Source organism: Amycolatopsis sp. CB00013, from assembly GCF_001905755.1.
Lineage (GTDB): Bacteria > Actinomycetota > Actinomycetes > Mycobacteriales > Pseudonocardiaceae > Amycolatopsis > Amycolatopsis japonica.
On the sequence record NZ_LIWC01000001.1, the window covers coordinates 1,140,563 to 1,198,233 of the forward strand.

The 57,671-nt window shown below is 68.8% G+C and carries 43 protein-coding genes (2 of these 43 running past the window's edge); 23 read left to right on the forward strand and 20 right to left on the reverse strand.

Annotation, left to right across the window (positions count from 1 at the left end):
- From AMK34_RS05090 to AMK34_RS05105, 4 genes are all read left to right on the forward strand, one after another.
- Positions 1-1,300 carry the 3' portion of a BTAD domain-containing putative transcriptional regulator gene (locus AMK34_RS05090; protein ID WP_073844578.1) on the forward strand. 1,889 nt of this gene lie to the left of the window's left edge, so the window shows 1,300 of its 3,189 coding nt (coding positions 1,890-3,189); its start codon lies beyond the left edge, outside the window; its stop codon occupies positions 1,298-1,300.
- A gap of 147 nt (positions 1,301-1,447) precedes the next feature.
- Positions 1,448-4,024, forward strand: a complete 2,577-nt coding sequence (locus tag AMK34_RS05095; protein ID WP_083649740.1) for an FtsX-like permease family protein — start codon at positions 1,448-1,450, stop codon at positions 4,022-4,024.
- Positions 4,017-4,709, forward strand: coding sequence for an ABC transporter ATP-binding protein (locus AMK34_RS05100; RefSeq protein ID WP_037338214.1), 693 nt, complete (start codon positions 4,017-4,019; stop codon positions 4,707-4,709). Before AMK34_RS05095 ends, AMK34_RS05100 begins: the two co-directional genes overlap by 8 nt.
- Positions 4,709-5,371 carry an ABC transporter ATP-binding protein gene (locus AMK34_RS05105; protein WP_073843284.1) on the forward strand — a complete coding sequence of 221 codons (663 nt, stop codon included), beginning with the start codon at positions 4,709-4,711 and terminating at the stop codon, positions 5,369-5,371. The genes AMK34_RS05100 and AMK34_RS05105 overlap by 1 nt, the downstream gene beginning before the upstream one ends.
- 73 nt (positions 5,372-5,444) lie before the next feature.
- Here AMK34_RS05105 and AMK34_RS05110 read toward each other — a convergent pair whose 3' ends face one another.
- A complete protein-coding gene (locus tag AMK34_RS05110; protein ID WP_073844580.1) occupies positions 5,445-7,088 on the reverse strand; it encodes a tannase/feruloyl esterase family alpha/beta hydrolase in 1,644 nt (547 codons plus the stop codon).
- Between the two features lie 226 nt (positions 7,089-7,314).
- Here AMK34_RS05110 and AMK34_RS05115 point away from each other — a divergent pair, with 226 nt between their 5' ends.
- The gene (locus AMK34_RS05115) at positions 7,315-11,607 is read left to right on the forward strand and encodes a GH92 family glycosyl hydrolase (protein ID WP_073843287.1); all 4,293 of its coding nucleotides are present in this window, start codon (positions 7,315-7,317) and stop codon (positions 11,605-11,607) included.
- Between the two features lie 58 nt (positions 11,608-11,665).
- Here AMK34_RS05115 and AMK34_RS05120 read toward each other — a convergent pair whose 3' ends face one another.
- Complete coding sequence (locus AMK34_RS05120; RefSeq protein WP_073843289.1) at positions 11,666-13,057, reverse strand: MFS transporter; 1,392 nt, start codon at positions 13,055-13,057, stop codon at positions 11,666-11,668.
- Positions 13,058-13,631: 574 nt separating this feature from the next.
- The gene (locus AMK34_RS05125) at positions 13,632-16,415 is read right to left on the reverse strand and encodes a M36 family metallopeptidase (RefSeq protein WP_083649741.1); all 2,784 of its coding nucleotides are present in this window, start codon (positions 16,413-16,415) and stop codon (positions 13,632-13,634) included.
- 154 nt (positions 16,416-16,569) lie between these two features.
- On the opposite strand from AMK34_RS05125, the gene AMK34_RS05130 reads away from it, so the two are divergent.
- The 4 genes from AMK34_RS05130 to AMK34_RS05145 are packed head-to-tail and all read left to right on the forward strand — an operon-like array spanning position 16,570 to position 23,475.
- Positions 16,570-17,466 (forward strand): RNA polymerase sigma-70 factor, encoded by an 897-nt coding sequence (locus AMK34_RS05130; RefSeq protein ID WP_073843291.1) that lies wholly within the window; start codon positions 16,570-16,572, stop codon positions 17,464-17,466.
- A 30-nt stretch (positions 17,467-17,496) separates the two neighbouring features.
- On the forward strand, positions 17,497-18,255 hold the full coding sequence (locus AMK34_RS05135) for an SDR family oxidoreductase (protein WP_073843293.1): 759 nt from the start codon (positions 17,497-17,499) through the stop codon (positions 18,253-18,255).
- A gap of 55 nt (positions 18,256-18,310) precedes the next feature.
- On the forward strand, positions 18,311-21,391 hold the full coding sequence (locus tag AMK34_RS05140; protein WP_073843295.1) for a GH92 family glycosyl hydrolase: 3,081 nt from the start codon (positions 18,311-18,313) through the stop codon (positions 21,389-21,391).
- Complete coding sequence (locus tag AMK34_RS05145; RefSeq protein WP_143202336.1) at positions 21,388-23,475, forward strand: FUSC family protein; 2,088 nt, start codon at positions 21,388-21,390, stop codon at positions 23,473-23,475. Before AMK34_RS05140 ends, AMK34_RS05145 begins: the two co-directional genes overlap by 4 nt.
- 128 nt (positions 23,476-23,603) lie before the next feature.
- Here AMK34_RS05145 and AMK34_RS05150 read toward each other — a convergent pair whose 3' ends face one another.
- The 4 genes from AMK34_RS05150 to AMK34_RS05165 all read right to left on the reverse strand — a co-directional run bounded on the left by AMK34_RS05150 (position 23,604) and on the right by AMK34_RS05165 (position 26,643).
- Complete coding sequence (locus AMK34_RS05150; RefSeq protein ID WP_038513238.1) at positions 23,604-24,248, reverse strand: DUF4360 domain-containing protein; 645 nt, start codon at positions 24,246-24,248, stop codon at positions 23,604-23,606.
- A gap of 223 nt (positions 24,249-24,471) precedes the next feature.
- Positions 24,472-25,113 carry a DUF4360 domain-containing protein gene (locus AMK34_RS05155; RefSeq protein WP_038513236.1) on the reverse strand — a complete coding sequence of 214 codons (642 nt, stop codon included), beginning with the start codon at positions 25,111-25,113 and terminating at the stop codon, positions 24,472-24,474.
- Between the two features lie 256 nt (positions 25,114-25,369).
- Positions 25,370-26,224 (reverse strand): LLM class F420-dependent oxidoreductase, encoded by an 855-nt coding sequence (locus AMK34_RS05160; RefSeq protein ID WP_073844586.1) that lies wholly within the window; start codon positions 26,222-26,224, stop codon positions 25,370-25,372.
- 8 nt (positions 26,225-26,232) lie between these two features.
- Positions 26,233-26,643, reverse strand: coding sequence for a nuclear transport factor 2 family protein (locus tag AMK34_RS05165; protein WP_038513234.1), 411 nt, complete (start codon positions 26,641-26,643; stop codon positions 26,233-26,235).
- Between the two features lie 91 nt (positions 26,644-26,734).
- Here AMK34_RS05165 and AMK34_RS05170 point away from each other — a divergent pair, with 91 nt between their 5' ends.
- Positions 26,735-27,223: a MarR family winged helix-turn-helix transcriptional regulator gene (locus tag AMK34_RS05170; RefSeq protein WP_073844588.1), complete on the forward strand. Its 489-nt coding sequence runs from the start codon at positions 26,735-26,737 to the stop codon at positions 27,221-27,223.
- A 43-nt stretch (positions 27,224-27,266) separates the two neighbouring features.
- Entirely contained in the window at positions 27,267-28,256 is a 990-nt protein-coding gene (locus AMK34_RS05175) for a malate dehydrogenase (protein WP_016334432.1), read from the forward strand.
- A gap of 12 nt (positions 28,257-28,268) precedes the next feature.
- Here AMK34_RS05175 and AMK34_RS05180 read toward each other — a convergent pair whose 3' ends face one another.
- Positions 28,269-28,652: a MerR family transcriptional regulator gene (locus tag AMK34_RS05180; RefSeq protein WP_073843297.1), complete on the reverse strand. Its 384-nt coding sequence runs from the start codon at positions 28,650-28,652 to the stop codon at positions 28,269-28,271.
- Positions 28,653-28,704: 52 nt separating this feature from the next.
- On the opposite strand from AMK34_RS05180, the gene AMK34_RS05185 reads away from it, so the two are divergent.
- Positions 28,705-29,544, forward strand: coding sequence for an NAD(P)-dependent oxidoreductase (locus AMK34_RS05185; protein WP_083649743.1), 840 nt, complete (start codon positions 28,705-28,707; stop codon positions 29,542-29,544).
- Positions 29,545-29,624: 80 nt separating this feature from the next.
- Positions 29,625-32,072, forward strand: coding sequence for a DUF6493 family protein (locus AMK34_RS05190; protein ID WP_073843301.1), 2,448 nt, complete (start codon positions 29,625-29,627; stop codon positions 32,070-32,072).
- On the opposite strand, the gene AMK34_RS05195 is transcribed toward AMK34_RS05190, so the two are convergent.
- Positions 32,055-33,188, reverse strand: coding sequence for an SWIM zinc finger family protein (locus tag AMK34_RS05195; protein ID WP_073843303.1), 1,134 nt, complete (start codon positions 33,186-33,188; stop codon positions 32,055-32,057). The two genes, AMK34_RS05190 and AMK34_RS05195, sit on opposite strands and share 18 nt — an antisense overlap.
- 91 nt (positions 33,189-33,279) lie before the next feature.
- Positions 33,280-34,149 carry a TetR/AcrR family transcriptional regulator C-terminal domain-containing protein gene (locus tag AMK34_RS05200; RefSeq protein ID WP_073843305.1) on the reverse strand — a complete coding sequence of 290 codons (870 nt, stop codon included), beginning with the start codon at positions 34,147-34,149 and terminating at the stop codon, positions 33,280-33,282.
- A gap of 88 nt (positions 34,150-34,237) precedes the next feature.
- Between AMK34_RS05200 and AMK34_RS05205 the strand changes: the two genes are divergently transcribed.
- Both AMK34_RS05205 and AMK34_RS05210 read left to right on the forward strand, forming a co-directional pair.
- Positions 34,238-36,037, forward strand: coding sequence for a right-handed parallel beta-helix repeat-containing protein (locus tag AMK34_RS05205; protein WP_073843307.1), 1,800 nt, complete (start codon positions 34,238-34,240; stop codon positions 36,035-36,037).
- A gap of 70 nt (positions 36,038-36,107) precedes the next feature.
- Positions 36,108-36,737 carry a hypothetical protein gene (locus tag AMK34_RS05210; RefSeq protein WP_073843309.1) on the forward strand — a complete coding sequence of 210 codons (630 nt, stop codon included), beginning with the start codon at positions 36,108-36,110 and terminating at the stop codon, positions 36,735-36,737.
- A 26-nt stretch (positions 36,738-36,763) separates the two neighbouring features.
- Here AMK34_RS05210 and AMK34_RS05215 read toward each other — a convergent pair whose 3' ends face one another.
- Positions 36,764-38,137, reverse strand: a complete 1,374-nt coding sequence (locus AMK34_RS05215) for an aminotransferase-like domain-containing protein (RefSeq protein ID WP_073843311.1) — start codon at positions 38,135-38,137, stop codon at positions 36,764-36,766.
- Here AMK34_RS05215 and AMK34_RS05220 point away from each other — a divergent pair.
- On the forward strand, positions 38,136-39,359 hold the full coding sequence (locus tag AMK34_RS05220) for an aminotransferase class V-fold PLP-dependent enzyme (RefSeq protein WP_073843312.1): 1,224 nt from the start codon (positions 38,136-38,138) through the stop codon (positions 39,357-39,359). The two genes, AMK34_RS05215 and AMK34_RS05220, sit on opposite strands and share 2 nt — an antisense overlap.
- Positions 39,360-39,416: 57 nt before the next feature.
- Here the strand turns inward: AMK34_RS05220 and AMK34_RS05225 are convergent, their stop codons facing one another.
- The 4 genes from AMK34_RS05225 to AMK34_RS05240 form a co-directional block, all read right to left on the reverse strand.
- Entirely contained in the window at positions 39,417-41,459 is a 2,043-nt protein-coding gene (locus tag AMK34_RS05225; RefSeq protein WP_038513215.1) for a M3 family metallopeptidase, read from the reverse strand.
- A 102-nt stretch (positions 41,460-41,561) separates the two neighbouring features.
- Positions 41,562-42,272: a histidine phosphatase family protein gene (locus tag AMK34_RS05230; RefSeq protein WP_038523332.1), complete on the reverse strand. Its 711-nt coding sequence runs from the start codon at positions 42,270-42,272 to the stop codon at positions 41,562-41,564.
- A 108-nt stretch (positions 42,273-42,380) separates the two neighbouring features.
- Positions 42,381-43,220 carry an undecaprenyl-diphosphate phosphatase gene (locus AMK34_RS05235; protein ID WP_073843313.1) on the reverse strand — a complete coding sequence of 280 codons (840 nt, stop codon included), beginning with the start codon at positions 43,218-43,220 and terminating at the stop codon, positions 42,381-42,383.
- Positions 43,220-44,266, reverse strand: a complete 1,047-nt coding sequence (locus tag AMK34_RS05240) for an LLM class F420-dependent oxidoreductase (RefSeq protein WP_073843315.1) — start codon at positions 44,264-44,266, stop codon at positions 43,220-43,222. Before AMK34_RS05240 ends, AMK34_RS05235 begins: the two co-directional genes overlap by 1 nt.
- Before the next feature lie 136 nt (positions 44,267-44,402).
- Between AMK34_RS05240 and AMK34_RS05245 the strand changes: the two genes are divergently transcribed.
- From AMK34_RS05245 to AMK34_RS05255, 3 genes are all read left to right on the forward strand, one after another.
- Positions 44,403-45,368, forward strand: a complete 966-nt coding sequence (locus tag AMK34_RS05245) for an aldo/keto reductase (protein WP_038513211.1) — start codon at positions 44,403-44,405, stop codon at positions 45,366-45,368.
- Between the two features lie 113 nt (positions 45,369-45,481).
- Positions 45,482-46,495: a YncE family protein gene (locus tag AMK34_RS05250; RefSeq protein ID WP_073843317.1), complete on the forward strand. Its 1,014-nt coding sequence runs from the start codon at positions 45,482-45,484 to the stop codon at positions 46,493-46,495.
- Positions 46,492-46,713, forward strand: a complete 222-nt coding sequence (locus tag AMK34_RS05255) for a DUF5703 family protein (RefSeq protein WP_016334446.1) — start codon at positions 46,492-46,494, stop codon at positions 46,711-46,713. Before AMK34_RS05250 ends, AMK34_RS05255 begins: the two co-directional genes overlap by 4 nt.
- A gap of 169 nt (positions 46,714-46,882) precedes the next feature.
- Here the strand turns inward: AMK34_RS05255 and AMK34_RS05260 are convergent, their stop codons facing one another.
- The 4 genes from AMK34_RS05260 to AMK34_RS05275 are packed head-to-tail and all read right to left on the reverse strand — an operon-like array spanning position 46,883 to position 50,467.
- Complete coding sequence (locus AMK34_RS05260) at positions 46,883-47,629, reverse strand: SRPBCC family protein (protein WP_038513206.1); 747 nt, start codon at positions 47,627-47,629, stop codon at positions 46,883-46,885.
- Positions 47,630-48,226 carry a winged helix-turn-helix domain-containing protein gene (locus tag AMK34_RS05265; RefSeq protein WP_007029600.1) on the reverse strand — a complete coding sequence of 199 codons (597 nt, stop codon included), beginning with the start codon at positions 48,224-48,226 and terminating at the stop codon, positions 47,630-47,632. It lies immediately after the preceding gene.
- Between the two features lie 40 nt (positions 48,227-48,266).
- Positions 48,267-49,145: an alpha/beta fold hydrolase gene (locus AMK34_RS05270; RefSeq protein WP_073843319.1), complete on the reverse strand. Its 879-nt coding sequence runs from the start codon at positions 49,143-49,145 to the stop codon at positions 48,267-48,269.
- Positions 49,145-50,467, reverse strand: a complete 1,323-nt coding sequence (locus AMK34_RS05275) for a M20/M25/M40 family metallo-hydrolase (RefSeq protein WP_037338283.1) — start codon at positions 50,465-50,467, stop codon at positions 49,145-49,147. The genes AMK34_RS05270 and AMK34_RS05275 overlap by 1 nt, the downstream gene beginning before the upstream one ends.
- Positions 50,468-50,676: 209 nt before the next feature.
- On the opposite strand from AMK34_RS05275, the gene AMK34_RS05280 reads away from it, so the two are divergent.
- The 3 genes from AMK34_RS05280 to AMK34_RS05290 all read left to right on the forward strand — a co-directional run bounded on the left by AMK34_RS05280 (position 50,677) and on the right by AMK34_RS05290 (position 52,993).
- Positions 50,677-51,786: a serine hydrolase domain-containing protein gene (locus AMK34_RS05280; RefSeq protein WP_073843321.1), complete on the forward strand. Its 1,110-nt coding sequence runs from the start codon at positions 50,677-50,679 to the stop codon at positions 51,784-51,786.
- Entirely contained in the window at positions 51,786-52,139 is a 354-nt protein-coding gene (locus AMK34_RS05285) for a hypothetical protein (RefSeq protein ID WP_073843323.1), read from the forward strand. Before AMK34_RS05280 ends, AMK34_RS05285 begins: the two co-directional genes overlap by 1 nt.
- Positions 52,140-52,258: 119 nt before the next feature.
- Positions 52,259-52,993 (forward strand): hypothetical protein, encoded by a 735-nt coding sequence (locus tag AMK34_RS05290; protein ID WP_241832688.1) that lies wholly within the window; start codon positions 52,259-52,261, stop codon positions 52,991-52,993.
- 604 nt (positions 52,994-53,597) lie between these two features.
- Here AMK34_RS05290 and AMK34_RS05295 read toward each other — a convergent pair.
- Entirely contained in the window at positions 53,598-54,830 is a 1,233-nt protein-coding gene (locus AMK34_RS05295; protein WP_038513198.1) for an acetyl-CoA hydrolase/transferase family protein, read from the reverse strand.
- Between the two features lie 255 nt (positions 54,831-55,085).
- On the opposite strand from AMK34_RS05295, the gene AMK34_RS05300 reads away from it, so the two are divergent.
- Positions 55,086-57,671, forward strand: the 5' portion of a protein-coding gene (locus tag AMK34_RS05300) for a type 2 lanthipeptide synthetase LanM family protein (protein WP_073843327.1). 285 nt of this gene lie beyond the right edge of the window; the window shows 2,586 of its 2,871 coding nt (coding positions 1-2,586); it begins with the start codon at positions 55,086-55,088; its stop codon lies off the right edge, out of view.

A 57,671-nucleotide genomic window follows, 5' to 3' on the forward strand; every position in this document is an offset into this window, starting at 1 on the left:
GGGGTTGCGCGGCCGGGAGCAGCGCCGTTGGCTCGACAGGCTGGACGCCGAGGGAGCCAACACCCGGCGAGCGCTGGAAACGCTGCTGAGGCAAGGAGAACACCGGCTCGCGGCGCGGCTGGTGAACGCGACGACCTGGTTCTGGTTCCTGCGCGGGCGGCTCACCGAGGCCCGGCGCTCGCTCGACCTCGTGCTCGGGATGGAGATCGACGCCGGAGACGAGTACGCCCAGGCTCTCGGCTGGCGCACCGGGATCGCCGTGCTCGACGGCACCGGCACGGACGCCGCCGTGGACGAGACCGTGCGGGGCATCGCCGATCCCGGTGCCCGGGCGCGGATGTCGTGGTTCCTCGGCTACGCGTGGTCGACGGTCGGCGACCTGTGCCGCGCGGAGAAACTCACGCTCGACGCGTTGGAAACCGCCCGCGACATCGGCGACGACTGGAGCACCGCGGCCGCGCTGAGCGACCGGGCGTCCCATCTGATCTCGGGCGGTGACCTCACCGGAGGAGGCCGGGTCGCCGCGCAGAGCGCCGCGATCTTCGACGGACTCGGCGAACGCTGGGGCTGGCTGCAGGCGTCGTTCGTCCTCGGCATGCTGGCCTCGATCGCCGGGGAGTACGAGCACGCCCTCCGCGTCCATCGGGAAAGTCTTCGCCGCGCGGAGGAACTCGGGCTGTGGCCGGAAGTCGCCTACAAACTGTCGTGGCTGGGCCGGACGGCGCTGCTCATGGGCGATTTCGACGAGGCGAGGGAGTACCACGAGCGGGCAAGGACGCTGGCCGTCGAACACGGCTTCAAACCCGCTGAGGTCTACGCCGAAACCGGGCTCGCGCTCGGCGCGCGACGCCAGGGGTTGTTCGACGAGGCCGAGCGGCGCCTGCTGTCCATACTGGACTGGCATCGCCGCGTGGAGTCCGAAGCGGGTAGCACCCTCGTCCTCGCCGAGCTCGGGTTCATCGCCGAACAACGCGGAGACGCGGTGGCGGCGAAACGACTCCAGCTCGACGGTCTCGCGATCGCACGCCACAGCGAAGATCCCCGTGCGATCGCGCTCGGCCTCGAAGGTCTCGCCGGCGCGGAAGCGGCGGCCGGCGCGTATCGCCTGGCCGCGCGACTGTTGGGTGCGGCGGCGGCTTCCCGCCGCTCGGTGGGCGCTCCCCTGCCGAAGGCCGAACGCGGTGACGTCGACCGGATCACCGGCGTCGTCGTCGCGGCGCTCGGAGAAACCGCATTCTCGGCGGAGTGCGAGGCGGGTGAGGCCTTACCGATCGATCAGTTGGTGACGGACAGTCAGTAGGCATGCACCCGTATCACCACAATGGACCATCCCTTACTTCACGTCAGCAACAAACGGTGATTTCTTTCTGTCGCCCGGGCGCCTCGACCGGTAGCGTGCGTATCCATGCGGGTGAGGTGGGGGGCTCCCGGCGGGCCCAGGGTGACAATGCCGTGGCGAGCGGCTCCAAGGGCGGCACTGACCAGTCCCCTGACTTTGATCATCGCCGCGGTGACCGCGTTGCTGGCCTGTTTCCTCGGCACGGCAGCGGTCCTGCAGGCCTCGGCCGCGGGCGGTGCGGCCGTCACGTATCAGTCCGACATCGTGTGCCCGGACTACTACGGGCCCGTGTTCAGCAAGGACAACGTCCCCGCCGCGGTCGCTCCGCAGGTGATCGATTCGGTCCGCCGGAACGCGCCGGCGCACGGTTTCCCCGCGCCGGTCACCTCCCGCTACACGCCGTATCTCTTCGGTACCGAATTCAACGGCGACCCCAACTACAAGGTCGTCCTCGCTCACCGGGATCAGGCGCTTCAAGGCCATCTCGATCTGGCGGGCGGCTCGACGGGCGCCGGATTCCTGCTCGGCACCGTCGTGGCCGGGGCGGAGAACATCAAGCCCGGCGCCACCCCGAGCATCAAGGGCACCCCGATACCCCCGGTGACGGGGCTGTATCGCGACCTGCCCGATCCCGCGCCGCGCTGGTGGTGCTCGCAACAGCGGAACGCGGTCGTCAGCAGGCTCGCCAACGACCCGCTCGACTCGGTCATGTTCGCCAACGACGGCAAGACCTTCGACGACACGGTCCGCGCGCTGAACCTCCCGACGATCAAGACGCTCCACATGTCGTTCTACGACGCCCCGCCCAAGACCGTGGGCGAGGCCGAGGACCTCCAGGAACGCGGGAAAGCGCTCATCGCCGCGGTCAAGGCGGATCTGGGTTCGCGCGGACTCGGTGACGCGATCATCGGGTCGCTGCCGTTCGAGCGCTCCGTCGAGATCAGCAACCAGGCGGAATCGAACGTCCTGGTCTCGATCCTGCCGCTCGCGGCCATCAGCATCCTGGTCGGCTGCGCCGGGATCGGCACGGTGGCCCTGCAGTGGTACCAGCGGCGGCATCCTCAGCTGAGGCTGCTGTCGGCCCGAGGCAGCGGCCCGGGGGCGCTCGGACTGCTCGCGGTGGCCGAGCTCGGGCTCCCGATCGTGGCGGGCGGCGCGGCCGGCGCGGTACTGGCCCGGCTGTTGCTCGGCGTGTACGGACCACCGGGTGAGCTGAACGACGGGGCGACACTGTGGGGGTCGCTCGTCGCGGCCGCGATCCTGCTTGTTTCGCTCGCGCTGCTCGCCGGCGTGATCTCCGTCCGCACCCATCGGGAATTCGAACTCGGCCGGGTCCGCTCCGGGCGGCGCAAGAAGGTGAAGCTCCTGGCCTTCTTCCCGTGGGAGCTGCTCACCGCCGCTGTCGCCTTGCTCGGCTGGAACCGGCTCGTCGACTACAGCAAGGGATCGCGGATCGGCAACCCGCTCCCCCAGGTCGATCCGCTCGCGCTCACGTATCCGGTGTTCGTCGTGCTCACCGTCGGGCTCGTCGCCGCGCGGCTGGCCTGGCTCGCGCTGCACGCGTCGCATCGCGCACGCCTGTGGTCCCGGCCCGCGCTGCAACTGGCCATCCGGCGGCTCGCCAGCGCCCGCGCCCCGGTCACCGGCGTGCTCGTGATCGGCACGCTGGCCATCGGGACGCTGGCCACGGGGATCGGCATCGCCCGAGGCCAGGAGGAGGCGCTGCAGACGAAGTCCGCCATCTTCGTCGGGGCCGAGACCAGGGTCGACACCGAAAGCGTCGTCGGCACCGGGAAGGTCGCGCTGCCCGACTCGATCACCGGCAGCGCCGCGATCGTCGGCGAGCTGACCGGTGCGGGCAACGTCGTGCTGGTCGTGGATCCGCGGACGTTCCGGCAGGCGGCCACGTTCGGCCCACTCGATGGGGCGGAGGTCGACCGGCTGCTGGGCGAACTGTCGAGCCCCGGCGCCGGTGTTCCCGCGATCCGGATCGGGAACGACCCCGCCCAGAAGGCCACGCTGCCCGCCGGTCTCGGGGAAGCCAGGGCGGTCGGCGAACTGCCGATGTTCCCGATCATCGGCACCAAGGCCGGGTACGTGGTCTCCCGGGATTCGCTCAGCGAGGCGCAGCTGCGCTCCATACCCAAGTGGAGCCTGCTGTCCAGCTCCTCGATGACGCAGGTGACCGAGGCGCTGGCCTCCGTGGGGGTGATGACCGCGGTCAACCGGGTCACCCGCGAGTCCGCGCTCGACGCGCTCCCGTTCTACGTGGTGTCGTGGACGTTCTCGTTCATGGCCCTGCTCGGTGCCGTCCTCGGTGTGGTGGCGGTGCTGTCGCTCCTGGTCGCGGTCGAAGTCCGCCGTCGCCAGAACGCGCTGGCCGGGGCCTTGGTGCTGCGGATGGGGATGCGGCCTCGCGCCCTGCTGGCGAGTCACCTGATGGAACTGGGCGCGCTCAGCGGGCTCGCCGTGGTGATCGGCGTCGTCTGCGGTGTGTCGGTCGCGGGACTTTCGGTGCCGCGCTTCGACCCGGCGACGTTCCTCCCACCGCAATCGGCGCTGCCCGACCCGACCCCGCTCGCCCTGACCGTGCTCGCCGTCGGTGTGCTCGTCGTGGCGCTGGCGGGCTGGATCGCGATGCGCTCGGTGCGCACCGCCCGGACCGCGGAGTTGATCCGTGCCTGAGAAACCGATCTTCCGGCTCCGCGGCATCGGCGTCGACTACCAGACCCCGGCGGGCACCGTGACCGGCGTCGACGACGTCACCATCGACATCCCCGCGCGCGGCATCACCGTGCTGGCGGGACCGTCCGGCTCCGGGAAGTCCACCCTGCTGCGGACGCTCGGCCTGTTCGAACAGCCCGTGCGGGGCACGATCTCGTTCCAGGGAACCGAAACCGGAAAGCTCCGGCATCGCGACCGGCGGGCGCTGCGGCGGCACCACCTCGGCCTGGTGTTCCAGAACCCGACCGACAACCTGCTCGGGTATCTGAGCGTCGCCGACAACCTCCGCGCGGCGGCGGAATCGGCCGGAACCGAATGCCTGCCCGACGACATCCTCGATCAGCTGGGGCTCGGCGGGACCGGCAGCTGGCGGATCTCGGCGCTGTCGGGCGGGCAGCAGCAGCGTCTCGCGTTCGGCTGCACGCTCGCTCGCCGCTCGACCGTCGTACTCGCCGACGAGCCGACGTCCCAATTGGACGAAGCCTCGGCCGACCGCGTGCTCGACACCCTGAAATACCTGGCGGGTCAGGATTTCGCCGTCATCGTCGCCTCGCACGACGATCGGCTCATCGAACTCGGCAGCCGGGTGGCGCGGATGCACAAGGGCAGACTGGAAAAGGTCGAAGAACGGGAGGTCGTGCCGTGATGGCGGAACCCGCCCTCGAGGCCGTCGGGTTGCGCCGCCGGTTCCCCCATCCCAGCGGGGACGTCGAAGTCCTGCGCGGGCTAGAACTGCGAGTGGCCGCGGGTGAGCTGGTCACCGTGTCCGGCCGCTCCGGCTCCGGCAAGAGCGCGTTGCTGGCCCTGCTGTGCGGTTTCGACTCGCCCGATTCGGGCAGTGTCCTGCTGGACGGCGTCCCGATAGCGGGCGCGCCGCCGTGGCACACCTGCGCCGTCCTGCCGCAGGCGCTCGGCCTGGCGAACGAACTGACGATCGCGGAGAACGTGGCGTTGCCGCTGCGGCTCCGGTCCGACATCCCCAAGCCCAGCGCGAAGGACATCCACGCGCGGGTTTCGGAACTGCTGGAGGATCTCGGGATCGGCGACCTCGGCGAGCGCTACCCGCTGGAAGTCTCTTTTGGGCAGCAGCAGCGCGTCGCGCTCGCCAGGGCGGTCAGCGGGCGGCCCCGGGTCCTGCTCACCGACGAGCCGACGGCGCATCTGGACGCGGGGAGCACGCCGCGGGTGCTGCGGCTGTTGCGGCGCTGCGCCGAAGAAGGTGCCGCGGTCATCGTGGCGACGCACGACGACGAGGTGCACCGGATCGCGGACCGGCGGGTACGGCTGCTGGACGGCGTCCTTTCGTAGCTTCCGGATGTCATAAAAGGGTCGTTCAGGACGTTTTTCGTCCTGAACGACCCTTTCATGACATTTGGCGCGGCTAGGGAGCGACCGGCCCCGGCTTGCCGTACAGCCCATTCCCCGCCCAGTTCACGAGATCGTGCGAAGGCCGTGAAGGCGGAGCCGGCACGAAGTTCGCGGCGTCGTCGACGCTTCCCGTGCCGTCGTACTTGGCCTGCAGCGGATACGGGAACACGGGCCGCGTGCGGAAGACCTTGCCGTCGGCGTCGCGGCCGGTGGCGATCGTCCGGTCCGGTGCGGTGCCGCGTTCGACCCAGGAAACCAGTTCCTTCAGCGGGTCGTACTCGGTCAGCTTGTCGCCGGTCGCGCAGTGGTACAGCGCGGGAACCATGAACAGCCGGGCCCAGTCCCGCGTCGCGGCGGGGCCGCCGTTGGCGCGGGTGAGCCGCTCGTAGTAGTCGATGCTGCCCGCGGCGGGGATCGCCTGGTCCGCCCAGCCGTGCCAGATCACGAGTTTCCCGCCAGCACGGCGGAATTCGCGCAGATCCGTCGACATCGCGTTGGAGCGGATGCCTTCCGGGGTCAGCCGGTCGAACTCACGGGAGGTGAAGGCGAATTTCTCGACCGACGAATGCGGTGTGCCGATCGGGTAGGCCATGTACTTCAGGTAGTTGTCGGCGAGTGCCTGCGCGAAGGCGATGCCGCCGGTTTCCGCTGACGGGATGATCCAGCCGTACCACGAGAGTTCGGAGCCGACGGTCTGGCCGCCCGGGTACAGTTTGCGGCCGCGTTCGTCGGTCGGCGGCGCGTAGATCTTCTTCGTGGCGGCCACCTGCGCCGGGGTGAGGCAGCCCGCGTTGTCGGTACCCGGCGGGCAGGTGATCGTGGCCGGGTCGAAGCGGCAGGTGCGGGGATCGTCGATGGCGCCGTCGCCGAGTCCGTCGGACTTGTCGCAAGAGGACAGTGCGGCGGCGTGCAACGCCGGGAGTTTCTCGGCGGTCAGGATCGGCTTGCCGTCGGCGCCGGTGTTCGCCTTGGCGAGCCAGGTCTGATACACGCCGAGCAGCGGCCCCCAGTATCCGGCCGGTGCGCCCGCGACGATGCCGTCGAAGTCGTGCGGATAGCGCTGCGCGAGCAGGAGCGCCTCACGGCCGCCGTCGGAGCAGCCGCTGAAATACGACTTCCTCGGCGGAGCGCCGTAGAACGCCGTGATCAGCCGTTTGGACGCCTTCGAGACCACATGCGGCGCACGGAACGCGAAGTCGTCACGGGCGGCCTGGTCGTTTTCGGCCCACTTGCCGTCGTCGACGACGGAGGGGGTCTTGCCGACGTGCCCGTCGTCGGTGGCCGCCACGGCGACGTCGCCGCCGTGCGGGAGACCGCAGTCGGCGAACGGCGGCGTGGTGACCACCCCGCAGAACCCGCCGCAGCCGAACTGCAGATACCGGCCTGCGTAGGTCTTGGTCGGCAGCCGCAGCTGGAACCGCACCGCCGGCTCCACGTAGCCGCGGACGTCACAGTTCTCCGGTTCGGTCGCCGTCGCCGGGACGACGGTCGCGGTCTCGACGTGTGTGGTCGCGCCGGGAACGTCGTAGGTCCGCACCAGGTCGGCGCAGGTGCGCACCGGGCGGAACGTCGTTTCGCCGGCGGTGGCCGCCGGAGCCGTGAGTATCGAGCCTGCCGTGATGAGCGCCGCCACGCCGAGCATGGACAACCGCCGCATGTCCCCACCCCAGTTTCCGGGATCGACTTCAGCCGTCACTTCACCCTGGCCCCGGCTCTGTCCGTTGTCCACCAGGTTTCCGGGCATCCGGGTTGTCCAGTTCGGGCCAGGTTTGTCCGAGTGTCTTGACATCGATGTCACAGCCGGGCTTTTCTCTCTGGGCGCCACCGGTCCCCCTGCCTGGTCGGCGCCCAGCATGCCCCCGCGAGAAAGCATTGGTGCAACGATGCCCCGAAGCGTCAGACCTTGGGTCTGCGGCCTCCTGAGTGCCACGGTGGTGGCGTCCGGGCTGGTGGCCCTCCCCGCCACCGCCTCGGCCGAAAAGCTCCCACCGGACTTCTACTCCTCTTTCGAACAAGGCGAACCGGAGCCGACGTGGAGCGACACCGTCGACGTCGACCCGTCCGGCAAGCCCAAGGCGTTCGGTGTCGACGGCGCGAACGCCACCACCATCCCCGGTGACATCCGCGGCAAGGTCACCGAGGTCTCCGCCAACAGCGAGAACACCCCGAACGAGGGCGTGGCGAACCTGGTCGACGGTTCGACCGACACCAAATGGCTGGCCTGGACCCCGACCGGCTGGGCGCAGGTCACGCTCTCCGAGCCGACGTCGATCACCCGGTACGCGCTGTCCTCGGCGAACGACTTCGACAACCGCAACCCGCAGGACTGGACGCTTCAGGGCTCCACCGACGGCAAGACCTGGACCGATCTGGACAAGCAGACCGGGCAGAAGTTCAGCGAGCCGTTCCAGACGAAGGAGTACCGCCTCGCCGCCGCGAGTGCCGCGTACAAGTTCTTCCGGCTCGACGTCACCAAGAACAACGGCGGCCCGATCATGCAGCTCTCCGAGCTGCTCCTGGCGAACGAGGACCCGGCCCCGCCGGCGCTGCCGAACATGCGCAGCTTCACCGACAGCGGTCCGGGCAGCGGCTACACCAACAAGAACCGGGTCGGCTTCACCGGCCTGCGCGCGTTCCGCTACTCCGGCAGCCACAAGGCGCAGGGGCACGGCTGGTCGTACAACAAGATCTTCGACGTCGATATCCCGGTGGCGGCGACCTCGGAGCTGTCGTACAAGGTGCAGCCGGAGTTCATCCGCGGCGATCTGAAGTACCCGAGCACGAACGTCGCGGTGGACCTGGCGTTCACCGACGGCACCTATCTGAGCCAGCTCGGCGCGGTCGACCAGTACGGCTTCGGGCTTTCCCCGCAGGGCCAGGGCGCCAGCAAGGTGCTCTACACCAACCAGTGGAACCTGGTGCGCTCGCAGATCGGCGTGGTCGCGAAGGGCAAGACGATCGACCGGATCCTGGTCGGCTACGACAACGCCGACGGGCCCGGTTCGCTGCAGGGCTGGCTGGACGACATCAAGGTCTCGGCGACGCCGACGCCGCCGGCGAGCCTGCGCCCGTCCGACAACGTGCTGACGACGCGCGGTTCGCTGTCCAACGGGTCGTTCTCCCGCGGCAACAACATGCCCGCCACGGCGGTCCCGCACGGGTTCAACTTCTGGATCCCGACGACCGACGCGGGCACGTTGAGCTGGATGTACTCCTACCACTCGCGCAACAACGAGCAGAACCTCCCGGCACTGCAGGCGTTCTCCGCGAGCCACGCGCCGAGCCCGTGGATGGCCGACCGGCAGACCTTCCAGTTCCTGCCCTCGGCCGCGAGTGGTGTGCCGAACCCGGACCGCGAAGCGCGGAAACTGCCGTTCAAGCACTCCAACGAGACGGCGCGGGCGCACTACTACGGCGTCGATTTCGAGAACGGGATCAAGACCGAGGTCGCGCCGACCGATCACGCCGCGCTGTACCGGTTCAAGTTCCCCGGTGCGGACTCGAACCTGATCTTCGACAACGTCAACAACAACGGCGGGCTCACTCTCGACCCGGCCGGCCGGTCCATCACCGGGTACAGCGACGTGAAGAGCGGGCTGTCGGCCGGTGCGACCCGGATGTTCGTCTACGCCACCTTCGACAAGCCGGTGACGGCCGGTTCGAAGCTGTCCACCGGTTCGGGTGACCAGAAGCGGGACAACGTCCTCGGCTACCTCAAGTTCGACGCGGGCGCCGACAAGACGGTGAACATGCGGATCGCGACTTCGCTGATCAGCGTGGACCAGGCGAAGAAGAACATGGAGCAGGAGCTCGCGCCGAACGCGACCCTCGAATCCGTCGCCGACGCCGCGCAGAACGCGTGGGATCAGAAGCTCAAGGTCGTCGAGGTCGAAGGGGCCTCGAAGGACCAGCTGATCACGCTGTACTCCAACCTCTACCGCCTGTTCCTGTACCCGAACTCGGGCTTCGAGAACGTCGGCACGGTGGAGAAGCCGGTGAAGAAGTACGCGAGCCCGGTGTCACCCAAGGCCGGTCAGGACACTCCGACCCAGACCGGGGCGAAACTGGTCGACGGCGAGTTCTACGTCAACAACGGGTTCTGGGACACCTACCGCACGGTGTGGTCGGCGTATTCGCTGCTCAGCCCGGAGACCACCGGCAAGCTCGTCGACGGTTTCGTGCAGCAGTACCGCGACGGCGGCTGGATCTCGCGCTGGTCCTCCCCCGGTTACGCGGACCTGATGACCGGCACCAGCTCGGATGCCGCGTTCGCGGACGCCTATCTCAAGGGAGTCAAGGGGTTCGACGTCCAGTCGGCGTACGACTCGGCGATCAAGAACGCCACCGTGACCCCGCCGAACGGCGCGGTCGGGCGGAAGGGCATCGACGAGGGCACGTTCCTCGGGTACGCGCCGAACACCGCGGACCACGGGTTCTCCTGGGCGATCGAGGGCTACGTCAACGACAACGCCATCGCCAACATGTCGAAGAAGCTCTACGACGAGGCTCCGGCGAACGACCCGCGCAAGCAGGAGTACCTGGACAACTACGGGTACTTCACCGAGCGGGCCACGCAGTACGTGAACGTGTTCGACCCGAGTGTCGGCTTCTTCCAGGGCCGTGACGCGGCGGGCAAGTTCACCCGGAGCAAGGAGCAGTTCGACCCGGAGGTCTGGGGTATCGACTACACCGAGACCAACGCGTACGGCATGCGGTTCTCGGTTCCGCAGGACGGACAGGGTCTGGCGAACCTCTACGGCGGCAAGGCGGGGCTGGCGTCCAAATTGGACGAATTCTTCGCCAAACCCGAGCAGGGGCTCAAATTCGGCACCTATCCCGGCGTCATCCACGAGATGACCGAGGCCCGGGACGTGCGGATGGGCATGTACGCGCATTCGAACCAGGCCGCGCACCACACGCTCTACATGTACGACTACGCGGGTCAGCCGTCGAAGACGCAGGCGAAGGTCCGCGAGGCGCTGGCCAGGTTGTACGTCGGCAGCGAGCTCGGCCAGGGCTACGGCGGTGACGAGGACAACGGCGAGCAGTCGGCCTGGTGGCTGTTCGGCATGCTGGGCTTCTACCCACTGCAGGTCGGCAGCTCGGACTACGCGATCGGCTCGCCGCTGTTCACCAAGGCGACCGTGAACCTGCCCGGCGGCAAGAAGATCGTGGTCAACGCGCCGAAGAACAGCGCGAAGAACGTCTACGTGCAGGGCCTGAAGGTGAACGGCAAGGCGCAGACGTCGACGTCGCTGGCACATGCGGCGATCGCGAACGGCGGGACGCTCGACTTCGACATGGGTCCGAACCCGTCGTCGTGGGGCACGGGCCCGGACGACGCGCCGAAGTCGATCACCAAGGGCGACGCGGTGCCGACGCCGGTGCACGACCTGACCAAGCCGGTCTCCGGCGGGGACGCGGCGTTCTTCGACAACACGTCGCGGACCGAGGCGAAGGTCAAGGCGCCGATCCAGTACCAGGTGCCCTCGACGAACGAGGCGGGTTCGTTCTACACGCTGACTTCGGGCAAGGGCGCGGGCGACGCGAAGAGCTGGGTGCTGAAGGGCTCCTACGACGGGAAGAGCTGGGCGGTCGCGGATCAGCGGACCGAGCAGAAGTTCTCGTGGCGGCAGCAGACCAGGGCGTTCAAGATCGCGAACCCGGCGCATTACGCCTACTACCGGCTCGAGGTCACCGCGACCACGGGCGGCGAGGCGTCGCTGTCGGAGTTCGAGGTGCTGGGCAAGCCCGACGCGGCGTGCACCCAGACGATCACGGGTGAGCGCAAGGGTCCGTTGACCGTGCAGAGCGGGGTGACCTGTGTGGACGGTGCGACGGTGTCCGGTCCGGTGTCGGTGGCGGCGGGTGCGAGCCTGATCGTCCGCGGCGGCTCGATCTCCGGGCCGGTGACCGCGAACGGTGCGGCGCAGGTCGTGCTTGACCGGACGAAGGTGGGCGGCCCGGTGGCGATCACCGGGACGACCGGGCCGGTGTCGATCGAGCTGACCGAGATCGGCGGGCCGGTGGCGTTGACGGGCAACAAGGGGCCGGTGCTGACCTCCAGCACGATCGGCGGCCCCCTGGCGTGCGCGGCCAACTCCCCCGCTCCGACGGACTACGACCTGCAGAACACCGTCCGCGGCCCGGCCGCCGGGCAGTGCGCGAAGCTGTAGTCCTCCGGTATGCGCGTGAAGGCCTCCTTCCCTCGGCTGAGCCGAGGGAAGGAGGCCTTCACGCGTTTCGGGAACGCAGGATGCCGAACCCGACCAGGGCCGCGGACAGCACCGTGAGGGCGAGACCCGCGTAAGTGGTCGCCGTCAGGAAGTCGGCCGAGTGCAGGGCCGCGGTCAGCGCTCCGGGGAAGGCCAGCGCCAGGATGGTGCCGCTCGACGCGATGCCGATCCCGGTCGTGACCTCGCCGGCGGTGTCGACGAGCGCGGCTCCGATGGTGGTCCGGTTCGTGGGCAGGCCTCGCATGACGTTGGTACCCGCGACGACGCCGACCACCCGCATCCCCGCCGCGACCAGGGCGAGCGCGACGGCGATCCAGGCATAGCCGAGTCCGCCGAACACGGTGTAGACCGCGAGCCCGCACACGACGGCGGCGGCGCTGAGCCAGGCGGCCTTGGTGAGCCCGACGCGGGTGATCAGCGGGCTGATGACGGCGCCGCCGGCGATGAGGACGACGACCTGGGGCAGCATCCCCAGCGCCGCTTCGGCCGGCGCCCAGCCGAGACCGAACTGGAGGTGCAGCGTCACGAGGTAGCTCAGTCCGGCGGTCGCCAATCCGGCCGCCGCCTTCAGCGCCAGGCCGCTGGCCACGAGTGGCCTGGCGACGAGTGCCAGGTCGAGCAGAGGATGCCGGGCGGTCTTCTCACGGACGACGAAGCAGGCTCCGGCGACAAGGGCGGCTGCGGCGGCGCCCCACGGCAGGGCCGAGGAGGTTCCGGCTTCGACGAAGAACGTGGGAGCGAGCAAGGCGAGGACGATCGTCCCGGTTCCCAGGACGGCGCCCGCGACGTCGATCGGTTCGCGGTGCAGGCCGGCGGGATCGTCGGCGGGGATACCGGTCCGGATGCCGAGGAACGCGAGCGCGGCGACCGGCACGTTCACCAGCAGCAGCGCCTGCCACGGCGCCACGGTGAGCGCGAGCCCGCCGGCGGTGGGGCCGACGGCGAGGCCGATCAGGCCCACCGTCGAGATCAGCGTGGTCGCGCGGACGCGCAGGACGTCTTCGTCGAACAGCCGGAAGGCGAGGGCGAGGGAACCCGGCGTCGTCATCGCGGCCGCGACACCCATGAGCGCGCGGACGGCGATCAGTTGCCACGCGGCGGTGACGACCATCGTGGCCAGGCTCGCCACGCCGAGCAGGACGAGACCGGTGAGCATGATCTTGCGCCTGCCGATCCGGTCGGACAGCGCGCCGAACGCGAGCATGAGACCACCGAACACGACGGAATACGCGCCGGTGATCCATTGCAGGGTCGTCGTCGAGGCGGCGAGTTCGCGGCCGATGGTCGGCAGCGCGACGTTGAGGATCGAGTTGTCGAGCATCTCGAACAGGAACACGGCCGAGAGCCCGGCCAGCGCGGGCCATTTCTCGGCGAGAGCGGGGGTACGCAAAGGGTCTACTCCTTCGGAATGAAGGAGTGACGGTTCGTTCGATCCCGCGTATGCGCGTGCTCAGCGAGGTGAGCACGTTTCTACCCCGATGGCTCCAGCCTACTGCACTCGTGAGTGTCAAGGACGGTTAGGGCCAACGCACCTACTGGTCAAAGTCCGCCATCCGCAGCCTCAGCAACACCAGCGGCCGCGCGTGAGCAACGGCGTGACTCGGGTGATCAGGGACGTGACTCGCGTGTTTGGAGGCCGCACTCGGGTGTTCCGCCTCTGATCACGCGAGTTCCGGCTTCGATCACGTGAGTGCGGTGCCAGGTCCTTGTGAGTGGTGAGGACGGTTAGGGCAAGGAGGCCTTCACGGACTTCTCGATCGCCACCCACGGCTCGACAACACCACCAGCTTCAGCAGTGACGCGTAAGGGCACCTTCCCGAAGTACATGAAGGCCCCCTTCCTTGCGTCTAGCGCAAGGAAGGGGGCCTTCATGTACTTCGGGTGAGCAAGGGCGGCGGCGCGGCGGTCGTGAGTGGCGATTCGGGTTAGAACCGTCCTCGCCACTCACGAGACCGGTGGGCGAGTCAGGCCGCGGCGCCCCGCACCGCCAGTTTCTGCACGTCCATGTACAGGCACCCGGCCGTCGTCGGCTGCGGCGAGCAGGGCCTGTCCGGATAGAACGACAGCTGGTTGGACGAAACGGTCAGCCGCACGAACCGCACCCCGGTCGCGCTGCCCGGAGCGAGCTGGAGCGCGGTGAGCTTGTTCAGGTCGGCGGGTTTGAAGTCGCCGGTGCCCGCCTTCACCCAGGTCGTGCCGTCCGCCGAGGTCTCGACCGTGACGTCCTTGGCCGCGGCGGGCGGGTCGTCGCCGCAGACATTGGTCGGATCGATCTCGATGGCGCTGACGTTGACCGGTTTGCCCAGCTTGATCGTGACGAACCGCGTCTCGATCTTGCCGTCGGGCCCGACGACCTTGTCGGTCGACCAGCCGCCACCGCCGAGCGCCGACGAGGCGACGAGATCACCAGGACCGCAGCCGTACGGGGTGAAGTCCTCACCGTTGAACGCGGTGACGCCGGCGCCCGCGTCGCCGGACGCCCAGTTGAACCGCAGCGCCCAGTCGACCTTGGTGGTTCCCGACCGCACCGAGACCGCGCGGGTTTCGCTGTCCGCGCCGCCTCCGGAGGCGTAGACCTTCGGATAGGTGCCGGGGAGCACGCCGGGGATGGTGTAGCCGCCCGCGGCGTCGGTGACGGCGGCCAGCGAACCGGCGAAACCGGAGTCGTGCCCGCTGAACCGGACCGCGACGCCCGCGATCGGGGTGCCGCTGTCGCGGTTGGTGACCTTGCCGGTCACGGTTCCGGTCGGGGTGCCTGCCGGCGGCGGGGTGGAGAAGTCCTCCGCGGGCGCGGTGTCGGCGCCGGTGATCGACGCGGCGAAGTAACCCATGCCGCGGGCGGCGAACGTCTTCCACAGTTTGGCGTGCGCGCGGCCGCCGTTGATCACCGTGTCGGCCTGCAGGATCGCGTTCCGCATGTCCAGGAACGACGGCGCCGCGGGCGAAAGCTCCATCGCGCGGGTGACCAGCGCCCGCGTCAGCTGCACCCCGAGCGCCGAGCGGACGTCCCACAGCGTGCTCGCCCAGATCTCGCCGTCGGCGTGGACCTCCGGGAAGCCGATGATCCGGCCGAGGTCGCCGTAGGTGTAACCGCCGGGACCGGCACCGGGCGTGCCGGGGCACTGCGGGGCACCGGCGCCGACCGGGCAGTCCAGCGGCTGGGTGCGGGCGAGAGGAACGCCGTTGCTGACGTAGTCCCCGCCGAGAAGCTCACCCGGTGCCGAGGTGTCCTTGATCGCGTTGCGTCCGACGAGGTAGTCGAAGGCGTACCAGTCGCTCCAGGCCTCGCCCATGGAGCCGGACTGCAGGGAGCTCAGGGTGGAGTTGCCCTGTGCGTCGACGACGAGCCGGTTGGACAGGCCGTGGGTGTACTCGTGGTGGATGATCGTGGCGTCGTCCGCGGAGTTCGCCGCGAGGAACGGGTCGGTCGGGTCCCTCGGGTCGCGGAACAGGAACATCCCCATCGTCGGCGCATGGCCGTCCGGCGGGGTGCCCATGAACGCGTTGTTGTAGTAGCCCGGCGTCTGCGCGCCGAGCAGGGTGTGGACCTGGACGGCGTCACCGTCGACCTTCTCGAAGTTGCCCGCCTCGCGGGTGAAGCCGATCGGGAACGACGCGAGGTGGTCGTGGAAGCTCCCGACGTAGGCCAGCGCCTGTACGGCGTTCTGTTCGCGGTTCTTCGCCCACGAACCCGGTGTCTTCGGGTCCCAGGAGCAGGGCCTTGCCGTCGAGCACGGCGGGCCGACGGCGGCGTTGAAGTCGCTGAACTTGTAGCGGAAGGTGCCGTCGGTGTTCCGGCCGATTTCTTCCTGCGGCTGGAACTTCTGGTCGCCGTTGACGTCGGCGGCGACGTGCGCGACGTTGCCGTCCAGTGTCTTGGCGTCGGCGGGCAGCCAGCCCTTCTGGCTCAGGTTGACCTGCTTCTGCGGCCCGGGCTGAGCCTCCCAAGCGAGGCCCTTGGCTCCGTCGGCGTCGTTGGCGTGGTTCACCAGGTTCTTGCGGTAGAGCAGTTTCCCGGTGCCGGCGTCGGTCACTTCCTGGAACATCTGGTCCACGGCGGGTTTGGTCAGCGTGTACCAGGCGGGACGGATGCCGTCGCCGGTCAGGAACGCGACCTGTTTCGAGTCGGGGCCGGGCGCGGCCAGCGTCGCCGCGCCGAGTGACGCGGGAAGGTCGCGCACGGGCGCGCCGTCCAGCTGGATCAGCCTGCCGTCCTTGGTGACGTGTGCCTTCAATCCGTTGCCGAACACCGGAACGGCGCCGACGGACTGGGTGAAGGACAGATGGTGTGTGCCTTCGACGTCGACGTAGTCCTTGCGCAGGTTCAGTTTCGCGGTGTCGGCGGCGCTGAGACCGACGAGGTCTTCCTTGTCCCGCAGGTAGTTCAGCACGATGTCGCGGGGTGACCTGCCGCTCGGTCCGGTGAGGAAACCGTCGGTGCGGGCCAGGATCCGGGGTGTGCCGGTCAGCTCGTCGAAGTCGAGCAGGGCCTGGTTGCCCAGTTCCGCCCGCGCGGTCGCGACGGAGTTCGCCCGCGACGCCGCGAGCCGGTCTCGCGCGGCCAGGACGCGCGGACTGGTTCTCGCCGTGTCACGGACATCGACGTCCTTCCCTGATCTGTCCGGTGTGGTGTGCACGGCGCCCGGTGCCGGTGCCGCACCGGCTTGGGGCGCCGTGACCAGCGCTAATACGGTGATGGCGGTCGCGGCGCACAGCGAGGCACGCGAACGCGACGAACGTGACGTCACTCCAGACCCCTCTCTCGGTGGTGACGCAGACGTTCCATTCGTACCGATACAGTCACAGTGGACGTCAGCGCCGATCAGGTACGGCAATCCCGGTGAGCGGTACCCCTGGCAGGATGGTGTCCACAGTGGATTCAAGAGGGATTCGTAGGGGACGATGGACAGCGCGACGGAATTCGAGCGGCTGAGGCCCGCCATGTTCGGGCTCGCGTATCGCCTGCTCGGTTCGGCCGCCGAGGCGGAAGACGCCGTTCAGGACGCGTATCCGAAATGGGCGGGCGCCGAGCGCGAGTCGATCGGCTCACCACGGGCGTGGCTGGCGAAGGTGGTCACCAATCTTTGCCTGAACCGGCTGACGTCGGCCAGGGCGCAGCGCGAGCGCTACGTCGGGCCGTGGTTGCCCGAGCCGGTTCTGACCTCGACCGACGTGCTCGGTCCGTTGGAGACGGCGGAGCAGCGGGATTCGGTGTCGCTGGCGATGCTGGTACTGCTGGAGCAGCTCAGCCCGGTGGAGCGCGCGGTTTTCGTGCTGAAGGAGGCCTTCGCCTACAGCCATCGGGAGATCGCCGGGATCCTCGACGTCTCCGAGGTCAACTCGCGTCAGCTGCACAGCCGTGCGCGAAAGGCGTTGGACCGCACGGATGAGCGACGGGTTTCGAACCCGCGCCATCACGAGAAGCTGGTCGAGAGCTTCCTGTCCGCGGCGCGGGACGGCGATTTGCCCGCTTTGGAGAGTCTGCTCACCGCCGACGTGACGGCGTGGTCGGACGGTGGCGGCAAGGTCACCGCGGCGCGGCGTCCCGTACACGGCGCGGCCAAGGTCGCACGGCTGTACGCCGGGATGTTCGCCGGCGCCGGCCAGGTGTCGATCGAGATCCTCGAGGTCAACGGCGGCCCGGCGGTGGTCGCGACGGCCGGTGACGCCCTGTTCGGCATCCTCGGGTTCGAGGTGGTGGACGGCCGGATCCGCGGGCTGCGCGCGGTCGGCAATCCGGACAAGCTCGCCTTCCTGTCGGGGCAGCTGTCACGTTCCGGATGGCCCGCTGGTTCTTGAGGGTGAAAGCTCTCGAGAAGGAGGATCAAGGTGGCGAACCCGATTCTGGTGACCGGCGGTACCGGCGATCTCGGCCGCGAGGTGGTGCGGCGGCTGGCGGCCGAAGATCGGCGGGTCCGCGTCATGAGCAGGCGCCCGCGGCCGGCGGACGTGCGGCACGAGTGGGCGCGGTGCGACCTGAAGACCGGTGACGGTCTCGCCGAGGCGGTCGACGGTGTGTCGGCGATCATCCATTGCGCGTCCACGCTGGGCCGCGGGGACGAGCAGGTGACGAGGAACCTGGTCGAGGCGGCGAAGCGGGCGGGACGTCCGCACGTGGTGTACATCTCGATCGTCGGCATCGACGTGATCCGGTTCTTCTACTACAACGAGAAGCTGGCCTCGGAGAAGGTGATCGAGGAGTCCGGTCTGCCGTGGACGGTGCTGCGCGCGACGCAGTTCCACGAACTCGTCGCGCGAGCCTCGTCGGCGCAGCGGCGGCTGCCGGTGACGATCATGCCGTCGGGCTTCCGGTTCCAGCCGGTCAGCACCGGCGATGTCGCGGACCGGCTGGTCGCGCTGGCGTCCGGTGAGCCGTCGGGGCGGGTGGCGGACATGGGCGGCCCGGAGGTGCGGAGCGCGCGTGACCTGGCGGAGGCGTATCAGCGCTCGGTGGGGCGCCGGAAGCCGATCGTCTCGCTGTGGGTGCCGGGTAAGGCGGCCAGGGCGTTCCGGGCGGGCGGCAACCTGACCCCGGAGAACGCGACCGGTGTGGGCACCTTCGAGGAGTTCCTCTCTACCCGCGTTTAGTCCTCTGGATGCGGCGCACCGAGCCGGGCTCACGCGCGGGAGTTACGGTGGCCTGGTGACGATCACCGGGTTCTTCTCCTCCTTCGAAACGGGTGATCCGCAGCCGGTGGATCCGGCCTTGCGTGTCGGCACCGGACCGCGTTCGTCGCCGACGGCGAAGCCCGGCGTCGGGTTCACCGGCGCGCACGCGCTCCGCTACGAGAACACGCTGCGCGCGACGGTGTTCGAAGTGGACGTCGAGGTCACCGGCCACACCGAACTGTCCTATGTGGTCTTCCCGGAGGCCGAGTCCGACGTGCCCGGCTATCGCGGCACCTTCGTGGCGCTGGACGTCGAGTTCGACGACGGGACGTCGGCCGGGTTCAGCGCCACGGAGCAGGGCCTGGGCAAGACGCTGTACGTGGACCAGTGGAATCTCGTGCGCCGACGGCTGGGTGCGTTCGCCGGACGGCGGATCACCCGGATCGTCCTGGTCAGCGAACCGCCGGACGGCGAAAGCGCGGGCTGGGTGGACGACGTCCGGCTCGCCGAGCGCACGATCGAGATCCGTGAGCCGGTCGACCACGTCCGCACCACACGCGGCACGCATTCCAGCGACAAGTTCTCACGGGGCAACAACTTCCCCGCGACGGCGATCCCGCACGGCTTCAACTTCTGGACCCCGGTCACCGACGCGAGCGCCACCAACTGGATCTACGGCTACCACGGGCACAACGACGCCGAGAACCGTCCGGCGCTGCAGGCGTTCGCGCTGTCACATCAGCCGAGCCCGTGGATGGGCGACCGGCACACCTTCCAGGTGATGCCGGGCATCGGCCCGGTGGAGGCCGACCGGTCCCGCCGCGCGCTCGCGTTCTCCCACGACGACGAGATCGACCGGCCGCATTACTACGGTGTCCGGTTCGCCAACGGCGTCACCACCGACATCGCCCCGGCGGATCACGCGGCGCTGTTCCGCTTCACCTTCCCGGGTGATCGCGGCTGGCTGTTGTTCGACAACGCCCGCAACCGGGGCGGTGTGCGCCTCGACGCGGCGAACGGCGTGGTCACCGGGCACACGTGGGTCCGCAGCCGGTTGTCGGCGGGGGCGCGGCAGATGTTCGTGTACGCCGAGTTCGACGTCCCGGCCGAACGCGGCGGGAGGATCCGGCGTCCGGTGTGGCGCACGGTGACCGGGTTCGTGGAGTTCGCCGCGGGTGAGGTGACGATGCGGATCGCGACGTCGCTGATCAGCCTCGCGCAGGCGAAGCGGAACCTCGACCAGGAGATCCCCGCCGGGACGACCTTCGAGCAGGTCCGTGACCAAGCCCGCGCCCGGTGGTCCGAGGTGCTGGACCGGATCGAGATCGAGGGCGCGACCGAGGATCAGCGCACCACGTTCTACTCCAACCTCTACCGGCTCTTCCTGTATCCGAATTCCGCGCACGAGGACACGCCGAAGGGCGTCCGTCACGCGAGTCCGGTGATCCGCCGGTGGTGGCCGAGCACGCGCACCAAGACCGGCGCGAAGGTCGTAGACGGCGAGATGTACGTCAACAACGGCTTCTGGGACACCTACCGCACCACGTGGCCCGCGTACGCCCTGCTCACCCCGGGCCGGTGCGGGCGGATGATCGACGGGTTCGTCCAGCAGTACCGCGAGGGCGGCTGGATCTCGCGCTGGTCCTCCCCCGGCTACGCCAACCTCATGACCGGCACCAGCTCCGACGTGGCGTTCGCCGACGCGTATCTCAAGGGCGTGCGAGGCTTCGACGTCGAGGCCGCCTACGAAGCGGCGCTGAAGAACGCGACCGTGACACCGAGCGGCCAGAGCGTCGGACGGAAGGGGCTGCACGAGTCGATCTTCCTCGGGTTCACGCCGACGTCGGTCCACGAAGGCCTGTCGTGGGCGCTGGAGGGCTGCGTCAACGACTTCGGCCTCGCCAATTTCGCCGAGGCGCTCGGGCGGAGCGACGACGCCGCGTACTTCCGGCAGCGCTCGCAGCAGTACGCGAACCACTTCGACCACCTGATCGGGTTCTTCCAGGGCCGCAACCGTGACGGGAGCCGGCATTTCGGTGCCGCGGGTTACGACCCCGAGGCGTGGGGCGGCGACTTCACCGAGACGAATTCCTGGAACACCGCGTTCTCCGTCCCCCACGACGGCGCCGGGCTCGCCGCGCTGCACGGCGGCACCGAAGCGCTGGAGTCCAAACTGGACACCTTCTTCGCGACCCCGGAGACCGGCCGCAAACCGGGTTCCTACGGCGGGCTGATCCACGAGATGACCGAGGCCCGCGACGTCCGGATGGGACAGTACGGGCATTCCAACCAGCCGTCGCACCACATTCCCTGGATCTATCACCACGCGGGCGCGCCGTCGAAGACGCAGCGGATCGTGCGGGAAGTCCTGCGGCGGCTCTATGTCGGGAGCGACCTCGGCCAGGGTTATCCGGGCGACGAGGACAACGGCGAGATGTCCGCCTGGTACGTCTTCGCCGCGCTCGGGTTCTACCCGCTTGCGATGGGCAGCCCCGGGTACGTGATCGGCTCGCCGCTGTTCACGAAGGCGACCGTCCACCTGGAGAACGGGAAGGACCTGGTCGTCGAGGCGCCCGGCAACACGGAGGACACCGTGTACGTCCAGGGGCTGACGATCGACGGGCGACCCCACGACAGCAGCGCGCTGTCGCATTCCGTGCTGGCCGAGGGCGCGGTGCTGAAGTTCGCGATGGGCGAGCAGCCGTCGGAATGGGGCCGCTCCCCCGCCGAGCCCGCCGCCCCGGGCCCGCTCACGGACATCACGGTGGCCGACGGCCCCCTGTTCGACGACACCACCAAGACCGAGATCACCTTCCCCGTGCGCGAACCCGTCATCGAGTTCCCGGTCGAGGACGCCTCGCGTGAGGTCGTGATGTACACGCTGACCTCGGGAAGCCGGCGGGGTGACCCGCGTTCGTGGGTGCTGGAGGGCTCCGACGACGGCGAGCAGTGGACGCTGCTGGACCAGCGGGAAGGTGAGCGGTTCCGCTGGCGGCGTCAGACGCGGCCGTTCGCCCTCGCCGGGCCGGTGAGGCACGCCCGATACCGTCTTCGCGTCACCTCGTCCACCGCCCGGCGGGTCACCCTCGCCCAAGGAGAGCTGCTCGCCCGATGATCTCCCGCATCACCCAGGCCACGACCGACCGTCTGGTCGCCTCCGATCCCGGCCTGGTCCGGCTCCGGCTCGGTTTCTCGGCCGTGCTCAGCATCGTGGTCGCGGTGCTGGCCATCCTGCCGTTCCACCAGCCGCTCACGGTCATCCTCGTCGCCGCGATCGCTGCGATGACGTCCGCCTTCACCGTCAACGACGAGACCCCGGGGAAGCAGGCGGTGACGCTGATACTCGGGCTGGTCCTCGGTGCGGCGTCGCTCACCGCGGCGAGTGTGGGCTCGGCGGTGCCGCCGCTGGACAGCATCGTGTTCGTGTTGCTGATCTTCGTCGCGGTCTACGCGCAGCGATTCGGTGCACGCGGGATCGCGCTGGGTTCGCTGTCGTTCTTCCTGTTCTTCTTCGCGATGTTCCTGCAGACCCATTTGAAGCAGGTCCCGGTGCTGCTGCTGGCGCTGACGATCGGGATCGCGGCCAACGCGGTGGTCCGGTTCGTCCTGCTGCGCCGGCATACCGACGCGGAGTTCCTGCGGATCCGGCGGGCGTTCCGGGCCCGGCTCGCCGCCGTGGTGCGCGCGGCGGAGGACCACCTCGCGGTCGGCGGCAGCGAGCGCACCCGCAAGCGGCTCCGCACCACGAACGCCCGGATGCACGAGTCCGTGCTGCTCATCGAGGACACGGCGCCGGAGGTCACCGGCGCGGATTCGGTGAACCGGCTGCGCCGCCGGGCCATCGAGGTCGAGCTCGCGGTGCAGTGGCTGACGATCACGGTGCAGCGCACCTGCGCCGAGGATCTCGACGACGTCGTCCGCGACGATCTGATCGCGCGGATGCGGCGGTTCCGGTCGCTGATCGAGCGCGATCCGCGGGAGCTGCCGCTGATCAGCGAGACCGAAGAGTTCAGCAAGATGCTGGTGGAAGGCAGCCGGATCGACGAGCACGCCGCGCCCGGTGACGGCGTCCGGCGCGCGCTCGCCGAACTCGCGCTGGCCGACGTGCGCGCGCAGCGGGTCGCCGAACACGACGTCTCCGATGCCGTCGACGATCCCGAGGACCCCGACGAGGAGAAGTCGTCGGCGTTCGCCTACGACAACCAGACGCGCAGCGCCATCCAGGCCGTCGTGGGTGGCGGGCTCGCCGTGCTCGGCGGGGAACTGGTGTCGAGCCAGCGGTGGTACTGGGCGGTACTGACCGTGTTCGTGGTGTTCATCGGCTCGTCGACCGCGGGGGCGACGTTCGTCAAGGGCGTCCGGCGGATCGGCGGCACGCTGATCGGGATCGTGGGCGGGCTGGTGCTGACGCTGCTCGTGTCGGGCAGTGTGCCGGCGACGTTGGCGCTGATCCTGGTGTGCGTGTTCGGCATGGTCTACATGGCGCGGGTGTCGCAGGTGATCATGGCGTTCTTCATCACCAGCATGCTCGGGCTGCTGTACAGCCTGTTGGGGACGTTCAGCCTCGAGGTGCTGTGGATCCGCGTGGCGGAGACCGCGGTCGGCGCGGCGGCCGGGGTGCTGGCGGCGGTGGTGATCGTGCCGGTGCGCACGCGCGCGGTGATGCTCGACGACGTCTCGGCGTTGCTGGAGGAACTGGACGAGTTCGTCGAGAAGACCGCGGGTCTGTTGTCCGGTGCGGAGAACGTGAGCGTCATCGAGAAGTCGCGTGACCTGGACCGGGCGGTGGACAAGGTCCGCACGACGATCGAGCCGCTGACGCATCCGGTGAACCTCAGCAGCCGCCGGGACTACGGCTGGCACGTGCTCACGACGGTGGAGACGATCGCGTTCCGCGCCCGGCACGTCGCGGCGCGGTCGCAGGCGGGGCTGCTGCTCAACGAGGCGGACCGGCTGCTGCTGTACACCGGGCGGATCCGGGCGAACACCGCCGTACTGCGGGAGGCGATCGGTGATCCCGGCGGTTCGGGGCACGGGACGCTGGTCCGGGACGACGGGACGCCGGTGGCGGACCGGATCGACGATCCGCGGGCGCGTTCGGTGCTGACGAGTCTCGGGCATCTGGACGAGACGGTGATCGCGTTGGGGCGGGTGTTCGGGGTGGAGGCCACCGATCCGGAGCCGTCCGGGAAGCCGTGACGTCCCAGGTCGGTCCGTGAAGACCCCTTCCCCAAGTACATGAAGGCCCCCTTCCTTGCGCTAGACGCAAGGAAGGGGGCCTTCATGTACTTCAAACCATCCGCGAGCACTCACAAGGTTTTCAGGGGTCAGTTCTTCGGTTTCGGGCAGTTCTTCCACGAGAAGTGGTACGTGGTCTTGATGGAACCGTCGGTCGAGTCCATGGTGACGAAGCTGGTGGTCTTCTTCGGATCGGAAGTGCCGACCGCGGCCCGCAGTTCCGTGTTGATGTTGAAGTTCCGGTCCTCACCACAGGGTTTGTAGACGATGGCACCGACTTCGATGTCGTCGGTGAACTGCCAGTTGTCCTCGAACGGGCCTTTGAGACTGTGGTTCACGTACGACGTCGGCGAATTGCCTTGGAAGTAGTAGTTGGCGCGTTCCAGTCCGGTGGCTCCCGCGGCCAAGGAGGCGAAGCCGCGGTAGTCGGTGCCCGCGATGCCGTAGGTGAATCCCTGCGGCACGTGGACGTAGAGATTGAGCTGACAGTTCTTGCGCAGATCGGTCGGTTTCGCGCCGACGCCGACCTGGGCGGTGTATTCGCTGTAGGTGACGGTGAACGCGGTGTTGTCCGGCGATACGGAAACGGCCGCCGTACCGGGTTTGCATCCGGTTCCGTTGACCGTCACGACGTCGATGACTATCTTGTCGGACGGCAACGGGGGCGGCACCCACGCGTTCGGGGTGACGACCGAGGAGAAAAGCGTTACGGCAGCGACCAGCACGTTGAGCATGGGATCCTTCCCAAAGCTTCGACACGGCGGGATCGGCGGATTCAGCGAGACGATTTCTCCCTGCCGCCCGCCGGAAATGGGGTCGTCGAGAAGACTCGTCGCCGCCGGGCAGGGCGGCGACGAGCGGTGAAGTCCTCGTTCAGAGCGGCCAAGGCCCTGACCGGGCATGGGTGGGACGGCCTTCTTCCGGACCGGGAAGCAGGCCGTCACCCTGGAGGAGAGGTCAGGAGGCCGGGCAGGTCTTCCACGAGAAGTGGTAGGTGGTCTTGAACGCGCCGTCGGTGGAATCCATCGTGATGAAACTGGTGGTCTTCTTCGGATCCGACGAACCCGCGCCGACCCTCAGTTCCGTGTTCACGTTGAGATTCCGGTCCTCGCCGCACGGCTTGTAGATGATGACGCCACCTTCGGCTTCGTCACGGAATTGCCAGTTGTCCGACAGTGGCCCGTTGACGGGATGGCTCACCTGTGCGGTCGGCGAATTCCCTTGGAAGTAGTAATTCGCCCGCTGCAATGCCTTGGCGCCGGATTCGAGCGATGCGAAACCGCGGTAATCGGCGCTGGCGATGCCGTAGGTGAATCCCTGCGGCACGTGGATGTTGAGGTTCAGCTGGCAGTTCTTCCGGAAGTCGGTGGGCTTCGCGCCGACGCCGACCTGCGCGGTGTATTCGCTGTAGGTGACCGTGAAGGAACTGTTGTCCCTGGCCACGGCCACGGCGGACGAACCCGGCGGACAACCGGACCCGTTGACGGTGATGACGTCGATGACGACCCGGTCGGGCGGCGGTCCGGGCGGCGGGGACATGCTGTTCGGCGTTATTATCGACGAGAAAAGAGATACGGCGGCAACCACTGCATTGAGCATGGGGTCCTTCCCAAAACTTCCACACGGGGGGCGGGGAACTGGGCGGACTCATGCTAGCGAGTCGATCTTCACGATGCCGCCCGCCGATCGGACGAAACCGTCTCGGCAATCGGTTCATGAAAAGATATTATGGACTGTAACCGTTTTCCGGGGCCAATGGGAACACCATCGGCCCCGGAAAACACCATTCGATTCGCACGATATGAAAAATGCTTTCGCGGCTTCACCGTTGACGATTTCGCGGAGACAAGCCGGTTCAGGCTGCCAGCAGGCTCGCGGCTTCACCGAGCACGGCCACCGCGCCGGGTTCCCAAGCGCCGGCGGTGATCACCACGACGTGGTCCAGCCCCCAGGACGCGAACTCGTCGCACCGGCCGGCGAAGTCCTTTGAGGACTCCCCCGGCGCGAGCCGGGTCGCGATGGTCTTCTCGATCTCCTCGACGGGCCGTCCGACATCGGCACAGTGCCGGGCGAGGACGTCCAGCTGCGCGCGGACGGTCTTGCCTCCGTCGGGAATGTCGAAGAGGTTGCAGGCGTCGGCGTGCTCGGCGACCAGCCGCAGGGTCCGTTTCGGCCCGGTGCCGCCGATGAGCACCTTCGGCCGCCGCACCGGCAAAGGGTTGTTCACCGGCCGCTCCAGCCGGTAGTGCCTGCCGACGAATTCCGACGTGTCGCCGTCCCACATCCGGCCGGCGATGCGGAGGGTCTCCTCCAGTCGCTCGAACCGTTCGACGACCGGCGGAAGCGACAGTCCCATCGCGCGGGCCTCGTCCTCCTGATAACCGGCGCCGATGCCGAGCCAGGCGCGGCCCCGCGAAAGGACGTCGAGGGTCGTGACCGCCTTCACCAGCAGGGCGGGAGCCCGGAAGGTGGCGGCGCTGACCATGGTGCCGAGCCGGATCCGGGACGTCGCCGAGGCGAGGAAACCCAGCGTCGTGTACGCCTCCAGCATCTCCGAGTCCGGCGTGCTGCCCGGCGCGGTCTGCAGGAGGTGGTCCGCGACCCACAAGGTGTCGAGCCCGGTCGCGTCGGCCGTCCGGGCGATGTCGAGAAGGTTGTCGACCAGACCGCCGGGCCAGGAGAAGTCGGTGACGCTGACGCTGATTCGCATGATCTTCCTCATCTTCCGGGGGCTTCGGGGCGAGCGAAGGGTGGCGGCCCGCCGATCGGGCTCAGGTGGATGCCGGCGATGAGCCAGCGGTCGTCGTCGCGGACGAACACGTGGGTGACGCGGAACCGGCCGTCGACGCGGTTCCCCTGATGAGTGCCCTCCTGGGTGTGCACGCCGACGGACACGGCGGCCGTGCCGTGGTCGCGGACGTCGACCTCGGTCCAGTCGAGTTTCTCGGTGACCAGGTCGCCGCCGCGATAGCGCTGCAGCCATTGCGGTTTCCCGAGTACGAATCCCAGCGGCCCGACCAGGGTGAAGTCGGCGGTGGTCATCGCGTCGAGTGCCTCCGTGTCGCCGCGGACCTCGGCGTCGGCCCAGCGGGCCCCAAGGTCGCGGATCTCGTTCTCCGTACTGCGCATGGCGTTTCCTCCGTTTCGTTCGACGCCTTCAACGTTAGATATCGAATGATTCGATGTCAAACCCTTAGAGTGATGCGCTATGCTCCGGGACGTGCAGAAACCCACCGCGGCACCCATCGGGGTCGTCCTCGCCAAGACCGCCAAGTCCGTCGGGCGTGCCTTCGATCAGGCACTGGCCGCCGACGGCGGCTCACAGCCCGTCTGGCAGATCCTGATCACGCTCAAGACCCGGCGCGTCGCCAACCAGCGAGAGCTCGCGGCCGCGGTCGGCATCCAGGGCGCCACGCTCACCCATCACCTGAACGCCATGGAGAGTGCGGGCTTGATCACCCGGCGGCGCGATCCCGACAACCGGCGGGTGCACGTCGTCGAACTCACCGACGAGGGTGAAACGGTCTTCCACCGGCTGGCGAAGGCGGCGATCGCGCACGACAAACGGATCCGGGCCGGGTTCAGCGACGAAGAGATCACCACGCTGGCCGGGCTGCTCTCGCGACTCGCCGCGAACGTGGCCGCCGACGGCATCGATCAAGAAAACAGTGACTGGACGCACCCGAACGGCGACTCGGGACAGGACTAGCATCGCGGTACAAGTCGATGTCGCCTCAAGCTGGAGAACCGCAATGACCCAAGCCCCTGTCAACGTCACCGTCACCGGTGCGGCCGGCCAGATCGGCTACGCGCTGCTCTTCCGCATCGCGTCCGGTCAGCTGCTCGGCCCGGACACCCCGGTGAAGCTGCGGCTCCTGGAGATCCCGCAGGCGGTCAAGGCGGCTGAGGGCACCGCGATGGAACTCGAAGACGGCGCGTTCCCGCTCCTGTCGGGCATCGACATCTTCGACGACCCGAAGCAGGCCTTCGAGGGCGCGAACGTCGCCCTGCTCGTCGGCGCCCGTCCCCGCGCGAAGGGCATGGAGCGCGGCGACCTGCTCGAGGCCAACGGTGGCATCTTCAAGCCGCAGGGTGAGGCCATCAACGCCGGCGCGGCGAGCGACATCAAGGTCCTCGTCGTCGGCAACCCGGCCAACACCAACGCCCTCATCGCCCAAGCGCACGCGCCCGACGTCCCGGCCGACCGCTTCACCGCGATGACCCGCCTCGACCACAACCGCGCCCTCGCGCAGCTGTCGAAGAAGCTGGGCGTACCGGTGACCGAACTGAAGAAGGTCGCGATCTGGGGCAACCACTCCGCGACCCAGTACCCGTCGATCGCGCACGCCGAGGTGTCCGGCAAGGCCGCGACCGAGGTCATCACCGACCAGGCCTGGCTCACCGACGACTTCATCCCGACCGTCGCCAAGCGCGGCGCGGCGATCATCGAGGCCCGCGGCCTGTCCTCCGCGGCGTCGGCCGCCTCCGCGGCGATCGACCACGTCCACACCTGGGTCAACGGCACCCCCGAGGGTGACTGGACCTCGGCGGCGGTCGTGTCCGACGGTTCCTACGGTGTCCCGGAGGGCCTGATCTCCTCGTTCCCGGTCACCGCCGCGAACGGCGAGTACAAGATCGTCCAGGGCCTGGAGATCGACGACTTCTCGCGCGCCCGCATCGACGCTTCGGTCAACGAGCTGGCCGAAGAGCGCGACGCGGTGAAGAAGCTCGGCCTCATCTGAGCCTGAACCACCTCACGAAGGCGGCCGTGTCCCCCGGGACACGGCCGCCTTTTCGCGGCCGATGATCGTGTCGAGGTTCGCGCGCGTGCTCTCCAGCTCGCCGATCGCGCTGTCGATCCGGGCACGCTGCTCCCGCAGGGCTTCGACCAGCTCCGGGCAATCGGGGGTCAACCAGCCGTCCTCGTCGACGATGCAGGGCAGGATCTCCAGGATCTGCGCGGTGTTCAGCCCCGCCCCGAGCAGGATCCTGATCCGCCGCACCGCCGCCACGTCGGCGTCCCCATAGACGCGATAACCACTCGGACGCCGCCCCGGGGTGAGCAGACCCTGCTCCTCGTAGTACCGCAACGCGCGCTCGCTGACGCCGGTCCGCCGCGCGAATTCCCCGATCCGCATCCGCACTCCCGACTTGACTCTCACGTGGATGTCAAGGTTTAGCTTAGCCGCCATGACCACCGTGACCGTCCTCGGACTCGGCCCCATGGGACACGCCCTCGCCGCCGCGTTCATCGCCGCCGACCACCCCACCACCGTCTGGAATCGCACCCCTGGCAAGGAAAACGGCCTCGACGCCGCCGTCGCCGCGACCGCCGCCGAAGCGATCACGGCCGGCCCGCTCGTGATCGTCTGCGTGCGCGACTACGCCGTCGCGCGATCGATCCTCGACACCGACGCACTCAAAGGCCGCACCCTGGTGAACCTCAGCGGCGGCTCACCGGAACAGGCCCGCGCGATGGCGGAATGGGCCGCCGGGCACGGCATCGACTACCTCGACGGCGTCATCATGGCGACCACCGACGCCATCGGCGGCCCGGACGCCGCCCTGTTCTTCAGCGGCCCCGCCGACGTCTACGAAACACACCGGCCCACACTGGCCGCGCTCGGCGAGAACGTGCTGTACGTCGGCGACTCCCCCGGCCGGGCCGCCGCGTTCGACGCGTCGTTGCAGGACATGCTCTGGACGTCCATGAGCGGCGTGATCCACATGTTCACGCTCGCCAAGGCGGAAGGCATCCCCGCCGCCGACATCGCCGAACACGCCAAGGCACTCCTCGGCTTCTTCCCCGCCATGATCGACCTGCTCGCCGAACAGGTCGCCACCGGAAACTACTCCGGCGACGCGGGCACCCTCCACTCCACAGCCGCGACGATGGACCACGTCCTCGACGCGATCCGCGCGCAAGACCTCGACAACGGCGTCCTGTCCGCCGCCCGCGCCGAAGTCCGGCGAGCCATCGACGCCGGACACGGGGAAGACGGATTCGGCAGGCTCGCCGCACTTCCGTGAGAGCCAGGGCGAACTGGCCTGGTCTCGTGTGTGGTGAGGACGGTTAGAACCGGCCTCACCACACACGACACAATGGGCCCGTGCACCTCGACGCGCTCCTCACCGGCCAGCCCTCGGAAGTCCTCACCAGGGCCCTCGAGCTTTCCCAAGCCGAGCGGAAAGCCCTCGTCCCCGAACTACTGGCCACGTTCAAGGACAGCCGCGAGTTCGTCGAGATCAAGCCCGACACCTACGGCGCCCGCAACCCGCTCAGGGCCCAGCAAGCCGCGACCGCCCTCTGGACCGCCCTCCCCGCGAGCGACCCCCTGCTGCGCAAACTCTGGATCGCCTCGCCCACGATCCTCGAACGCGTCCTGCAGGACCGCTCGCTCACCGAACGCAAGACGATCGCGTTACGCATGATCGGCCACCACACCGCCTGGGAAGCCATCCGCCGCATGGTCCTCGACGGCGACCTCGAACCCATCCGGACACCGGAATACCACACCGGCTGGTTCCGCTGGGCCGAACGCTTCCGCGGGAAATCGCTGGCCGAACGGCTCCGGACCGAACGCGAAGCCCTCACCGAGATCTGGGAACTGCTCACGATCGAAGGCAACGCCGACGGCAGCTTCGCCGCCTTCGACAAGTACGTCCGCGACCAGGACAAATGGTCCACCGCGCTGCTCGAACTCACCGGAACCGGCGAACTCGACCGCACCCGGCTCCTCGACCTCACCCTGGACGTACTCGCCCGCGACTTCGCCGCCTTCCGCGCCCAGTGGTACGCCGCACTCCACGAAGCGCTCGCCCCCACCCCGGACGAACGCACGGCGGCTCAGCACCGCTACGCCCGGCTGTGCGGAAGCAGCCTCCCCCGCACCGTCTCCTTCGCCGTCAAAGCACTGTCCCTTGTGGACAAACAAGGCACGCTCGACGACGAAATCGCGCTCCAGCACCTCCCCGCCGCAGCGGCCGGACGCGGCGCCGCCACCGCCAAACTCGCACTCAAACTCGCCGGCCGCATCGCCGACCGGCGACCCGAACTCACCGACCTCGCCAACGAAGTCTTCGAAGCGGCACTCACCCACGAAGCCTCCGACGTCCGCGCCATCGCCACCACCCGGCTCGGTGTCACCCCGGAGGCGCCGCCCGTCATCGAGACCGCCGAGTACCCGGAACCCACCCGAACACCGTGGGACCAGCGCAAAACGCTGACCGTCCCGCTCGAAGTCCCCGACACCCCCGCCGCGGTCGCCGAAGCCCTCTCCTCCTTGCTCGCCGACCCCGACCAGGCCGACCTCCTCTTGGCCGCCCTCGACGGGGCCCACCGTGTCGCCGGCGAGCTCCAGGACGCCCTCAAACCGCTGGTGAAACGCGCCGCGCGAATCGCCGCCCAGCAATACAGCGCGGCGGTGCCGAAGATGATCGCCACGCTCGTCCTCGGCCTCACCGGCCGCGACGTCGCCCCTCTACCGCAGGTCGACGGCTGGCGCCGCCCCCTCCACCACCGGATCACCGCCCTCCTCGACGGCACCGCCGTCCCCGTCTCCGCCGCCACCCACCAAGGCGGCTGGCTCGACCCCGTCGTCTTCGTCGCCCGCATGCTCGAACATCCCGACGCGGCCGAAGACGACGTCGCCGACGCACTGCTCCGTCTCGCCCCCGACACAAGGCCCGCGGCCCTCGCGCTCGCCACGGAACTCACCGGACCGCACGCCGACACCATCCGCTACGCCCTCGGCGGGCCGCCCATCGACGACACAGGCTGGACCGCCCTCGCCGCAGCCCGCGCCCGGCACCCCGAATCCGCCGACCCCGCCGCCGCGCTCCGCGGCGAACCCGGACCACCGACCACCTGGACGTTGAAAGCCGGTCTTACCGACTACGGCTCGAACACACTGGACATCGAACGAACCCCGGAACCCGCCGCGCAGGAGGTTCCCTGGCTGGGCACGCCCTTCGAGAACCGGGCCACCGAGTGGCTCGGCTTCACCGAATGCCACGAAGCGGTCTCCTCCCCCTACGACCGCGACCACCTCGAAGCCACCGTCGCCGGAAACCTGTACTTCAACGACATCGAAGTCGGCTATCCCGTGGAGAAGGCCGCGCTGCCTCCGTTCCTCGACAGCCCCTCGGTCCCGGGCATCCCCGGCACGATGCTCCTCGCCACCACCCTCGCGCTGAAACGCCCCGCCGCCGTCCAGCTCGGCACGGACGCCGTGCTGACCCTGCTGGACCGTCGGATGCTCGGCCCCCGCGCGCTCGGCGAGGCGTTGGGCGCACTCGGCCCGCAGCTCATCATCACGCGACTGGCGCCCCGGCTCTCGGTCATCGCGAACGAACACCCGATCGCCGTACTGTCCACACTGGACACATTGCTGCCGAAGCTGGAGCCCTCACACCGCGGCATCTTCGCGCTGCTGGAACTCGCCGCGGACCTCGTGGACCGCGGCGCGGGCACGATCAGCGCCGAAACGAAGGAGTGGCTCACCGGCTTCAAGGGCAGTTCGAAAGCGGCGAAGGCGGCGTCACGACTCAGCGGCTGACATCCGGGCCGCCAGCACATGCGAACAAGGCCCTCGGTTCTCCTGATGCTTGGCCCACCATGCACACGTGCATCCGGCGGGCGAAAGCCGGACGCGCTGCACCGAGCCGGCGCGGGTGATCTCGTAGCCACCGTCCGGCAACATCCGGACGGCTCCGGCGGCAAGGAGCTCACGGGCTTTCGTCAGCCGACCGTTCGCTGGAGCGGCCCCGCTCGGCAGCTCGCGCGGGAACCACGTGCCGTCGACGACGTCGTGACCGGCGCGACCCGCGACGAGTTCCGGCGCATCGAGACCCGCCGCCAGCGCGTTCAGCCAACCGCCTTCACCCGAGAAACCCCGGGACGGCTCCGGGGACAACGTGACCACGAGCCGCGCTCGCTCCAACCGCAGCACCCAGGTCGCGACCTCGCTGTCCGGTCGCGTGTAGACGGTCAGCCCCTGAGCGAACCGGACGAGCGGCTCGACGACCCGCAACCGATGGAGCCCGGTCGCCGGGATCGAATCCCGCCCCGGCCGTGACGTCAGCCGCAACCCACGGCCCGACGCCACCGCCCACGACTTGCCGACCGACGTGGGCAGCCTCCGCAAGAAGTTCCGTGTCTCCGCCTTGTCCAGCTCCGCCTTCTCGATCGCTCCCGCCGTGACGGCGGCGACCTCGGCGAACCCCGACACCCAGCGATCCGGCAGCGGCACCACGGACTCGTCGTTCTGCCCGTCGAGAGTGCGGAGCCGGATCCCCTCGCCGCGAACGGTCAAGTGCAACGGATCCTGGGCGACGACCCCGGCCAGAACGGTTCGCGTCGCCTCAGACAGGTCCACATTGGTGCAACCCTCGCCGAGGTCACCCGCTTCCAGCAGATCCAGCCTGGCGTACAGGCCACAGCACGGCGAGAAAGCCTCCGCGCGTAACGTCGTCCGGTCCGCGGTGAACACCGGATCGGACTCGGCGATCAGCCGGTTCACCATGGACGGAGGCATCCAGAACCGGGTGCGGGCGACCTTCCCGAGCACAAGCAGCGCCTGGGCCGCCTGTGCTCCGGGCTCCAGAAAACCCTGGAAGAGCACGGACGTCGGGGCGTCCTCTTCCAGCTGCTCCAGCAAGACCTCGGTGATCACCGGACAACCCTAGCCAGGGGTCCCGACAGTCTTTGCGGGTTTTGCAATGAACCTGAAGTTGATCTTGTTCTATGCCCGGCTGAATAGGTCGTTATACACTTTGAGACTGACGACGCCGGTAGGCGCGTTGCTGGCACGCCCGCGAGCAGTAATCCCGAGGCCGGCCCCGCCCTCCCCCGTCCAACGGCTTACCGCAGACGACGCACTCCCCTCCCCCGGTTTCGTCACTGATTACCTCACTCCCCTGGCTTTGGATGAGCGCCTCGACACCGTCGAGGGTCCGCCGTAGCCCGAACTCGAAGGCGTCCAGCGGAGCATCCATTCCCCCGGCCTTCCACAGCCGCTCCAGCGCCGGATAGCGGTCCAGACGCTCGAAGAGTGACTCGCGTTCGCTCCACCAGCGCTCATGGGTCACCCCCGTGCGCCGCTGGAGCTCCGCGGCCTCCCCCGCCTGACGCGCGGCCGACTCGACGAATCCGCCCACCAGGTTCACCACCGCGATCACCTGCGCCGGCGCCAGACCGCTACGCGAGGCCACGTCCAGCGCATGGTCATAGCCGGCCATGATGTTCGGCCCCGGCAGGCGGCGGGACCCGGCGCTGTGGACCAGCCACGGATGCCGGTGATACCTCTCCCAGGCCAGTCGCGCCCAACGTTCGAGGCCCGCTCGCCAGCCGAGCCCGTCCGAAGACCCCATTGGGAACTCGCCGTACACCGCGTCACGCATGAGTTCCACCAGTTCCGCCTTGCCGGGGACGTACCGGTAGAGCGACATGGTGGTGGTGCCGAACCGTTCCGCGACCTTGCGCATCGACAGCGACGCGAGCCCTTCGGCGTCCGCGACCTCGACGGCCGCCGCGACGATCCGGCCGAGGCTCAATCCGGGCCGCTCCGGCTCGGACGCCCCCCACAGCAGTTCGATCGCGCGCTCCGGATCCGGCTGCGCGTCGTCTTCCGCCACCCGCTACTCCCTTGACGCTCTTCGCTCGTTCGTGTTTAGCTGATAAACCTCAGTATATCCCATATACCTCTCGCAGGAGCGCTTCAGCATGCCCGAAATCAGGTTCTTCGTATCTCCGGACGGCAGCGACGACTGGCCTGGCACCGCCGACCGGCCGTTCGCCACGCCGAAAGCCGCCCAGAAGGCGGTCCGCGCCGCGACGGCCACCATGACCGGTGACGTCATCGTTTCCTTCACGACGGGCGTCTACCGACTGGACGAACCCCTTTCCTTCGCCGACACACAAGCCGATTCCGGCTCGAACGGCTTCCGCGTGATCTACCAGGCACACGGCTACGGAACAGCCGACCAGGCAAAGGTCGAACTGAGTGGCGGCCGCGAGATCACCGGCTGGTCGACAGGCGACGACGGCGCCTGGACCGCGCCGATCGGCGACCTGGCACCGCGACGGCTCACCGTCGACGGCAAGCCCGCGGCCCGGGCAGCCCGCGCGGACGGGCTCCCGGGAAGCGTGACGAAAACAGCCACTGGTTACGTCACGGACAGCGTGGAGCCTCAATCGTGGCCGGACCCCTCCGGGCTGGAGTTCGTGTACCCGGGCGTCTATCCGTGGTCCGAAGCCCGGCTCGCGGTCGCGTCCATCTCCGGCGACGCCTCCTCGACCACGATCACGATGGCTCAGCCCGCCTTCGACAACGCCAAATCCCTCTACGACGCCAAGTGGTACGGCGCCGGTGGCGACGGTGCCTGGGACGGCCTCGCCGCGCCGTCCACGCTCGAGAACAACGCAGCCTTCCTGACCGAACCGGGATCCTTCGCCGTCCGCCGCACCGACACGGGCGATCACGTCCTGCACTACCGCCCGCGGCCCGGCGAGAAGATCAACGAGACCAGTGTCGTCGCTCCGATGCTCGAAACGCTCATCAACGGACGAGGCGTCCACGACCTCGTGCTACGCGGCTTCACCTTCACCGACGCGACCTGGTCCGGTCCCGACCGCACTGGCGGCTACCTGCACTATCACGGCAACGCACGCTACGAACGGGGCGACTTCCAGAAGATCGACCTCGGCGCGGACGTGGGCTACGTCCATGTGCCCGCCGAGCCGGTCCAGCTGCCCGCCAACGTCAGCCTCACGTCGGTCAGCCGGGTCTCCTTGGAAGGCAACCACTTCACCAGACTCGGCGCGGGAGGCCTGCTGATCGAAGACGCCACCGACGTGCGGATTCTGGCGAACGTCTTCGACGAGATCTCGGGCAGCGGGATCGCCGTCCACGCGAGCACCCAGGTCGCGGTCGAAGACAACCTCGTCCATCACATCGGCACCGAGTACCGAGGTTCGCCTGCCGTCCTCGTCGTCGAGTCCGCGGAGACCTCCGTGGCACACAACGAGATCCACGACGTCCCGCACAACGGCATCGTGATCACCGGCGGCGAGCGCGCCAAGGGCACGCAGGTGATCTCGAACCTCGTCGAGCGCAGCATGGGCAAGCTCATGGACGGCGGCGGGATCTACCTGTCGGCACCACAGGGCTCGTCGTTCGCCGGCGGGGCGCTGGTCCGCGGCAACGTCATCCGCGACGTCCTCACCTCGTACAACTTCGGCCTCTACACCGACTACGGCGCGGCGTGGATCACCGTCCTCGGCAACATCGTCCACCGGGCCGACACCCCGATCGTGCTCCAGGTGGGCCCGCCGATGGAGAACGTCGCCTTCATCGGCAACTTCTGGGACGCCCTGCCCGACGGCTACGACACCCCGCCCGAGACGGTGACCGTGGCCGGGAACACGGTGCTGCCCAAGGAGAGTTTCGACGATGCCGTCCGGGCGGACCCGGCGGGCGCGGACATCCTCGCGCGGGCGGGCCGCCGAGGTCTGGAACGATGATCACCGCTCCTGCCGGGCGCGAGTCCGGCAGGAGCCGCTCCGGCCACGATCATCGAGGAGACCACGCGCGATGCCGACCCAGACCACGGAAGCCACCGGGACCCGCCGACGGCTCGCGCGGATCGCGACCGAGGTGCTCGCTCCCTGGGTCTGGGTGCTCGGTCTCCCGCTGATCGTCGCCTGGAAGGTCACCGGATACCACGTCGGCGAGACGGTGCTCTGGGGTCTCGTCGTCGGCGTCACCGGATCGCTGATCCCGATGGCCGTGATCGTGCGCGGCGCCAGGAAGGGCAAGTGGGACAGCCACCATGTCACCGATCGCGCCGGACGGCTCGTCCCGTTCGCGGTCTGCATCGGCTCGCTGACCGCCGGCTTCGTCGTCCTGATCGCCGGCGGCGCCCCGCACGAGATGATCGCGCTCGCGGCCGCCGAACTCGTCTGCCTGGTCGCCGCGCTCGCGATCACCTTCGGGCTCGAGTTCAAGATCTCGATGCACGCGATGGTGGCGGCGGGTGCGGCCGTGATGCTGATCCGCGTCTACGGCCCCTGGCTCGCCTTGGTCTTCCTCGGCGTCGGCTGGGTCTGCTGGTCCCGCGTCGAACTCGGGGATCACACCAAAGCCGAGGTCACAGCCGGGATGGCCGCCGGTGTAGTCCTCGGCGGTGGTGTTTACCTGTTGCTTGACGCGATTCTGACCTGAGCCCCACCGTATAGGTCGTTATACACTTAACGGAGCCGCTTGATGCCTTCGACAAGCTCGGCGACGTCGTTCGCGGCGGCGAAGCCGAGCCGGAGGAACGGTCCGGCCGGCTCGGCGGCGAAGAACCGGTCCCCTGCCCCCACCACGACTCCCCGTTCCCTCGCCGCGCGAGCGACCGCGTTCGCGTCACTCCCCGCCGGCAACCGCACCCACAGATGCAATCCGCCCTCGGGCAACCGCGCGACAGTCCACTCAGGACACTCCCCTGCCAGCGCGGCGGCCGCCTTTCCGCATCGCTGCCGCAGTTCGGAGCCCAGCTTCCGCACGTGACGTTCCCAGGACGGCGCGCTGAGCAGTTCGAGGGCCGCCTCCTGCAGCGGACGGGAGACGAAGAAATCGTCGACCCGCCGGATCGCCTTCATCCGGTCGAGAACGGGTCCACGCGCGATCAGCGCCCCGATCCGGAGGCTCGGCGCGGCGGCTTTGGTCACCGACGTCAGATGCACGACCGTGCCGTCGCGATCGTCGGTGATCAGCGGACGCGGCGCCGTGGCTCCGTGCGAGAGGTGCCGCGCGAAGTCGTCCTCCAGCACGAAAGCGCCCGCCGCGCGCGCCACCTCGAGGACCTGAGTGCGGCGTTCCGGCGTGAGCACGGTCCCGGTCGGGTTGTGGAAAGTGGGCTGGCAGTAGAAGAGCCGGGCGCCGGTCATCGCGAACGCCTCCGCCAGCAGATCCGGCCGGACCCCGTCGTCGTCGAGGGGAACCGGCACTGGGCGGAGCCCCGCAGCCCGTGCGGCGGCGAGCGCTCCCGGATAGGTCGGCGATTCGACGAGGACCGGGCTGCCGGGCGCCGCGATCGCCCGGAACGCCATGGAGAGCCCGCTCTGGCCGCCGGCGGTGATCAGGACGTCGTCCGGTGACGCACCGGCGGGCCCCGCGAACACCGACCTCAACGCGGCCAGCCCGGCAGCGGGTGCCCGGTCCCAGGAATCCGGACGGCGCCCCGCCCGCGCGAGCGCCGCGCTCAGGAAACGGGTCGCCTGCAGTGATCGGTGTGGATATCCGCCGTCGAGCAGGATCGCGCCCTCCGGTGGCGGGCCGAGGACGCCGGTGAGCGATGTGGTGTCGACGCTGCGATCGGTCAGCGCGACGGTCTGCCACGCCGTGTCGAGTGGCCCGTCCGCCGTCGACGGCCTGGCCGCCACATACGTCCCGCTTCCGGGGCGGGTCACGACAGCGCCCTCGGCGGCCAGCAGAGCGATCGCGCGCGACACCGTCACCGGGCCGACTCGGTAGCGCTCGATCAGCTCGCGGCTGCTGGGCAACCGGTCCCCCGCGGCCGCCGCGCGGATCAGGGAACGCAGCTGGAGAACGAGTGCGGAAGTGCTACTATCCGACATGAAAGACAATGATAGTGCTACTGGAAATCGCGCGGAATCACTACTGGACATTCCCGCGCTGCGGGCCGATACGCCGGGCAGCGAGAAGGTCGTCCACTTCAACAACGCGGGCTGCGGACTGCTGGCGAAGCCGGTACTGGCCGCCATGCTCGATCATCTGAATCTCGAAGCCGAGTTCGGCGGCTACGAGGCCGCCGCGGCACGGTCGGATCAGGTCGCCGGCTTCTACCGCGAGATCGCCGCGTTGATCAACGCTCGGCCCCGCAACATCGCCTTCGCGGCGAGCGCCACCCACGCCTACTCCACCGCGCTTTCCTCGATCCGGTTCGAGCCTGGCGACATCGTGCTCACCACCCGCAACGACTTCATCTCCAACCAGATCGCGTTCCTGTCGCTGCGGAAGCGGTTCGGTGTCGAGATCGTGCACGCACCGGACACGCGGGAAGGCGGTGTCGACGTCGAGGCCATGGCGGCCCTGATGCGCACGAGGAAACCGAAACTGGTCGCCGCCACGCATATCCCGACCAACTCGGGACTCGTCCAGCCGGTCGCTGAGATCGGACGGCACTGCCGAGAGCTCGGCCTGCTGTATCTGGTCGACGCCTGCCAGTCGATCGGCCAGTACCCCATCGACGTCGAAGAGATCGGCGCCGACCTGCTCACTTCGACGTGCCGCAAGTTCCTGCGTGGCCCGCGCGGTTCGGGGTTCCTGTTCGTGTCCGACCGGTTCCTCGAAGCCGGGCACGAGCCGCTGTTCATCGACATGCACGGCGCCCGCTGGAGCGCGCCCGGCACGTATGAACCCGCGAAGTCGGCTTCCCGGTTCGAGGAATGGGAATTCCCTTACGCCACCGTGCTCGGCTGCGCGACGGCGGCGAGGTATGCCCGTGAGGTCGGCCTGGAGGCGATCTCACGGCGCACCCCCGCGCTCGCGGCCAGGCTGCGGGAAGGTCTCGGCGCCATCGCGGGCGTCGAAGTGCTCGACCGTGGCCCGGAACTGGGTGCCTTGGTGACGTTCTCCATCAAGGGCTGGGAGGCCGTGCCCTTCAAAGCGGCGATGGATGCCAGGCGGATCAACTCGGCGCTCAGCTACCGGGAGTTCGCGCAGTTCGACTTCGGGGACAAGGACGTCGACTGGTGCCTGCGGCTGAGTCCGCACTACTACAACACCGAGCGGGAAGTGGACGACGTCGCCGCGGCCGTCGCCGAACTCGCCGCCTGAACGCGGTCTCCCCGCCTGGGCACTGGGGGTGTCCGGGCGGGGAGACCGTCAGGAGGGTCAGGCCCCGGCGAGGCCGCGGCGCTTCAGCAGCGGCTCGATCTCCGGGTCACGGCCGCGGAACGCGCGGAAGGCGGCCATCGGGTCGACACTGCCGCCCCGCCCGAGCAGTTCGCGGCGGAAGTGGTCGCCGTTCTCCCTGGAGAGCCCGCCGTTCTCGCGGAACCACTGGACGGTGTCGGCGTCGAGGACCTCGCTCCAGATGTAGGAGTAGTACCCGGCGCTGTAGCCGCCGCTGAAGATATGCGCGAAATAGGTGGTGCGGTAGCGCGGCGGCACCGCTTCCAGCGCGACCCCGGCCTTGGTCAGCGCCTCGGCCTCGAACCGCTGGACGTCGTCGACGTTGTCCTCGGTGCCCAGCGCGTGCCACGCCTGGTCGAGGAGCGACGCCGCGAGGTACTCGGTGGTCGAGAAACCTTCGCCGTACTGCTGCGACGCCAGGAGCTTGTCGATCTGCTCCTGCGGCAGCGGCTCGCCGGTCACGTGGTGCTTGGCGTAGTTGGCCAGCACCTCGGGCCACAGCATCCACATCTCGTTGACCTGCGAGGGGTACTCGACGAAGTCACGCGGGACGTTGGTGCCGGAGAACATCGGATACTCGACGTCGGAAAGCAGCGAGTGCAGCGCGTGCCCGAACTCGTGGAACGCGGTGACGACCTCGTCGAAGGTCAGCAGGGTCGGCTCGCCCGCCGGCGGTTTGGCGACGTTGAGCACGTTCACCACGACCGTCTTGGTGCCCAGGAGCTTCGTCTGGTCGACGAAGTTGTTCATCCAGGCGCCGCCGCGCTTGGAGTCGCGGGCGTAGTAGTCGAGCAGGAACAGGCCGAGTTCCGAGCCGTCGGCGTCGAAGACCTCGAAGATCCGGACCTCGGGGTGGTACTTCGGCAGGTCCTCCCGCTCGGTGAAGCTCAGACCGTAGAGCTTCGACGCGGCGAAGAAGACGCCGTCGGTCAGCACACGGTTCAGCTCGAAGTACGGGCGCAGCGCCGCGGTGTCGACCTCGAACCGGTCCTTGCGCACGCGCTCGGCGTAGAACGCCCAGTCCCACGGGCGCAGGACCGCGCCGGGGATGTCGGCTTCGAGGTAGCGCTGCAGTTCTTCGGCCTCCGCCTTGGCGTTGGCGACCGCGACCGGCGCGAGACGTTCCAGGAGCCCGACGGCGGCCTGAGCGGTCTTCGCGGTCTCGTCCTCGATGACGTACGACGCGTGGTCGGGGAAGCCGAGTACGGCGGCCCGCTCGGCCCGCAGGCGGACCAGTTCGGCCACGACCCCGTTGTTGTCGGACTCGTTGCCCCGGTTGCCGCGCGAAACCGACGCGGTGAAGATCCGCTCGCGCAGCGCGCGATCCTCCAACGAGGCCAACGCTGCCTGCGCCGTCGGCAAGGTCAGTTTGAGGACGTACTTGCCTTCCTCGCCGGCGGTTTCGGCGGCGGTGGCGATCTCGTCCTCGCCCAGTCCCGCGAGTTCCGCGACGTCGTCGACGACCACGGCGAGTTCGTTGGTGTCCTTGAGCAGGTTCTGCTGGAAGCGGGTCGAGAGCGTCGAAAGCTGCTCGTTCAACTCGCGCAGGCGCTTCTGGTCGGCCTCGGGCAGCCCGGCGCCTGCCCGGCGCACGTCGGTGTGGTGCCGCTCCAGGAGGCGGAGCGACTCCGTGTCGAGGCCGAGTTCGTCCTTGCGCTCGAACAAGGAGTTGATCCTGGCGAACAACGCCGGGTTCAGGTTGATGGCGTCGGCGTGCGCGGCCAGCCGCGGCGCCATCTCGGCCTGCACGCGCTGGATCTCGTCGTTCGCGTTCGATCCGGCGAGGTTGAAGAACACGCTGGACACGCGGGACAGCAGCCTGCCGGACTTCTCGAGGGCGACGATCGTGTTCTCGAAGGTCGGCGGCTCCGCGGAGTTGGCGATTTCCTCGATTTCGGCGGCGTGCTCGGCAAGGCCCGCTTCGAAGGCGGGAAGGAAGTGTTCGTCGGCGATCCGGTCGAACGGCGGAAGGGCGTAGGGCAGCTCACTCGGCGCGGCGAACGGGTTGTCCTGCGAAATCATCGGTGTTGCTCCCGGGTCGTCGAATCTGCTGTTCTGGCCACCTTACGGGCAGTGAGGGGCCGGTGGATGCCGTCCGTGGCGTGACACCGCGGACGGGAGTGGTCACGCTCCGGTGGTACCGCCCACCACCGCGTCGGAGCTCTGTTTTCCCTTGCCACGCTTGGTCTTCGCCTTGGGCGGCGGTGGGGCGATACCGGCGAGGTCGCCGCCGTTGTCGTTGACGCGCAACACGAACGGACGAGTCTCGGTGTACCGGACGACCGAAACCGACGCCGGGTCTACCACGATCCGTTGGAAGGAATCGAGATGCTGGCCGAGCGCGTCGGCGAGGATCGCCTTGATCACATCGCCATGGCTGCATAAGAGCCATACCGCGTTTTCGCCGTACTTCTCGGTGATCCGGGCATCGTGCGCGCGGACGGCCGCGACCGACCGCGCCTGCATCTCGGCCAGCCCTTCGCCGCCGGGGAAGACCGCGGCCGACGGATGCGCCTGCACGACCCGCCAGAGGGGTTCCTTGACCAGATCCTTGAGCGCGCGCCCGGTCCATTCGCCGTAGTCCACTTCGGACAAACCGGGCTCTTTGACCTTGTCCAGACCGCGTGCCTCGGCCAGCTTCGCCACCGTCTGGCGGCACCGGAGCATCGGCGAGACCACCAGCTCGGCGAGCGGGACCGGCGCCAGGCGCTCGACGAGCGCGGCCGCCTGCGCCCGGCCGGTGTCGTCCAGGCCGACCTTGGGCGTGCGCCCGGCCAGGACACCCGAACCGTTCGCCGTGGACTTGCCGTGGCGCAGAAGGATCACAGTACTCACGTGGCCCACCCTACGTGTCGTGCTTTGCCCCCTTCCCGCGTTTCGTCCTCTGGATGCGGTACTTGCGCGTGCAAGGACCGCATCCAGAGGACTAAATGCGCGGGGGGGTTACAGGTGCGGGCCCTCTTGGGGGTCCAGGACGCCGGTGAAGATCAGGACGAACAGCAGCGCGCCGAGCACGAGCCGGTAGATCACGAACGGCACGAAGCTCTTGGTCTTGATGTACGACATCAGCCACGCGATGACCGCGTACCCGACCCCGAACGCGACCAGCGTCGCCAGGATCGTCGGCCCCCACTGCGCCGGGGCGCCGTCCTTGCCGATGTCGGTCAGCTTGTACAGCCCCGAGCCGAACACCGCCGGCAGCGCCAGCAGGAAGGAGTATTCAGCCGCCTCGGCGCGGGTGTAGCCGAGCAGGAGCCCGGCGCTCGTGGTGCCACCGGAGCGCGAGACACCCGGGATCAGCGCCAGCGCCTGCGCGAACCCGAAGCCGAGACCGTGCGGCACCGTCAGGTGGTCGAGGGTGCGCTCCTGCTTCCCGATGCGGTCGGCCACCAGGAGGATCAGGCCGAACACGATCAGCGTGGTCGCGGTGATCCGCAGGTCACGGAAGGTTTCGTCGATGGCGTCCTGCAGCAGCAGGCCCAGCACCACGATCGGCAGCGAGCCGACGATGATCAGCCAGCCCAGCCAGGCGTCGGGATCCTGACGCCAGTCCTTCTTGTAGATCGAGAAGAACCAGGCGCGGAGGATCTTCCCGATCTTCGACGAGAAGTACAGGATGACCGCGAGTTCGGTACCGATCTGGGTCACCGCGGTGAACGCGGCGCCCGGGTCGTCCCAGCCGGCGAGCGCCGCGGTGATCCGCAGATGCGCGCTGGACGAGATCGGCAGGAACTCCGTGAGGCCCTGGACGAGCCCGAGGACCAGTGCTTCGAACCATCCCATCAGGCGACACCGGCCGATTCGACGGCTTCGGCGGCGACCTGGAGGGCGTGTGCGGAGCCCTCGGGATCCGGCATGGCGGGCGCGACGGTCAGCGTCGTGACACCGGACTCCGCGAAGGCCTGCATCCGCTCCGCGATGCGCTCCTTGGGCCCCAGCAGCGACGTCGCGTCGATGAACTCCAGCGGGACGGCCGCCATGGCACCCTCGTAGTCCCTGCCCAGGTACTTCTGCTGGACGTCGGCCGCTTCGCGCTCGAAACCCATCCGGCAGGCGAGCTGGTTGTAGAAGTTCTTCTCCCGGCTGCCCATCCCGCCGATGTACAGCGCCGCGTACCCGCGGACCGCGTCGGCGCAGGCCTTCCAGTCGTCACCGACCACGAGCGGGACGGTGGGGACGACGTCGAAGCCGTCGAGGGAGCGCCCGGCCTTGTCCGCCCCGGCCTGGATCAGCTTCAGCTGCTCACCGGCGTGCTCGGGCGAGTAGAAGACCGGCAGCCAGCCGTTCGCGATCTCACCGGTCAGTTCGAGGTTCTTCGGGCCGATGGCGGCCAGGTACACGGGGATCTCTTCGCGCACAGGGTGCACGGTCAGGGTCAGCGCCTTGCCGGGCCCGCCGGGCAGCGGCAGCTGGAAGTGGTCGCCGTCGTACCGGACCCGCTCGCGGCTGAGCGCCTTGCGGACGATCTCGACGTATTCGCGAGTGCGGCCGAGCGGCGACGCGAACTTCACGCCGTGCCAGCCTTCGGAGACCTGCGGACCGGAAACACCGAGGCCGAGGCGGAACCGGCCGCCGGAAAGCGTGTCCAGGGTCGCGGCGGTCATCGCGGTCATCGCCGGTGTCCGCGCGGGGATCTGCAACACCGCGCTGCCCACGTCGATCCGTGAGGTCTGCGCCGCCACCCACGAGAGCACCGTCGGCGCGTCCGAACCGTAGGCCTCCGCGGCCCAGACGACCGCGTAGTCCAGTTCGTCCGCCTTCTTCGCCAATGCCAGGTTGGCCGCGTCGTTCCCCGCGCCCCAATAGCCCAAGTTCAGTCCGAGTCGCACGGCGTGAATGTATCCATCGGAGTGTCACTCGTCCGTTCAGGGTGTTGACAGCCGATGACCCGCACGGTGGTACTCGATCACGACACGCTCACCTGCTCCGCGACCCGCACTTGCCTTCCGGCTAGGCTCGCCCGTCGTGGAAAAGCGACAGCTCGGCCGGTCGGGACTTCGGGTCTCGCGGATGGCCCTCGGGACCATGACGTGGGGTGGCGACACCGACTCGGAGGAGGCGGCCAGCCAGCTGGTCGCGTTCGTCGATGCCGGGGGCACCCTGGTCGACACCGCCGACATCTACGGCGAGGGTGAGAGCGAACGCGTCCTGGGCGCGCTGCTCGGCGACCTGGTCCCCCGCGACGACATCGTGCTCGCCACCAAGGCCGTCGCCCGCCGCACCGACGGCCCGTTCGGCGGCGGAGCCTCGCGCGGTGCCCTGCTGAGCGCGCTCGAAGGCTCGCTGCGACGGCTCGGCACCGACCACATCGACCTGTGGCAACTGCACGCCTGGGACACCACCGTGCCGGTCGACGAGACACTCGCGGCCCTCGAATACGCCGTGACCAGCGGAAAGGCCCGCTACGTCGGCGTCTCCAACTACTCGGGTTGGCAGTTGGCGACCGCCGCGGCCCGCAGTTCGGCCGTCGCCCCGCTCGTCTCGACGCAGGTCGAGTACTCGCTGCTGGAGCGCGGGGTCGATCGCGAGGTCGTCCCCGCGGCCGAGCATCACGGCATCGGGCTCCTGCCGTGGGCGCCGCTCGGCCGGGGCGTGCTCACCGGCAAGTACCGCAGCGGGACGCCCGCCGATTCGCGCGGCGCTTCGAGCGTTTTCGCGGGCTATGTCGAACATCACCGGACCGATCGCGCGGCCAGGATCGTGCAGGCGGTCGCGACGGCCGCCGACGGCCTCGGCACCTCGCCGCTGGCGGTCGCGCTGGCCTGGGTCCGCGACCGGCCCGGAGTGGTCGCGCCCGTGGTCGGAGCCCGTGACACCGGTCAGCTGACCGGCTCGCTCACCGCCGAGGACATCACGCTCCCGCCCGCCATCCGCTCGGCGCTCGACGACGTCAGCGCGATCGAGGTCGGGTACCCGGAACGCGGCCTCTGAGCCGTCTCGAATACTGGATTAGGTGACTGTTGGGTGACGCTGACGTGACGTGGTGGAGTTCCAGGAGGATGCTGGACAAGTCCGTTCGACGAATAGCAGGTGGAGGCACCAAGGTGGGTCGGCTGTCCGCCGTTTCCCGGATCGCGATCCCGCTCGCCGGTGTCCTGGTGCTCTCGTCCTGCAGTACGGACGACACGCCGAACGACTCCTTGCAGATCGTGCAGAACCCCGTCGCGGCGACGGCGGCGGTCTCTCCCGCCGTGACCGTCAAACCCGCCGGTTCGGTGTTCGCGGTGCCGGGGGTGCGGGCCCTGGTGACCGACGAGGCGAGCAAGTCGCTGGTCGTCGCCGTTTCGGAGCCGCCGTCGCTGCGTATCTACGATCTCGCCGCCTTGGACACCCCGAAGACGACAGTGGCCCTGCCCGGTCCTGCCGAGCGCCTGACGGTCTCGGGCTCCCAAGTGCTCGCCAGCGTTCCCGGCAAGAGTCTCCTGGCAAAGGTCTCCCTGCCCGGTGGCACGCTGGAGACGGTCCCGGTCGCGGGGCAGCCGTCGGCCGGCCTTGTCGACGGCGACGCGACGCTGGTGTCCGTCCGGGACCGCAAGGCCGTCGAGGTGCTGTCGAAGAACGCGGGACCGAGGACCATCACCGGCCAGATCTACAGCGCCGACGACGTGCTGAACACCGGTGACGGCGTGGTCGTGCTCGACAAGCTCCGCACCGCCCTGTTCGCCGTCGACCTCGCCGAGGGCAAGATCGGCGAGGGCCTGCGCGCCGGCGACGGCGCGGCTAACGCCGTCACCGACGATCTCGGCCGCGTCTTCGTCACCGACGCGCGCGCGGGCGCTCTGCTGGCGTTCTCCACGACGCCGCTGCTGTTGCGCCAGCGCTATCCCGTGCCCGGCGGGGCGTACGGCATCGCCTACGACCGCACGCGCGGCCTCGCCTGGGTCACGCTCACCGAACGCAACGAGGTCGTCGGTTTCGACGTCCGCGGTGGAGAGCCGATCGAGAAGCACCGGTTCCCCACCGTGCGGCAGCCAGATTCGGTCACCGTCGACGAGCAGGGCGGCCGTGTGGTCGTCGGCTCGGCCATCGGAGAAGGGATCCAGGTGATCACGCCATGACAGTGGTGGACGAGGCGGTGGTCGAAGGGGATTGGGAGTACCGGCGGCTGCAGCTGCCTCCTGGTGTTTCCCGGCGGGCGGCGGCGACGCAGCTGTCGATCCACGCCGAGTTCGCCGGCTGGGAGCTTTCGACCGTCCGGCTCTACTCGGACGGGACCCGGAGGGTGTGGTTGCGCCGGAAGCGCACCGCTACGCCGCTGCCCGGCCTCATCACCTGAGAAGCAGCCGATGTTGTGGGCCCTCCCGACCGGCTCCGTGCCGTCGGGTGGTCGCTGTAGTACGTGAAGGCCCCCTTCATTGCGTCTAGCGCAGTGAAGGGGGCCTTCACGTACTTGGCACGCGCGACGAAAGCGTCCTTCACCGCACGAGATGCGGCGAAAGGCCCCTTCAGCTCTTGAAGACCCGGCCCAGCCAGCCGGCCCAGATCCCGTCCTGTTCCACAGGATCGACATCGCCGAACAGGTGATGCATCGCGACCATCGGCCCGGCGAACCCGCGCACGAAGCGCAGGAAAGCGTCCGAGGTCCGGATGCCGACCGTCTGCGCGTTCGCGAGATAGACCTCGCCCTCCACAGTGGACACCGAGTCGGTGGAAAGCCGTACCCGGTCCCCCGTTTCCGGCCGCCCCGCGAGGCCGAGTTCCCGGCCCAGCTTCAGCCACGCGCTGTCCCAGTCCCCGATCATCGGCCCGAACACCGTCACCGGCACGGCCTTCCGGCCCGCGAACCGGTTGAGGTATTCGACGAGGGTGCGGAGGAACAGCTCGCCACCCGCGGTCATCGCCTCGAACTCGTCTTCCCAGTCGTCGCCGGGCAGGAAGCCGCTCGTCACGGTCCGCAGCACGGTGCTGCCGCCGGAGCGGCCCTCGATGAGGAACTCGTACGCGACGAACCGTCCGTCCGGCGCGGGTTCCGTGCCGTAGACGAGCCGCTCCAGCGGGTCCCACGACGTGATCGCCGACGTGGGTTCGTAGCCGCCGAACGCGGTCTTCACGGTTCCGCCGACGCCGCCATCGACCTCGTTGCGGCCCATGAACCACGACGTGATCCCCGGTCCGGTCGCGATGGCGTCCCAGACCTGTTCGGGCGTCGCGTCGACCTCGAGGCGGTCGGTGATCTCGAATTCGTGGCCCACTCAGCGCTCCTCGGGCTCGGTTCTGACACTCGGATGGACGGCGACGACGATCCGGTGATCGCGGCCCTGTTCGGCGCCCTCGTCGTGGTATTTGCTCACCAGATTCGTGATCGCGACGGTGAGCTCTTCGGCGAACGCGGCCCGGTCCGCAGCAGAGGAGAACCGCACCTCGCCGTCGATCGCGAAGGTCGCGACCCGCTTGCGCGCCTTGGTCGCACCGGTGATCAGCAAGCCGACGTCGCGCACGAGCCTTCCGGCCACCGCGAGCAGCCAGCGTGCGGACAGCCGGTCCGGTGACTGCGCCGGATCGGGCTGCACGGCCGAGAGCGCCGTCGGTGAGATGACGTACGAGGACGCCGTCGCGCGCATCATGCGCTCGGTGACGTTGCCCTTCCGCCGCTCCTCGACGAGCTCGACCAGCCCGTGCTTCTCCAGTGCGCGAAGGTGGTAGTTCACCTTCTGTCTCGGCAGGTCCACCCGCGCGGCCAGCATCGTGGCCGACGCCGGCTCGGCGAGTTCGGCGAGCAGCCTGGCCCGGACCGGATCCAGCGACACTTCGGCCGCTTCCGCGTCCTCGATCACCGCAACGGAGAACATGCCAAGAAGGTGTCACCGAAAAGAGTTTTTGTCAAGAAGGTCAGTCTTGTCGGTGCGCCCGGTTCGCGAGTGCCAGCAAGCGGGGCACCACCTGCGGGGCCGCCTCGAGCGGGACGACGTGCCCGACCCCGGGGAGCACCACGGACGTGCCGTTCTGCACCGCACCGGCCAGCTCCTCGACGTCCGCCGTCGGCACGAGCTTGTCGCGCTCCCCCACGATCGCGATCACCGGCACCGCGCCGACCTGCGACAACGCGGATTCCCGCGTGTAGGCGTCCAGCGCTGGTCGAAACGCCGATACCGTCTGCGGCCAGTTGCCGCGGATCATCCGCACCGTCAGTTCGACGTCGGCGGGCACCGGGTCGTCCCCGAAGAGCCACCACCGCAGCCCGGCGGTCACCGCCTTGCTCGTGTGCTCACGCACCAGGCCGATGAGTTTGGTCCCGAAGACCATCTCCAGGTCGCGGCCGAGTTTCCCGAGCGCGTTCGGCCAGATCGCGTCCGGCGTGACACCGCCCGCCGACATGGCGAGCAACCCGATTCCCGCCACTCGCGCCGCGAAGACGTCCGGGTGGCGCTGGGCGAGCGACAGGATCGCGAGCCCGCCCATGTCGTGGCCGACCAGGACGACCTTGCCGTCGGGGATCACCTTCTCCAGCACCTCGGCCAGATCGTCGGCGAGGTGTCCCATCGTCGCCGACGCGGCCCGGACCTCGCCCGATTCGCCGTGCCCGCGCTGGTCGTAGGCGAGCACCGCGACCGGCTTCTCCGCGGCTTCCGCCAGCACCGGCGCGATGGCGCGCCAGCTTCGCCTGTCGAGGGCGTACCCGTGGAGGAGGACGACGGTCACCGGCGCCGACGGATCACCCCAGCGTTCGAAATGCAGGGGTGTCCCGTCGGCGGCCAGCAGACCGGGCATCAGGCCGAACGGAGGAAGCGGTCGAGCACGCGCACGCCGAACTTCAGCGCGTCGACCGGGACGCGCTCGTCGACTCCGTGGAACAGCGCCGAGAAATCGAGGTCCGCGGGCAGCTGCAGCGGGGCGAACCCGAAGTTGCGGATCCCGAGCGACTGGAAGGACTTCGCGTCGGTGCCGCCGGAGAGCATGTACGGGAGCGTGCGGGCGCCAGGGTCCTCGGCGAGGACCGCGTTGGTCATGGCGTCGACCAGGGCACCGTCGAAGGTCGTCTCGACCGGCGGCAGCTCCATCCACTCCTTCTCGATGTCCGGACCGAGGATCTCCTCCAGCTCGGCGTTGAACGCCTCGAGACGGCCGGGAAGGATCCGGCAGTCGACCGAAGCCTCCGCGACCGAGGGGATGACGTTCGACTTGTAGCCCGCCGTGAGCATCGTCGGGTTCGCCGTGTCACGCAGGGTCGCGCCGATCATCCGGGAGATGTTGCCGAGTTTCGCGACGGAACCCTCGATGTCGTCCTCGGGGAAGTCCCAACCGGTGATCTCGGTGACGCCGTCCAGGAACTCGCGGACGGAGTCGGTCATGACCAGGGGGAAACGGTGGTTGCCGAGCCTGGCGACGGCCTCGGACAGCTTGGTGACGGCGTTGTCGCGGTGGATCATCGAGCCGTGACCGGCTGTGCCGCGCACGCGCAGCTTCATCCAGCGGATGCCCTTTTCGGCCGTCTCGATGAGGTACGCGCGGACGTTGTCCTTCAGCGTGATCGAGAAGCCGCCGACCTCGCTGATCGCCTCGGTGACGCCCTCGAACAGCTCCGGCCGGTTCTCGACCAGCCACTGCGCGCCGTACTTTCCGCCTGCTTCTTCGTCGGCCAGGAACGCGAAGACGAGGTCACGCGGCGGGACGATGCCGTTGATCTTGTAGTGACGGGCCAGCGCGAGCGCCATCCCGCACATGTCCTTCATGTCGACCGCGCCGCGGCCCCAGACGTAGTCGTCCTGGATCGCGCCGGAGAACGGGTGCACCGACCACTCCGAGGCGTCGGCGGGGACGGCGTCGAGGTGACCGTGGATCAGGAGCGCGCCGCGCGAGGGGTCGGCGCCCGGCAGCCGGACGATCACGTTGTGGCGGTCCTTGCCGCCGGACTCGACATAGGTGATCTCGTAGCCCGCGTCGGTGAGCTTCTCGGCGACGTACTCGGCCGCGGCGCGTTCACCGACCAGCGTGTCGGGGTCACCGGTGTTGGTGGTGTCGATGCGGATCAGTTCACTGGTGAGGGTGACTGCCTCTTCGGCTGCTGCTTCGATCAAATTCGGTTCGGTCACCAGGCATTCCTACCATTGGTGGAGCCCGCCGACCCGTTGCCACCGCGTGGTGGACGTCGTGTGACGGCCCACTCCCCCGCGTGCCCCGGCCATCTGCTCTCTTCGAGTGGTTGTGATTTCAGGTACTGCGGGTGGCGAACGCCGGCCGCTAGCGTCGGCTCACGTCGTTCGGGGAGAGCCTTCGGGCTTCTAAGGGGGATTTTCGCATCATGCAAAGAAAACTCTCGCGGGCTTCGCTGAGAATCCGGCTCGTCGCCGCGCTCACCGCGGCCGGTCTGATCGCCACCACGGGCACCGCGCTGGCCGACGCCGACGCCGATCGCAAGGTCGTGCAGACGGCGCTGGACCAGCTCACCACGACTGGAGGAGCGCTCGGCGCGCAGGCCAGGGTGACCGATGGTCACCAGCGTTTCACCGCGCGCTCCGGCAAGGCGGAACTGGGTTCGAACCGGCCGGTCCCGGAGAACGGCCGGTTCCGCGTCGGCAGCATCACCAAGACGTTCGTATCGACGGTGCTGCTGCAACTCGCCGGCGAGGGCAAGCTCGACCTGGACGTGCCGGTCGTCCGCTACCTGCCCGGCCTGATCGACGGCCGCATCACCGTGCGCCAGGTCCTGCAGCACACGAGCGGCCTCTACAACTACACCGACGCGTTGCCGCTCGACCCAGCCGAGTTCGAGAAGATCCGCTACAAGCACTGGACACCGCAGGAACTGCTCAAGATCTCGACCGGCAAGCCGCTCGACTTCGAGCCCGGAACCCGGTGGAGCTACTCCAACACCAACTACGTGGTCGCGGGTCTGCTGGTGGAACGATTGACCGGCAGGCCGTACGAAAAGGCGGTCGAGCAACGGATTTTGACGCCGTTGCGCCTCCACGACACCGAGGTTCCCGGCGACGACGTCGACATCAGCGGCCCGCACGCCCACGGCTACGTGTCCGTGGCGGGCAAGCCGACCGACATCACCCGCCTCAACCCTTCGGTCGCGTGGGCCGCGGGCGAGATCATCTCGACGACCCGTGATCTGGACACCTTCGGCGTGGCCCTGGCGAGCGGCAGGCTGCTCAAACCCGCACAACAGCAGGAGATCACCAAGACCACGACGGTCAGCCCCGAATACGGTCTCGGCCTGCAGGTGCAGACCCTGCCGTGCGGTACCCGGGTGTGGGGCCACGGCGGCGGTATCCCCGGCTATTCCTCGCAGCTGCTGACCACCCCGGACACCCGGAAGCGGCTGGAGCTTTCGGCCACGAGCGCGCCGACCGGAGGCGATCCGAACCCGGCGTTCGTCAAGCTGCTCACCGAGGTCTTCTGCTGATGCTCCACCGGTCCACGGGCACGATTTTCATCGAGGACAACGTTTTCTCCCTCGGGCACCGCGACGACCCGCGAAGCCCTCTGCACATCGCCGGAGCCTTCCCCACCCCCGACACCACGGGATTGCTCGCCACGGCGCCGGGTTTCGTCGCGGTCGAGCTGCCACCGGCTCCGGACGGCGACTTTCGAGTACGGGACTCAGTACGCCACCGCGACGCCGGTGAAGACCGCGGACCGAACGACCCGATCGAACATCACCTGATCCAAATCTGGCCGGACACACCACACCCCGACGAACTGCTGAAGGCCACCGACAAAACCGGCGCACGCTGGCGCGATCACCGACGCCGATGAACGAATTCACCGGGAACGGCATTTTTACGCTCATGACCCGGCTGCTTCGCCGCTAGTTTTCTTCCCGAAGGGACCGGGGGAACTGGTCATCGAATCAGCGAGATCGGAGATGACCCGGCGTGAAAGGCACCGTCCTCGGGCGCTCGGCGGGGGCGGTATTGCTCCTGTTCGCGGCGGCCTGCAGTACTCCCACGACTCCCCCGCCCAGCACTCCATCGTCGGCTCCGGCGACCACCGCACCCACGAGTACGACGCCGACGGTCGATCTTTCGTCCCTGCGTCAAGGCGCGGTCCCGGCGAAGTACCCCGAGCCGGATATGAGCAAGTTGCCACCCAAGCCCGCGGACTCCGCACCGCTGCGGGAGCGGATCGCCTGGGAAGCACTGCAAAAAGTGACCAGATTCGCGCATCGCCTCGACCCCGCGGCGCGCTCGTCCTGCCCCGCGTTCGACCCCGGCCGCACCACCACGGCGACCTGCACGGTCACCTATCTCGGTGAGGGTTACGACTACGTGCTGCGCGACATCAAGTTCCAGGGCACCGGGCTGACCAACGGCCGCACCGAACAAGGAACCGTCTCCTACAAGGCGGACCTCACCGCCGGGCCGATCATCCGCGACCAGGTCGAGTCGGTGCTGCGCTATCAGAACAGCACCGAATACACGGCCTGTGACATGCCCGAGCACGTGCGCTTCGGATTCGACTCCACCCGGCGACGGCCATCCGGGTCGTCAGTCGTCGGCGAGTGGATCTACATGCCCGGCATCTCGTGCCGCTACCTCGATTCCAAGGCCCGAGCGGTCAAGGCCATTCCCTTGGAGCTCTACGACTGGGGCGCGCCCATCCATCCGTGACGAGTTACGCCTCCAATCACGCGAGATCGGCCACCCCGCCCAGATTCCCCCTGGGTCCGTCACCCGTACCGGTGATTCTCGCCGACTCACCATTCGTGGCATGTGGATCACCGGTTCGTGTCACCCCGCCGCCCACTTGCCGTAGCGGAGGCTCGGCGTCCACATCGGCGCACCGCAACCCCGCTACACACGGTGTCAGCGCCCGCGAAACCCACCCCTGGCCTAAAACACGAAAGACTTACATGTTTATCGTAGGAAGATTCACGACCCGCCGAACGCCCGGGAAATCGTTTTTTGACAGGTCGCCAACGTGGTGAAAATCTTCGATCGCTCCTCGCGAGAGCACAACCGAACACGAAATCCGAACAAGGAGCCCCTCAATGCAGATGTTCACCCAGCACGTGCACCACGGTCACGACCTCATTTCGGGTCTGCTCGCGCACCTGGCCCACGTGCTCGGATGGCTGGTCTGACGCTCTAAGCACAGGGATTGACGGGGGCCAATCTGTTGGCGCGGGTCGGCCCCTCGTGTTTGCGACCCGGTAAAGGGACACATTCGTGTCCCTTTACCGGGTTCCGGTTTTTCGAGCCGAAAGAAATACCGCTAAAGCGCGAATCCCAGGTCCCTGCCCCGCGCGATGAGTTCTTCCCGAGCCGAGGGATGCGCGACCTGGTCGACGATCTGCCGCGCCTGCTCGCTCGCGTCGTTGCCCCAGATGGTCGCGACACCGTGCTCACTGACCACGAAACTGTGCTGGAACGACGTCACCGGACCGGTCAGCCGGGGCACGACCGTCGAAACGTCGGCCTTCGGATGCCACGACGGCAGCGCGATGATCGCCCGGCCACCGGGTGAATGCAACGCCCCGACCACGAAGTCGGTCTGCCCGCCGAACCCCGAGTAGATCGCCCCTCTCACCCGGCTCGCGTTGGCCTGTGCGTACAGGTCGACTTCGAGGGCGCTGTTCACCGAGACCAGACCTCGCTGGCGGGCGATCACGGCGGGATCGTTCGTCTTTTCCGTACGCAGCAAACGGATCCGCGGATTGCGGTCGAGCCAGCGGTACAGGTCCGCACTGCCGAACACGAACGACGCCGTCACCGGTTCCGCCGGATCGAGGGCCCCCGCTCGATCGAGCGCGAGCACGCCGTCGCTGAACATCTCCGACCAGATCGCGAGCCCGCGCCGTCCGGTCACCGCCGCCAGGGTCGCGTCGGGGATCCCGCCGATGCCCAGTTGCAGGGTCGCGCCGTCCTCGACCAACCCGGCCACCCGCTCACCGATGGTCCGCGCCGTGTCCCCCACCGGCCGCGGGACCGGCGACAGCAGCGGTTCCACCACCTCGATGCCGTAGTCGATCTCGTCGACCGGCACGAGGCCGTCGCCATAGGTGAACGGCATCTCGGGGTTGAGCTGCGCGATGACCAGGCCGCCGCGGGCCCGCACCGCCTCGATGGCGGCCGGCAGGATGTTCACCTCCGTGCCCAGCGACACCACGCCGTCCACCGGGGCCGAGGTGTGCAGCAGGACGACGTCCGGCGGCAGCGAGTGCTTGAGCAGCTGTGGCACCAGCGAAAGCCGGGACGGGAAGTACCGCAGCCCGGGGCGGCCGCGCATACCCGCGCCCACGAACGGCGTTTCCAGCAGGACACCCTCACGGTCCGGCATGCCGGCCTGCGCGTTCAACGCGAACAAGCGGTACTCCGCCAGTGCCGCGTCCAGCACCTTCAGCGCCCGCATCGGCGTGGCGAAGTTCCCGCTCACCACCACTCGCGGCCGCGAGGCGGGCACGCCCGCGAGAACGGAACCGAGCTGGCTCTCCGACAAGACGCGCATGAGCCGATCATGCCCGAGGAGCCCCTCGCCGGCGCGGGCCGGACCCCCAGAAACCGGCCCGCGCCGGCCCCGCCCGACCATGGTGCGACCGGGACCGGTGCCCGCGCATGGGTGCCGGGACCCCATATTCCGGTGCGGCGTCGAACGGCCACCGTCCGTGCCCGGCGGTCACTCTCCGGACATCTTCGTGTGTGCGCTGAATGTGGGGGTGCCGCCCCCATGTGCGTACCGCGCCGGACTGAAAGCATTACCGCCGTGACGCCCCCACCATCGGCGACGTCCCTGCCGCCGAGGTGGTGGGAGCACGGCCGGACCCCGCGCGAACGGACAGCGGACAAGCCCCTCTGGGCCGACTTCGCCGAACACGCTGTCACCACGCTTCTGCCGGAGCGCCCCCCAGTCGGTGACTGGCGTGTGCGGTTCGCCGGGGTCTTCAGGTCTCTCGTCGACGCAGCCTCGCGTGACGCGGTCCCGGACGATCTCCCCGGCGCCGACGTCGACGCGCTTCGTCGGGGCTTCGCCGCGCAACTCGACCAGCACCTGCTCAACCTCTCGGTCCGTACGCTGGTCCTCGAACTCCACCGCGCCCGCAAGGCCGGAGCCCTCCAGGGCGAGACGCCCGAAGAGCGCTTCTCCGATTTCGTGCGCCGGCAGTCCACTCCGGCCGGGCTGGTCCGGTTGTTCGGCGAGTACCCGGTGCTGGCCCGGCTCCTGGCCCAGGCCTGCCTGTACGCCGCCGAGGCCCACGCCGAAACGCTCGCCCGGTTCTCGGCCGACGCGGCCTTGCTGCCCTGCTCGGTCATCGACGGCGAACTCGGCACGCTCGTCGAGGTCGCGGGCGGGTTCGGTGACTCGCACGCCCGCGGACGTTCGGTCAAGCTGCTCCGCTTCTCCAGCGGCGCCAAGGTGATCTACAAACCGCGCTCGCTGATCCTGCACGAGCGGTTCACCGACGTCGTCGAACAGCTCAACAAACGGCTGCCCGGGCTCGAACTGCGCACCGCCGACGCGCTGACGCGTGACGGATACGGCTGGCTCCGGTTCGTCGAACATCAGCCGTGCGCCGACCTCGGCGACGTCGACCGCTTCTACCGCAGGCAGGGCATCCTCCTGGCACTCCTGCACGCGCTGGACGCCACCGACGTCCACTACGAGAACATCATCGCCTGCGGCGACCAGCCGGTGCTGATCGACATCGAGACCCTGTTTCAGCCGTCGCCGCCCGTCCCGCCGGAGGGTGACCCCGCGGCGGCGATGCTCGCGCGTTCGGTGCAGCGCACACTGCTGCTTCCCCAGCTCTTCGCCGGCGAGCACGGTGCCGTCGACATCTCCGGCCTCGCCGGCCGCGGTGGCAAGCTGCCCACCGACCGGGTCGATTGGGCCGACGCGGGAACCGACCGGATGCGGTTGGCCCGGGTGCCCGGCGAACTCGCCGGAAGCAACAACCTGCCCCGCCTCGACGGCCGCGACGTCGCCCCCGCCGAACACAGCGCGGCGCTGCTGGCCGGATTCCGGCTCGGCTACGACGCGATCTCCACCGGACGGGACGAACTCGCCGAGCTTCTCCGGCGCTGCGCCGAGGATCCCATCCGGGTGCTCATCCGGCCGACGAACTTCTACTCCCGCCTGCTGGACGAGACCACCCATCCCGACCTGCTTCGCGACGCCGCCGACCGCGACCACGCGTTCGACCTGCTCGAAGAAGACTCGGTGCGGGAGGAGAAACTGCTCCGGCTCGTGCCGCACGAGCGGGACGATCTGTGGGCGGGAGACGTACCGATGTTCACGTCGAACCCCGGTTCGACGTCGCTGCTGGATTCGCGCGGCGACAGCGTCGAAGGGGTCGTCGAACAGCCGTCGCTGGACACCGTGCTGGCGAAGGTCGCCGACATGGATCCGCTCGACCAGCGTGATCAGGAGTGGCTGATCTCGGCCACCCTCGCCATCAGCACGGCGGCCGACGGCCACCACGGCGGCGGCGAGACCGCGGAAACGGCGGTGCCGAATCAGGCGCCGGACGCGGAGCGGTTGCTGGTCACCGCGTGCGGGATCGCCGACCAGATCGTCGCCAACGCCTTCTCCGACGAGCATCGCTCCAACTGGCTCGGGATCGAACTCGTCGACGACCGCTACTGGACCGTTCTCCCGATGGGTGCGGGCCTCGGCGAGGGCTACTGCGGTGTCGCGTTGTTCCTCGCACAGCTCGCCGAGCTGACCGGGATCGCGCGGTACCGCGATCTGGCCGCGTACGCGATCAGCCCGCTTCCCGGCCTCTTCGCCACCCTCCGAGCCGATCGCGAGCTGGCCGCCACCGCCGGCTGCGGCGGGCTTCTCGGACTCGGCGGTGTCGCGTACACGATCGCCCGGCTCAGCACCCTGGTCGGGCTTCCCGCGGGTGACCTCATCGAGCAGGCCGTCGAGCTGATGCCCGAGGCCACCTCCGAAACGCCATCCGGGTTCACGACCGGGCTCGCGGGTGGTGTCGCCTCGATGCGTTCGGTGTATGTCCAAACAGGACTGGAGACGGCGCTGGCGCGAGCCGACCGCTACGCCGCACAACTGCTCGAACGCGAACGTCCGTCGGAGAAGGCCTTCGCCCGCGGTTCGGCCGGGATCGACTGGGTCCTCCGGGCACACGACCGTCCCGGCGAAGAACCACCCGGAAAGGCGGACGATCGGGCGGAAAGCACCGGCGGCTGGTGCGACGGACTCGCGGGCGACGCCCTCGGAATGGCCGCGCACCTGCCCGATCCCGAGCACGCCAGGGACCTGGACCGGACGATCAGACGGCTGACCGACGGGGCACCGCTCAAGGATCTCAGCCTGTGCCACGGCGAGTCC

What these genes read in the sequence shown, in the direction of transcription:
- AMK34_RS05165 (WP_038513234.1), bottom strand. Translation starts at nt 26,643, where the DNA reads ATGCGCAGTACGGAGAACGAGATCCGCGACCTTGGGGCCCGCTGGGCC.
- AMK34_RS05180 (WP_073843297.1), bottom strand. Translation starts at nt 28,652, where the DNA reads ATGCGGATCGGGGAATTCGCGCGGCGGACCGGCGTCAGCGAGCGCGCG.
- AMK34_RS05145 (WP_143202336.1), top strand. Translation starts at nt 21,388, where the DNA reads ATGATCTCCCGCATCACCCAGGCCACGACCGACCGTCTGGTCGCCTCC.
- AMK34_RS05210 (WP_073843309.1), top strand. Translation starts at nt 36,108, where the DNA reads ATGCCGACCCAGACCACGGAAGCCACCGGGACCCGCCGACGGCTCGCG.
- AMK34_RS05235 (WP_073843313.1), bottom strand. Translation starts at nt 43,220, where the DNA reads ATGGGATGGTTCGAAGCACTGGTCCTCGGGCTCGTCCAGGGCCTCACG.
- AMK34_RS05185 (WP_083649743.1), top strand. Translation starts at nt 28,705, where the DNA reads ATGACCACCGTGACCGTCCTCGGACTCGGCCCCATGGGACACGCCCTC.
- AMK34_RS05295 (WP_038513198.1), bottom strand. Translation starts at nt 54,830, where the DNA reads ATGCGCGTCTTGTCGGAGAGCCAGCTCGGTTCCGTTCTCGCGGGCGTG.
- AMK34_RS05115 (WP_073843287.1), top strand. Translation starts at nt 7,315, where the DNA reads ATGCCCCGAAGCGTCAGACCTTGGGTCTGCGGCCTCCTGAGTGCCACG.
- AMK34_RS05215 (WP_073843311.1), bottom strand. Translation starts at nt 38,137, where the DNA reads ATGTCGGATAGTAGCACTTCCGCACTCGTTCTCCAGCTGCGTTCCCTG.
- AMK34_RS05160 (WP_073844586.1), bottom strand. Translation starts at nt 26,224, where the DNA reads ATGCGAATCAGCGTCAGCGTCACCGACTTCTCCTGGCCCGGCGGTCTG.
- AMK34_RS05175 (WP_016334432.1), top strand. Translation starts at nt 27,267, where the DNA reads ATGACCCAAGCCCCTGTCAACGTCACCGTCACCGGTGCGGCCGGCCAG.
- AMK34_RS05110 (WP_073844580.1), bottom strand. Translation starts at nt 7,088, where the DNA reads ATGCGGCGGTTGTCCATGCTCGGCGTGGCGGCGCTCATCACGGCAGGC.
- AMK34_RS05220 (WP_073843312.1), top strand. Translation starts at nt 38,136, where the DNA reads ATGAAAGACAATGATAGTGCTACTGGAAATCGCGCGGAATCACTACTG.
- AMK34_RS05225 (WP_038513215.1), bottom strand. Translation starts at nt 41,459, where the DNA reads ATGATTTCGCAGGACAACCCGTTCGCCGCGCCGAGTGAGCTGCCCTAC.
- AMK34_RS05280 (WP_073843321.1), top strand. Translation starts at nt 50,677, where the DNA reads ATGCAAAGAAAACTCTCGCGGGCTTCGCTGAGAATCCGGCTCGTCGCC.
- AMK34_RS05270 (WP_073843319.1), bottom strand. Translation starts at nt 49,145, where the DNA reads ATGCCCGGTCTGCTGGCCGCCGACGGGACACCCCTGCATTTCGAACGC.
- AMK34_RS05285 (WP_073843323.1), top strand. Translation starts at nt 51,786, where the DNA reads ATGCTCCACCGGTCCACGGGCACGATTTTCATCGAGGACAACGTTTTC.
- AMK34_RS05105 (WP_073843284.1), top strand. Translation starts at nt 4,709, where the DNA reads ATGGCGGAACCCGCCCTCGAGGCCGTCGGGTTGCGCCGCCGGTTCCCC.
- AMK34_RS05155 (WP_038513236.1), bottom strand. Translation starts at nt 25,113, where the DNA reads ATGCTCAATGCAGTGGTTGCCGCCGTATCTCTTTTCTCGTCGATAATA.
- AMK34_RS05150 (WP_038513238.1), bottom strand. Translation starts at nt 24,248, where the DNA reads ATGCTCAACGTGCTGGTCGCTGCCGTAACGCTTTTCTCCTCGGTCGTC.
- AMK34_RS05265 (WP_007029600.1), bottom strand. Translation starts at nt 48,226, where the DNA reads ATGTTCTCCGTTGCGGTGATCGAGGACGCGGAAGCGGCCGAAGTGTCG.
- AMK34_RS05205 (WP_073843307.1), top strand. Translation starts at nt 34,238, where the DNA reads ATGCCCGAAATCAGGTTCTTCGTATCTCCGGACGGCAGCGACGACTGG.
- AMK34_RS05255 (WP_016334446.1), top strand. Translation starts at nt 46,492, where the DNA reads ATGACAGTGGTGGACGAGGCGGTGGTCGAAGGGGATTGGGAGTACCGG.
- AMK34_RS05095 (WP_083649740.1), top strand. Translation starts at nt 1,448, where the DNA reads ATGCCGTGGCGAGCGGCTCCAAGGGCGGCACTGACCAGTCCCCTGACT.
- AMK34_RS05130 (WP_073843291.1), top strand. Translation starts at nt 16,570, where the DNA reads ATGGACAGCGCGACGGAATTCGAGCGGCTGAGGCCCGCCATGTTCGGG.